Source organism: Vagococcus vulneris, assembly GCF_003950515.1.
GTDB lineage: Bacteria > Bacillota > Bacilli > Lactobacillales > Vagococcaceae > Vagococcus > Vagococcus vulneris.
In genome coordinates this window covers 57,672-115,342 of record NZ_NGJS01000007.1, presented here as the reverse complement: position 1 = coordinate 115,342, position 57,671 = coordinate 57,672, and the positions used below count along the sequence as shown (strand labels likewise).

Sequence of the window (57,671 nt, the reverse complement as noted above, 5' to 3'; positions counted from 1 at the left end):
CAAGATTTAATTACTTGACGTATGTAACAGTTTCACTAATTATTGCTTTGATTATTGCGAACGTTGGTTTGACACGTATTATTGCTATCTCTGTGCCTGTCCTGATGTTTATATACCCATTAGCAATTACGCTGATATTAATGTCATTATTTCCTAAGTTCTTTGAAAATAATCGCATTGTTTGTTTATCTGTTACTGCAATGACGTTAATTGCTTCAGTCATTGATACTATTAATGTTTTACCAGAGACAATAATAAGAAGTCACGCTGGTTTGTTATTAATAATTAGTGTAGCTGAGAGATATATTCCTTTATTTACTTTGGGTCTTAGTTGGGTACCGTGTGCGTTAACTGGTTTTATTATTGGATTAATTTTAAAAATGGTAATAAACAACCACTAATTATCAGTGAACTAATCCAAAGGATTTCACAAATAGAAAACACCTCCGTTTATTTCATTACATGAATTCAATGGAGGTATCTTTTTTGTGCTCAAAAGAATTTCTTATTCTGTAGAAGTAAAAGAAGAAGCTAAAAAATGAAACTTGAAGGTAAATCAACTTTAGGGATGATGGGCAAGCTCATCATTCGTACTAGAGATCAAGTTAAGACATTGGTGGAAATAATATAGGAACGGATATTGCATATCTTGATTATGTTTCTAAAAGTCTCTATTTATCGAATATTATGGATTTATTAGTGGATAAATATTGTCTTATACAATTATTGATAATACTTCGATAGAATCATTTCAAAAAGCTGAAACATTCACATTACATCTAGAGCTCGACAACTCTACTATCAGTGTAATTGAAGCTGTACAAAATTTCATCAACTATTATAATAAAGAAAGAATTCAACAAAAATGCGATTACTTATTTCCAAGTGACTATTGGAAATAAGTAATCGCATAAGTGTTTTTATACATGTTCTATTAAAGGGTTCAGTTCCCCTTTAGTAACTAGAGGTTTTTTTATTTTATAGATAGTATTTACGATCTAATGTCAAATCATCATTTAGTTCATAAACAAGAGGTTGACCAGTTGGGATTTCTAATCCCATAATGTCATCATCAGAGATATTTTCAATATGTTTAGCTAAAGCTCTTAAAGAATTGCCGTGTGCAGCAACTAAGACAGTCTTTCCTTCAAGGAGTGAAGGAGCAATGTGATCTTCCCAAAATGGTAGAGCACGGTTTAATGTTACTTTAAGGTTTTCTCCACCAGGAACAGTGCGTTTATCTAATAATGCATATTTAGGATCATTTACAGCAGATTTAGGGTCATCTGGAGCAATTAGTGGTGGCAAAGTATCATATGAGCGACGCCATTGATGAACTTTTTCGTCACCGTATTTTTCGGCAGTTTCTTTTTTATTCAGACCCTGTAAGGCTCCATAATGACGTTCATTTAAACGCCAAGATTTTAATTCAGGAATCCATAGCTGGTTTGATTCTTCTAAAATATAGTGGCAAGTCTTGATAGCTCGTTTTAAATAAGAGGTATAAGCTATATCAAATTTAATACCTGCATCATTTATTTTTTTTCCTGCTTCCTGGGCTTCTTGTACACCTTTATCACTTAAGTCTACATCTTCCCATCCTGTAAATAGATTTAATGCGTTCCATTCACTTAATCCATGACGTACAAAGACCAATTTTTTCATAGATAAACATCCCTTTCTAGGTTAACGCGACACGTTTATGGTTTTGACACCGTCAGTTTCTGAACTGACAATGACACATGTCGTGATATCCAAGAATAAACCATGCTCGACAACACCAACTCGGTGATCAAGCCAGTTGGCTAATTCTGTTGGATTTTCAATTTTTTCTAAGTACAAGTCAATGATATAATTTTTACTGTCAGTTAGCAATGGTTTTCCATCAGATGATAGACGAATTTTTGGGTTCAGGTCTTTTTCTTCAAATTTTTTAAAGAGCTGCTGACTGCCATAAGGGATAACTTCGACTGGCAGAGGAAATTTGCCTAATTTATCGACTAACTTTGTTTCATCAACAATCCAAATAACTTCTTTTGAGTAAGTAGCAACAATTTTCTCAAACAAAAGTGCTGCACCACCACCCTTAATACCATGAAAGTCAGTAGAAATTTCATCTGCACCATCTATAGTAATATCTACATGTGTAACTTCATCGATACTTTTTAGGGGTATACCTAATTTTTTAGCGTGTTCCTCTGTTGTTTTAGAGGTTGTTACACCAATAATATCTAACCCTTCTTCGTTCACTCGCCGTCCAATCTCTTCTACCATAAAATAAGCTGTTGATCCTGTTCCTAAACCGACTACCATACCATCTAATACGTATTTTGCTGATTCAATTCCGACTAATTGCTTTAAATTCATTATGTATGAACCCTCCAAAAGTTAGTTAAGTCTAAAGGTTAAGACTATATATCTATTGTAAGCATATTCAATCAAAAAATAAATATAATTTTTTTTATGTTTCATGTTGACTATTTTTACTCCTTCATGTTATAGTTACAAAGGTGCTTGAAGACAGGTCTCGTTGAGACGTGATAAACTGTAGAATATAACTTATATTGCTACAGAGCTTGCATTAATTTTTTAACTAAAAAAAAGAACCACCTGGATGTGTGGGTCTAAGATAGCTTTTTAGGAAGGAGGAAGTGAAATGCCTACAATTAATCAACTAGTACGCAAATCTCGTAAATCAAAAACTACAAAATCTAACTCTCCAGCTTTGGGTAAGAGTTATAACAGCTTCAAAAAATCTCAAACAGATGTGAACTCTCCACAAAAACGTGGTGTATGTACACGTGTGGGTACAATGACACCGAAAAAACCTAACTCTGCGTTACGTAAATATGCCCGTGTTCGTTTATCAAACTTGATTGAAGTTACTGCCTATATCCCAGGGATTGGCCACAACTTACAAGAACATAGTGTTGTTTTAATCCGTGGAGGACGTGTTAAAGATTTACCAGGGGTACGTTATCACATCGTTCGTGGTGCTTTAGATACTGCTGGTGTTACAGATCGTAAACAAAGCCGTTCTAAATACGGAACTAAAAAACCTAAATAAAACTAAAAGATAAATAAAACAAATTTTTGGAAGGAGGAGTACACATGCCTCGTAAAGGTCCTGTTACAAAACGTGATGTATTACCAGATCCGATTTATAACTCAAAATTAGTGACTCGTTTAATCAACCGTGTAATGATCGACGGTAAGCGTGGTGTTGCTTCAAGCATTATTTATGATGCTTTCGATATTATTAAGGAATCTACAGGGAATGACCCATTGGAAGTTTTCGAACAAGCAATGGAAAACGTTATGCCTGTATTAGAAGTTAAAGCTCGTCGTGTTGGTGGTTCTAACTACCAAGTACCCGTCGAAGTTCGTCCAGATCGTCGTTCTACTTTAGGATTACGCTGGATCGTAAACTATTCTCGTCTACGTGGTGAGCACACTATGGAACAACGTCTAGCTAAAGAAATTATGGACGCTGCTAACAACACTGGTTCATCTGTTAAAAAACGTGAAGACGTACATAAAATGGCTGAAGCTAACCGTGCATTTGCACATTACCGTTGGTAGAATCCTCTTTTTTAGTGTCTCACTAAAAAAAGTACAAATGAAAATGAACTTATCGTAGAGAGAGGAGTAACAAAAGATGGCAAGAGAGTTTTCTCTAGAAAAAACTCGTAATATTGGTATCATGGCTCACGTTGACGCTGGTAAAACGACAACAACTGAACGTATCTTGTATTACACTGGTAGAATCCATAAATTAGGTGAAACCCATGAGGGAGCTTCACAAATGGACTGGATGGAACAAGAGCAAGAACGTGGTATCACAATTACGTCTGCTGCGACAACTGCTCAGTGGAAAGGTTATCGAGTTAACATTATTGATACACCAGGGCACGTGGATTTCACAATTGAAGTACAACGTTCTTTACGTGTGTTAGATGGTGCGGTAACAGTTTTAGACTCACAATCAGGTGTAGAACCTCAAACTGAAACAGTATGGCGTCAAGCGACAGAATATAAAGTTCCTCGTATTGTATTCTGTAATAAAATGGATAAGATTGGTGCAGATTTCTTATACTCTGTAAAAACAATCCATGACCGTTTGCAAGCAAATGCGCATCCGATTCAACTACCAATCGGTTCTGAAGAGAATTTCACTGGTATCATTGATTTAATCAAAATGAAAGCTGAAATTTATACAAATGATTTAGGAACTGATATTCAAGAAGCAGAAATTCCTGAAGATTATAAAGATTTAGCTGTTGAATGGCGTGAAAAATTAGTGGAAGCTGTCGCTGAAACTGATGAAGAATTAATGATGAAATACTTAGATGGCGAAGAAATTTCTAACGAAGAATTAAAAGCAGGTATCCGCCGTGCGACAATCAACGTTGAATTCTTCCCTGTGTTAGCTGGTTCAGCCTTCAAAAATAAAGGTGTACAGTTAATGTTAGATGCTGTTTTAGATTACTTACCTGCTCCAACTGATGTTGATGCAATTAAAGGTATAGATACTAAAACAGACGAAGAAGTAACTCGTCCTTCTGATGACAGTGCACCATTCTCTTCGTTAGCATTTAAAGTTATGACTGACCCGTTCGTAGGTCGTCTAACATTCTTCCGTGTGTATTCAGGTGTCCTTGAAAGTGGATCTTACGTTTTAAACGCGTCTAAAGACAAAAAAGAACGTATCGGTCGTATCTTACAAATGCATGCCAATACACGTAAAGAAATTGATGAAGTTTACTCAGGAGATATCGCTGCAGCCGTTGGTCTTAAAGACACAACAACTGGTGATACATTATGTGCATTAGATGCACCAGTAGTTCTTGAATCAATCGAATTCCCTGATCCGGTTATCCAAGTGGCTGTTGAGCCTAAATCAAAAGCTGACCAAGATAAGATGGGTATTGCCTTACAAAAACTTGCTGAGGAAGATCCATCATTCCGCGTTGAAACAAACGTTGAAACTGGTGAAACAGTTATCTCTGGTATGGGTGAGCTTCACTTAGACGTTCTTGTTGACCGTATGCGTCGTGAGTTCAAGGTAGATGCTAACGTTGGTGCGCCTCAAGTATCTTATCGTGAAACATTCCGTTCTGGTACACAAGCTGAAGGTAAATTCGTTCGTCAATCTGGTGGTAAAGGTCAATACGGTCACGTATGGATTGAATTCACACCAAATGAAGAAGGAAAAGGCTTCGAGTTTGAAAATGCTATTGTCGGTGGTGTGGTTCCACGTGAATACATTCCAGCCGTTGAAAAAGGATTAGCAGATTCAATGAACTCTGGGGTATTAGCTGGTTATCCGTTAGTTGATATTAAAGCTAAACTTTATGATGGTTCTTACCATGATGTCGATTCAAATGAAACAGCATTCCGTGTTGCTGCATCTATGGCTCTAAAAGCTGCTGCTAAAAAAGCAAGCCCAGCTATTTTAGAACCAATGATGAAAGTAACAATTACTGTTCCAGAAGAATACTTAGGTGATATTATGGGACACGTTACAGCTCGTCGTGGACGCGTTGAAGGTATGGAAGCTCATGGTAACTCACAAATCGTTAACGCGCTTGTTCCATTAGCTGAAATGTTTGGATATGCAACAACATTACGTTCTGCAACACAAGGTCGCGGTACATTCATGATGGTATTTGATCACTATGAAGATGTTCCAAAATCTATCCAAGAAGAAATCATTAAGAAAAATGGTGGAACTGCTAACTAGTTTTGACTAGGAAAAAAATGTTACATCATGTACACTATGGTTTATGAAGGAGTAAAATTTGATTTTATTCCTTCTCCAATATATTATATAAATGACCTTTAAATTTAGGAGGAATTAGAAAAATGTCAAAAGAAAAATTTGATCGTTCGAAATCCCATGTAAACATCGGTACAATCGGACACGTTGACCACGGTAAAACAACTTTATCTGCAGCAATTGCTACAGTTTTAGCTAAAAATGGATTCGGTGAAGCTCAAAACTACGCTGATATCGATAACGCTCCAGAAGAAAAAGAACGCGGAATCACTATTAACACTTCTCACATCGAATATGAAACAGCTACTCGTCACTACGCTCACGTAGACTGTCCTGGACACGCGGATTATGTTAAAAACATGATTACTGGTGCTGCACAAATGGATGGTGCTATCTTAGTAGTATCTGCAGCTGATGGTCCAATGCCACAAACACGTGAACACATTCTTTTATCACGTAACGTTGGTGTTCCTTACATCGTTGTATTCTTAAATAAAATGGATATGGTTGATGATGAAGAATTATTAGAATTAGTAGAAATGGAAGTTCGTGATTTATTAACTGAATATGACTTCCCAGGAGATGACACTCCAATCGTTGCTGGTTCTGCATTAAAAGCTTTAGAAGGCGACGCAGAATACGAACAAAAAATCTTAGACTTAATGGCTGCAGTTGATGAATATATTCCAACTCCAGAACGTGATACTGATAAACCATTCATGATGCCAGTTGAGGACGTATTCTCAATCACTGGTCGTGGTACTGTTGCAACAGGTCGTGTTGAACGTGGACAAGTTAAAGTCGGCGATGAAGTTGAAATCGTTGGTATTGCAGAAAACACAAGTAAAACAACTGTTACTGGTGTTGAGATGTTCCGTAAATTATTAGACTATGCTGAAGCTGGTGACAACATTGGTGCTTTATTACGTGGTGTATCACGTGAAGATATCGAACGTGGACAAGTATTAGCTGCTCCTGGATCTATCACTCCACATACTGAGTTCAAAGCTGAAGTTTATGTTTTATCAAAAGAAGAAGGTGGACGTCACACTCCATTCTTCACTAACTACCGTCCTCAGTTCTACTTCCGTACAACTGACGTAACTGGTGTAGTTGAATTACCAGAAGGTACTGAAATGGTAATGCCTGGTGATAACGTAGCTATGGACGTAACTCTAATCCACCCAATCGCTATCGAAGAAGGAACTCGTTTCTCAATTCGTGAAGGTGGACGTACTGTTGGTTCAGGCGTTGTTACTGAAATCGTTAAATAATTAACCTTTAAGGTTATCAAAATAAGTTTTATGTGTTCGGACGTAAAGTTGGAAACCTCGGTTTCCAACTTTTTTTAATAAAAAAATTAATCTTTTTTTTAATAAAGTGCTTGCTATATTGATAGATATTTAGTATAATTTTACAGGTGCTGAACAAAGAGTATTCAGTATCCAAAGAGAAATTATCGTGGCGTCGAAACGAGAGGTTGCGACACGCCAGGGAGCATTGCCATGGAGGCGTGTTGGTTAAATTTTCGTGGAGCTATGTCTACTTTTAAAATAGGCGAAGGAGGGAAACAAGATGGCAAAACAAAAAATTCGTATCCGCTTAAAAGCGTATGAACACCGAGTATTAGATCAATCTGCAGAGAAAATTGTAGAAACAGCAAAAAGAACAGGTGCTGAGGTTTCTGGACCAATTCCATTACCAACAGAGCGTTCTGTTTATACAGTTATCCGTGCAACACATAAATACAAAGATTCACGCGAGCAATTCGAAATGCGTACTCACAAACGTCTAATCGACATCGTGAGCCCAACACCAAAAACAGTTGATGCTCTAATGAAGCTTGACTTACCAAGTGGTGTAAATATTGAAATCAAATTATAAAAAATAAGATCATGGAGGTGTACTCATGACTAAAGGAATCTTAGGAAAAAAAGTAGGTATGACACAAGTTTTTACAGAAAATGGTGAGTTAATTCCCGTTACTGTAATCGAAGCTACTCCTAACGTTGTCTTACAAGTTAAAACTGTTGAGACTGACGGATACGAAGCTATCCAGGTTGGTTACCAAGATAAACGTGAAGTGTTGTCAAACAAACCTGCTAAAGGTCATGTTGCAAAAGCAAATACTGCTCCTAAGCGCTTCATTAAAGAAATCAGAAATGTTGAGCTTGGAGAATACGAAGTAGGAAAAGAAATCAAAGTGGATGTATTCCAAGCTGGAGACATCGTTGACGTTACAGGTACGACTAAAGGACATGGTTTCCAAGGCGTTATCAAACGTCACGGACAATCACGTGGACCTATGTCACATGGTTCTCGTTATCACCGTCGTCCTGGATCAATGGGTGGAGCTTCTGATCCGTCTAGAGTATTCAAAGATAAAAAATTAGCTGGTCGTATGGGTGGTAATCGTGTAACGATTCAAAACTTAGAGATCGTTAGAATTGATACAGACAAAAATGTTATTTTAGTTAAAGGTAACGTACCAGGAGCTAAAAAATCATTAGTCGAAATTAAAACAGCAGTTAAGGCTGCTAAATAATTGTGGGAGAGGAGGAACTAAAGAATGACATCTGTAGCATTATTTAAACAAGATGGAACTCAAAATGGCGAAATCACTTTAAACGAAGCGATTTTTGGCATTGAACCAAACGAAAATGTAGTATTTGATGCAATTATTATGCAACGTGCTTCATTAAGACAAGGAACACACGCTGTTAAAAACCGCAGTGCGGTTCGCGGTGGTGGACGTAAACCATGGCGTCAAAAAGGAACAGGTCGTGCGCGTCAAGGATCTATCCGCTCACCACAATGGCGTGGAGGTGGAGTTGTCTTTGGACCAACACCACGTTCTTATAGCTACAAACTTCCTAAAAAAGTTCGTCGCTTAGCAATTAAATCAGTTTTATCTGAAAAAGTTGCTGAAAACAAATTTGTAGTTGTTGAAGGTTTATCATTCGACGCTCCAAAAACAAAAGAATTCAAATCAACTTTAGAAAACTTAAATGTAGATACTAAAGTATTAGTTGTTTTAGAGGGTGGTAATGACTTTGCGGCATTATCAGGACGTAACTTACCAAATGTTTCTATCGTAGAATCAGATAACGTAAGCGTACTTGATGTAGTATCTGCTGATAAAGTGTTAATCACTAAAACAGCTCTGACTCAAGTAGAGGAGGTGCTTGCATAATGGAATTAATCGATGTAATTAAACGCCCGGTTATTACAGAAATGTCTGTAGCAGCAATGGACGACAAAAAATACACGTTTGAAGTTGACGTAAGAGCCAACAAAACATTAGTTAAGCAAGCTGTAGAAGCTGTTTTCGGCGTAAAAGTTAAAAAAGTAAATATCATGAACGTGAAACCAAAATTCAAAAGAATGGGTAAACATGCCGGATATACAAAAAAACGTCGTAAAGCTATCGTACAATTAACAGAAGATTCAAAAGACATTCAAATTTTTGATGCTGAATAATTCAGCATCAAAGTAAAGTAGGAGGGAAATCACGTGGCGATCAAAAAGTATAAACCTACCACTAATGGCCGTCGTAATATGACTGGTTTAGATTTTGCAGAAATCACAACATCAACACCAGAAAAGACATTATTACAGCCATTAAAGAAAAATGCTGGACGTAACAACCAAGGTAAAATCACTGTACGTCATCAAGCTGGTGGACATAAACGCCAATATCGTTTAATTGATTTTAAACGTAATAAAGACAATGTGGTTGGTACTGTAAAAACAATCGAGTATGATCCAAACAGATCTGCTAACATTGCATTAATTCACTATACTGATGGAGTGAAAACTTACATCTTAGCACCAAAAGGTTTAACAGTTGGAACTCAAATTTCTTCTGGAGAACATGCAGATATTAAAGTTGGTAATGCATTGCCATTAGTAAATATCCCAGTTGGTACTGTTATCCATAACATCGAATTAAAACCTGGTAAAGGTGGACAATTAATCCGTTCTGCTGGAACAAGTGCTCAAGTACTTGGTAAAGAAGGTAAATACGTATTAGTACGTCTTAATTCAGGTGAAGTTCGTATGGTTTTAGGTACTTGCCGTGCAACAATCGGTACAGTGGGCAACGAACAACACGAATTAGTAAATATCGGTAAAGCTGGTCGTAGTCGTTGGATGGGTAAACGTCCAACAGTACGTGGTAGCGTAATGAATCCTAACGATCACCCACACGGTGGTGGTGAAGGTAAAGCACCTATCGGACGCCCATCTCCAATGAGTCCATGGGGCAAACCAACGCTTGGATACAAAACTCGTAGCAAAAAAGCTAAATCAGATAAATTTATCGTACGTCGTCGTAAATCTAAATAATCTGTTTTTTAGAAAAGAATTCGAAGATTCGAGAGGAGGAACACCATGGGTCGCAGCTTAAAGAAAGGACCTTTTGTAGACCAACACTTAATGAATAAAGTGGAAGCTCAAAAAGATCAATCAAAGAAAAAAGTTATTAAAACATGGTCACGTCGTTCAACAATTTTCCCTAATTTTATTGGATACACTATTGCAGTGTATGATGGAAGGAAACACGTTCCAGTTTATATCCAAGAAGATATGGTAGGGCACAAATTGGGTGAATTTGCACCAACAAGAACTTACCGTGGTCATGGAACTGACGATAAGAAAACAAAACGCTAATTGAGGGGAGGAACCGAACATGTCAGAAAGAATTACTTCAGCTAAGGCAACTGCTAAAACAGTTCGCACTTCACCTCGTAAAACAAGACTTGTTGTTGACCTAATTAGAGGTAAAAATGTTAGTGAAGCAATTTCAACTTTGAAATTCTCACCAAATAAAGCAGCAGGCATTGTCGAAAAAGTGCTTATGTCAGCAATTGCTAACGCAGAAAATAACTTTGACTTAGATGTTGAAAACTTAGTAGTATCAGAAGTATTTGTGAACGAAGGACCAACGATGAAACGTTTTCGTCCGCGTGCTAAAGGATCTGCTTCACCAATCAACAAACGTACAAGTCATATTACAGTAGTAGTATCAGAAAAATAAGGAGGGATTAATCAGTGGGTCAAAAAGTAAATCCAATTGGTATGCGTGTCGGCGTTATCCGTGACTGGAACGCAAAATGGTACGCTGAAAAAGAATATGCTGATTACTTACACGAAGATTTAAATATTCGTAAGTTTATCGCTACTAGATTAGCTGACGCTTCTGTTTCTACCGTTGATATTGAACGTGCTGCAAATCGCGTGAATATATCAATACATACTGCAAAACCAGGTATGGTAATTGGTAAAGGTGGATCTGAAGTTGAAGCATTACGTAAAGAATTAAATAAATTAACTGGTAAAAAAGTACACATTAATATTGTGGAAATCAAAAAACCAGATTTAGATGCTAAATTAGTTGCAGAAGGAATTGCACGTCAATTAGAAAACCGTGTTGCTTTTCGTCGTGCACAAAAACAAGCAATTCAACGTACAATGAGATCAGGTGCTCAAGGAATCAAAACTTTGGTTTCTGGACGTTTGAATGGTGCAGATATGGCTCGTTCTGAAGGATATTCTGAAGGAACAGTTCCATTACATACAATTCGAGCAGATATCGATTATGCTTGGGAAGAAGCCGATACTACATACGGAAAACTAGGAGTTAAAGTGTGGATTTGTCGTGGAGAAATTCTTCCAACTAAAAAAAACACTGAGAAAGGAGGGAAATAATCATGTTAGTACCTAAACGTGTAAAACACCGTCGTGAATTTAGAGGTAAAATGCGTGGTGAAGCTAAAGGTGGTAAAGAAGTAACTTTTGGTGAATACGGCTTACAAGCTATTGATTCACACTGGATCACTAACCGCCAAATCGAAGCTGCCCGTATTGCAATGACTCGTTACATGAAACGTGGTGGGAAAGTATGGATTAAAATTTTCCCTCATAAATCATATACATCAAAAGCAATTGGTGTTCGTATGGGTTCTGGTAAAGGGGCTCCTGAAGGATGGGTATCACCGGTTAAACGTGGAAAAATCATGTTTGAAATCGCAGGCGTACCTGAAGAAGTAGCGCGTGAAGCTTTAAGATTAGCATCACACAAATTACCAATTAGAACTAAAATTGTAAAACGTGAAGAAATGGGTGGTGAATCGAATGAAGGTTAAAGATATCAGAGAATTAACCACTACCGAAATGATCGCTAAAGAAAAAGAATTTAGAGAAGAATTATTTAATCTACGTTTCCAATTAGCAACAGGTCAATTAGAAAATACAGCGCGAATTTCTGAAGTTCGTAAATCGATTGCACGCATTAAAACTGTTTTGCGTGAACAAGAAGCTGCTAAGTAATAGTGGAAGGAGGCCATTTACATATGACTCAAGAGAGAAATGAACGTAAAGTTTACACTGGACGTGTGGTTTCAGATAAAATGGATAAAACTATCACAGTTATTGTTGAAACTAAAAAAACTCACAAAATTTATGGTAAAAGAGTTAAATATTCAAAAAAATATAAAGCTCATGATGAAAACAACGTTGCCAAAACTGGAGACATCGTAAAAATTATGGAAACTCGTCCATTATCTGCGACAAAACGCTTCCGTTTACTAGAAGTTGTTGAAGAAGCTGTAATTATTTAATTCGAATTTTCCTATAGATAAAGCTGAAAGTTTGAAAGGAGGATACTGAAGTGATCCAACAAGAATCTCGTATGAAAGTTGCCGATAACTCAGGCGCTCGTGAAGTGTTAACTATCAAAGTACTTGGTGGTTCTGGACGTAAAACGGCCAACATCGGTGACATCGTGGTTTGTACGGTTAAAAATGCAACACCGGGTGGAGTTGTCAAAAAAGGCGAAGTAGTAAAAGCTGTTATTGTACGTACTAAATCAGGTGCTCGTCGTGCTGATGGTTCATATATTAAGTTTGATGAAAATGCATGTGTGATTATCCGTGACGATAAGAGTCCACGTGGAACACGTATCTTTGGACCAGTTGCTCGTGAATTACGCGACAACAACTTTATGAAGATAGTCTCACTAGCACCAGAAGTGTTATAATACATACTTATGTTTAAAGGAGGTGCGAAACAAGATGTTCGTTAAAACAGGCGATAAGGTAAAAGTTATCTCAGGTAAAGATAAAAACAAAGAGGGAATCGTTCTTAAAGCATTTCCTAAAAAAGATCGCGTCATCGTTGAAGGTGTTAACATGATGAAAAAACACCAAAAACCTAGCGCAACAGCTCCTCAAGGAGGAATTATCGAAACGGAAGCGTCTATTCATGTTTCTAATGTTATGGTGATTGATCCATCTAATGGAGAACCAACACGTGTAGGAAACAAGATTGTTGACGGTAAAAAAGTCCGTGTTTCTAAAAAAACTGGTGAAGTTTTAGATAAATAAGTCATAGTGGAAGGAGGACCTAAATAGATGAACCGCCTAAAAGAAAAATATCTTAATGAAGTAACACCATCATTGATGGAAAAATTTAACTATTCATCTGTAATGCAAACACCAAAAGTTGATAAAATCGTTATTAACATGGGTGTGGGCGATGCAGTATCAAATAGTAAAAACTTAGATAAAGCTGTTGAAGAATTAGCTTTAATCTCTGGACAAAAACCTATCATCACAAAAGCTAAGAAATCAATCGCTGGTTTCCGTTTGCGTGAAGGTATGCCAATCGGCTGTAAAGTAACTCTACGTGGCGAAAGAATGTACGAATTTTTAGATAAATTAGTAACAGTTTCTTTACCTCGTGTACGTGACTTCCACGGTATCAGCAAAAAATCTTTCGACGGACGCGGAAATTATACTTTAGGTATTAAAGAACAATTAATTTTCCCTGAAGTTGACTACGATTTAGTTGATAAAGTACGAGGAATGGATATCGTTATCGTTACGACTGCTAACTCAGATGAAGAATCTCGTGAACTATTGGCTCAACTTGGAATGCCATTCCAAAAATAATTAAAGGAGGCGAACTACGTGGCTAAAAAATCAATGATTGCTAAAAATAAACGTCCTGCAAAATTTGCAGTTCAAGAATACACTCGCTGTGAACGCTGTGGACGTCCACATTCAGTCTATCGTAAATTTAAACTTTGCCGTATTTGCTTCCGTGAACTTGCCTATAAAGGACAAATTCCCGGCGTGAAGAAAGCAAGCTGGTAAAAAAGTAAACCCGTAAAAGGAGGTAAAATATTCAATGGTGATGACAGATCCAATTGCAGATTTCTTAACTCGTATTCGTAATGCGAATATCGTAAAACACGAATCGTTAGAATTACCTGCATCAACAATCAAATTTGAAATCGCAAAAATCTTACAACGTGAAGGTTTTGTGCGTGAAGTAGAATTCATCGAAGATGACAAACAAGGCATCATCCGTGTTTTCTTAAAATATGGTAAAAACGACGAACGCGTTATTACTAACTTAAAACGTATCTCAAAACCAGGTTTACGTGTCTATGTTAAATCAGATGATGTGCCAAAAGTACTTAACGGTTTAGGTATAGCGATTATCTCAACTTCAGAAGGTGTCTTAACTGACAAAGAAGCTAGAGAGCGTAACATCGGCGGAGAAGTATTAGCATACGTTTGGTAAAAATTAAAAGAATTAAGGAGGTGTCCTGAGTGAGTCGTATTGGAAATAAACCAGTCGTTGTTCCTGCAGGTGTGACAGTGTCACAAAGCGGAAATACAGTAACTGTAAAAGGACCTAAAGGTGAATTAACTCGTGAGTTTTCACCAAATATTACTTTAAATATCGAAGAAGGCGTTGTAACTTTATCTCGCCCTGACGATAGCAAAGAAAACAAAACAATTCATGGAACAATGCGTGCTAACTTAAACAACATGGTTGTTGGTGTTAGCGAAGGCTTTGAAAAAGCTTTAGAATTGATCGGGGTTGGATACCGTGCACAATTACAAGGGAAAAAACTTGTATTAAGCGTTGGATATTCTCATCCAGTTGATTTCGAAGCTCCAGAAGGTATTACAATCGAAGTCCCTTCAAACACGTCTATTATTGTTAAAGGATCTAACAAAGAAGTTGTTGGAGAATTAGCAGCAAACATTCGTGGCGTACGTCCTCCAGAACCTTATAAAGGTAAAGGAATTCGCTATGTTGGCGAACACGTAAGACGTAAAGAAGGTAAAACAGGTAAATAATAAATAATAAGAGGTGACAATTGTGATTACAAAACCAGATAAAAATAAAGTACGTCGTAAAAGACATCAACGCGTACGCAACAAGATCTCTGGTACTGCAGAGTGCCCACGCTTAAACGTTTTTCGTTCTAATAAAAACATCTACGCTCAATTAATTGATGACGTAGCGGGTGTGACGCTAGCAAGTGCCTCATCTGTAGATAAAGACATTACAGCAGAAAATAAAACTGCAGAAGCGACAGCTGTTGGTGCAGCAATCGCTAAAAAAGCAACTGAAAAAGGTATTAAAGAAGTAGTCTTTGACCGTGGTGGATACCTTTACCATGGACGTGTAGCAGCTTTAGCTGAAGCAGCACGTGAAAATGGACTAGAATTTTAGGAGAAGGAGGAAAACCATTCATGAGTAATATTGACGCTAGACAATTTGATCTAGAAGATCGCGTTGTTGCTATTAACCGCGTTTCTAAAGTTGTTAAGGGTGGACGTCGTTTACGTTTTGCTGCTTTAGTTGTAGTTGGTGACAGAAACGGTCACGTTGGATTCGGTACGGGTAAAGCACAAGAAGTACCTGAAGCTATTCGTAAGGCTGTTGAAGATGCTAAGAAAAATCTAATTGAAGTACCTATGGTTGGCTCAACAATTCCTCACGAAGTGATTGGATCATTCTGTGGTGGACGCATCTTAATGAAACCTGCTGTTGCGGGTGCCGGAGTTGCTGCTGGTGGACCAGTTCGTGCCGTGCTTGAATTAGCAGGTATTTCTGACATTACAAGTAAATCACTAGGTTCAAACACACCTGTCAACGTTGTTCGTGCAACGCTTGAAGGACTAAATAGATTGAAGAAAGCAGAAGAGGTTGCTGAATTAAGAGGCGTTTCTGTTAATGAATTAATCGGATAGGAGGACTAAAAATGAGCGAATTAAAAATTACGTTAAAGCGTAGTGTCATTGGACGTCCCCAATACCAACGTGATACTGTTAAAGCTTTAGGTTTGAAAAAAACTAACTCTACAGTTGTTAAAGCGAATACTGAAGCCATCAAAGGCATGATCAATACAGTTTCACATTTAGTGGACGTAAAAGAAATTTAATTATAAAATTTCAACATACTACTTTAAGGAGGTGCCGAGTTAATGAAACTTCATGAGTTACATCCGGCAGAAGGATCAAGACATGTACGTAATCGTGTAGGTCGTGGATCATCATCTGGCAATGGTAAGACGTCAGGTCGTGGCCAAAAAGGTCAAAAATCACGTTCAGGCGGTAAAGTACGTTTAGGTTTTGAAGGGGGACAAACTCCTTTATTCCGTCGTTTACCAAAACGTGGATTTACTAATATTAATCGTAAAGAATATGCAGTTATTAACATTGATGTGTTAAACCGTTTTGAAGATGGTGCTGAAATTACACCAACTATCTTAATTGAAGCAGGAATTATTAAAGATGCTAAAGCAGGGATTAAAGTATTAGGTAATGGCGAATTATCTAAAAAATTAACTGTGAAAGCAGCTAAATTCTCTAAATCAGCTCAATCTGCAATTGAAGCAGCTGGTGGATCAATTGAGGTGATCTAATGTTTAAACTGTTGAAGGATTCGTTTAAGGTAAAAAATATCCGTAATAAGATACTTTTTACGCTACTGATTCTCTTCGCGTTTAGAGTAGGAGCCCATGTTACTGTACCAGGCGTTGATGCGAAAGCATTACTTGAATTAAATAAACTAGCTATCGTAGCTATGTTTAATACCGTAAGTGGTAATGCGATGGAAAACTTTTCTATTTTTGCAATGGGAGTTTCCCCTTATATTACTGCTTCAATCATTATTCAATTATTACAAATGGATATAGTTCCTAAATTTGTTGAATGGTCAAAACAAGGTGAAGTTGGTCGACGTAAGTTAAACCAATGGACACGCTATTTGACTTTAGTACTTGGTTTCGTCCAGTCTATAGCGATTACTGCTGGATTTAATCATTTTACTGGAGCAGGTTTAGTTAAAACTCCTAACGTGACTACGTATGTCACCATTGGATTAATTCTAACCGCCGGTACGATGTTTGTTACCTGGATGGGTGAACAAATATCGGAATACGGTATTGGTAATGGGGTATCAATGATAATCTTTGCAGGTATCGTTGCTCGTTTTCCAACCAGCGTTAAAGAAATCTACGAACAGCTTTTTGTAAATATTGGTTCAGATGAAATGCTTAAGTCAATTGTTTTGTGCGTTGTATTAGTTATTGCCATCTTAATTGTGGTTACTCTAGTAACGTATGTACAACAGGCTGAACGTAAAATTCCGATTCAATATACAAAGCGAGTTGCTGGAGCACCACAAAGTAGTTATTTACCTTTAAAAGTAAATGCCGCTGGTGTTATTCCAGTAATCTTTGCCAGTTCGTTGATTGCAACACCACAGGCTTTTTTATCAGCTTTTCAAACCTCTCAAGGTGGCAAAGGTTGGTACGAAATAGTAACACAAATTTTTAATTATACAACTATTCCAGGCGGGATAGTCTATACGATTCTGATTATTGCTTTTACATTCTTCTATGCATTTGTTCAGGTTAATCCTGAGAAAGTGGCTGAGAATTTGCAGAAGCAAGGAAGCTATATTCCAAGTGTACGACCTGGAAAAGATACAGAGACATATATTTCTCAGCTTCTTATGAAATTGAGTACAGTAGGTTCTGTGTTCCTAGGTTTAGTTGCAATCCTACCGATTATTGCCAGCAATGTGTGGAATTTACCAACATCAATTGGTCTTGGCGGTACTAGTTTATTAATTGTTATCAGTGTTGCATTAGAAACAAATAAACAATTAGAAGGATTACTGTTAAAACGTCAGTACACTGGTTTTATCAGAGAGTAAGAGCGCTGTGTTGAGGTATTATCCCTCAGCACTTTTCTCGAACTTAAGGAGGAAGACTTATGAATCTCATTTTAATGGGGTTGCCAGGAGCAGGAAAAGGAACTCAAGCTGAAAGAATTATTGACACTTATGGGATTCCGCATATTTCTACTGGAGATATGTTCCGTGAAGCAATGAAAAACGAAACACCTTTAGGGGTTAAGGCGAAAGCTTATATTGATAATGGCGAATTAGTTCCTGATGAAGTAACTAACGGCATTGTTAAAGATCGTTTATCACAAGCTGATACGGAAAAAGGTTTCTTATTAGACGGATTTCCACGTACACTAGCTCAAGCAGAAGAATTAGATAAAATTTTAGAGGAATTAGGCAAGAAAATTGATAATGTCCTTAATATTCATGTCGCAGAAGATGTTTTAGTAGAACGTTTAGCAGGTCGCTTCATTTGTCGCACTTGCGGGGCAACGTATCATAAATTATACAACCCGCCAAAAGTTGAAGGTACTTGTGATCGTTGTGGAGGTCATGACTTCTACCAACGTGAAGATGATAAACCAGAAACAGTTAAAAATCGTTTAGCTGTTAACGTAAAAAATACTAAACCGATTCTAGACTATTATGAAAACCAAGGTGTCTTAGACACTGTTGATGGTGATCGTGATATTCAAGATGTTTTCATCGATATTAAAAAAATTATTGATGTTAACAATTAAGCCCTTCTAGACATCTAACTAATTGCAGAGCACTAATTCACTTGACTGAAAGGTTTAATTTATGTTAAAATCCTACAGTCAACTTTTTATGTTCGATGTATTATGTTATAATAGTCGAGTTGGAAAGTAAATTAGTTCCGCTGTTCCGTTTGTCAGCATTTTTGGATGCAAAACAAAGTAATAAGGAGGTACTAGTTGTGGCGAAAGAAGAAATGATTGAAATTGAAGGTACAGTCGTCGAAACTTTGCCGAATGCAATGTTTAAAGTAGAATTAGAAAACGGACATGTCATTTTGGCTCATGTATCAGGCAAAATCAGAATGCATTACATTCGTATTTTACCTGGAGACAAGGTAACTGTTGAGTTATCTCCATACGATTTAACTCGTGGCCGTATTACTTATCGCTTTAAATAATTGTACTCCGTAAAATTCAAGGAGGTATAATCATGAAAGTAAGACCATCAGTAAAACCCATTTGTGAAAAATGTAAAGTAATTCGTCGTAAAGGTCGAGTTATGGTTATCTGTGAAAACCCAAAACATAAACAACGTCAAGGATAAGAGGAGGTGTAACGAATAATGGCTCGTATTGCAGGTGTAGATATTCCCCGTGATAAACGTGTAGTTATTTCGCTTACTTATATTTACGGTATCGGAAAACATACAGCACAAGATATTTTAGCTGAAGCTGGCGTATCAGAAGACATTCGTGTTCGTGATTTAACAAATGATCAAACTGATGCTATTCGTGCGGCAGTGGATAAATTAAAAGTTGAAGGTGACTTACGTCGTGAAGTGAACTTAAACATCAAACGTTTGATGGAAATTGGTTCATACAGAGGTATGCGTCATCGTCGTGGATTACCAACTCGTGGACAAAACACGAAAAATAATGCGCGTACTAGAAAAGGACCAGCTCGTTCAATCGCTGGTAAGAAAAAATAATCATTAGAGCAAGGAGGTTTGAAGCTTCATGGTAGCAAAAAAAGTTAGTAGAAAACGTCGAGTGAAAAAGAATATTGAAGCAGGTGTGGCACATATCCACTCTACTTTCAATAATACAATTGTGATGCTAACAGATGTACACGGAAACGCTATTTCTTGGTCATCAGCAGGTGCATTAGGATTCAGAGGTAGTAAAAAAGCAACTCCATTCGCAGCACAAATGGCAGCTGAAACAGCAGCTAAAGCGGCTATGGAACATGGCTTGAAAACTGTTGACGTAACTGTTAAAGGACCTGGTTCTGGTCGTGAAGCAGCTATTCGTTCATTACAAGCAACAGGATTAGAAGTGACAGCAATTCGTGACGTTACTCCAGTTCCTCACAATGGATGTCGCCCTCCAAAACGCCGTCGTGTTTAATGAGAGAGCTATTCTTTGTTAGGATACTTAGCGACATTGAGCAGGACACTTTTCGTTTTGAAAGGGGTATAGACAAGAATGATTGAATTTGAGAAACCAAGAATCACAAAGATTGATGAAGATAAAGATTATGGCAAGTTCGTCATCGAGCCGCTTGAGAGAGGCTATGGAACAACTTTAGGTAATTCCTTACGCCGTATTTTGTTATCTTCTCTTCCAGGTGCTGCAATCACTAATCTGCAAATTGATGGTGTCTTACATGAATTCTCAACTATTCCAGGTGTACGTGAAGATGTAACTCAAATAATATTAAATATTAAAGGGTTGGCATTAAAACTTTACACTGAGGAAGTTAAAACGTTAGAAATTGATATTACTGGTCCCGCTGAAGTAACAGCAGGCGATATCATTACTGATAGTGATGTTGAAATTTTAAATAAAGATCTATTCATCTGTAGTGTGGCTGAAGGAGCAACATTCCGTGCTAGTTTAACGGTTAAACCTGGTCGTGGGTATGTACAAGCAGATGAAAACAAAACGGAAGATATGCCAATCGGTGTATTACCAGTTGATTCTATTTACACCCCAGTTAATCGTGTGAACTACCAAGTAGAAAATACACGTGTTGGTCGTCGTGATGATTTTGATAAGTTGACTTTAGATGTTTGGACTGACGGATCTATCGCACCGCAAGAGGCTATCAGCTTAGCTGCTAAAATCTTGACTGAGCATTTAGATATTTTCGTTAATTTGACAGATGAAGCTAAAAATGCTGAAATCATGATTGAAAAAGAAGAAACACAAAAAGAAAAGATGTTGGAAACAACTATCGAAGAATTAGATTTATCTGTTCGTTCATACAACTGTCTAAAACGTGCTGGAATCAACACGTTGCAGGAATTAACAAGTAAATCTGAAGCTGAAATGATTAAGGTTCGTAACTTGGGTCGCAAGTCGCTTGAAGAAGTGAAAGCTAAACTAGCTGATTTAGGTCTTGGATTACGTCAAGAAGACTAATCATTTTAATATTTCATTAAAGGAGGAAATACGACGTGAGTTATCGTAAATTAGGTCGCACAAGTAGCCAAAGAAAAGCTTTACTTCGTGATTTAACAACTGATTTAATTATAAATGAACGCATTGAAACGACAGAAGCTCGTGCTAAGGAAATACGTTCAACAACTGAAAAAATGATTACTTTAGGTAAACGCGGAGATCTTCATGCTCGTCGCCAAGCTGCAGCTTTTGTTCGTAATGAATTATTAGATGCACATTTAGCTGAAGATGGAGAAACTATCGTTCAAGAAACTGCTTTACAAAAATTATTCAATGACTTAGCACCTCGCTATGCTGACCGTCAAGGTGGATATACACGCATCCTTAAAAAAGGACAACGCCGTGGAGATGCTGCCCCAATGGTTATTATTGAATTAGTTTAAAAACAATTTGTTATGCATCACTTTATAGATGATTCTTTTAGAGTGTTATGATGTTGGAAGCTTTCGGCTTCCGAGTCTAGCTCGGTGCTTGTTCTGCGGTTGCTGAATCGCAGAACATGCTCTCATCATATAAAGTGCTTTTTTTATAGATAAAATAAGAACGCTTTACTCATTAAAATATAGACAATCGAATGTTTCCTTGTATTTTTAATAATTTATGTTATTAAGAATAGAATGAAGCTTTTTTTTAAAGAAAAAATGATGGGAACGATGTCAATGACGAATCCTTTAATAAAATTAGAAAATATTACATATAAATACTTTAGCCAAGACGAGGAAGCCAAAGCAGCACTAACTAATGTTTCTTTAGATATTTTTCCTGGTGAGTGGGTTGCTTTAATTGGACATAATGGTTCGGGTAAATCAACTTTGGCCAAAACAATTAATGGCTTAATAGAACCATCTTCGGGTTCTATTCTGGTAAACGGGAATCAAGTGACGGAAAAAAATATTTGGGATATTCGTCGAATGATTGGGATGGTATTTCAAAATCCTGACAATCAGTTTGTTGGTTCTACTGTAGAAGATGACGTCGCTTTTGGTCTTGAAAATCAAGGTATACCTAGAGAAGATATGGTTCTCCGAGTACAGGATGCCTTGCAGCGAGTGCGTATGTCAGATTTTGCAGAGAAAGAACCGGCTCGATTATCTGGTGGACAAAAACAGCGTGTTGCTATTGCCGGAGTTATCGCTTTGCGTCCTGACGTCATTATTCTTGATGAAGCCACATCTATGTTGGATCCTCAGGGCCGGGAAGAAGTTATTTCAACTATCCGCAAAATTAAAGAAGAGTCAAATTTAACAGTTATTTCGATTACACATGATATTGATGAAGCGGTATTTGCTAATCGTGTCTTGGTAATGCGAGAAGGCCAAATTATACAAGAGGGAACACCTGCTAATATTTTTTCACGCGGTGAAGAGCTGATTCATTTAGGATTGGATATTCCGTTTCCTGAGAAACTGAAAGCATCGCTTAAACAGCGAGGTATCTCAGTTCCTAAAGAATATTTGACTGAAGAAGGGATGGTTGATTGGTTATGGACATCAGGTTTGAACAAGTAGACTTTACTTACCAACCGAACAGCCCTTTTGAACAACGAGTTCTGTTTGATATCAACTTGGAAATTCCGAGTCAGACCTACACAGCAATTGTCGGTCATACCGGAAGTGGCAAGTCGACCTTATTGCAACACTTGAATGCTCTATTAAAGCCTACTAAGGGAATGGTGACTTTAGGTGATCGGGTGATTACACCAGAAACGAATAATAAGAATCTCAAACCCATTCGAAAAAAGGTCGGTATCGTGTTTCAATTCCCTGAGTCTCAATTATTTGAAGAAACGGTGGCACGTGATATTGCCTTTGGTCCAAAGAATTTTGGCGTATCAGAAGAAGAGAGTACACGCTTAGCTAAAGAGATGATTGATCTTGTTGGACTAGATGACTCCTACTTAGAGCGGTCACCATTTGACTTGTCAGGCGGGCAAATGCGACGCGTAGCCATTGCAGGTGTTTTAGCTATGGAACCAGAAGTCGTTATTTTGGATGAGCCGACAGCTGGATTAGATCCGCAAGGGCGTAAAGATATGATGGATATGTTTTATCGTTTGCATAAAGAAAAGGGGATCAGCATCATATTAGTGACGCATTTAATGGATGATGTCGCTGAATACGCTGACTTTATGATTGTCCTTGAAAAAGGTACTATCCAAAAGCAGGGTCATCCTCGTGATATCTTTAGTGATTCTGCTTGGTTGAAAGAGAAGCAGCTTGGTGTACCCACCGCAACTGCCTTTGCTTACCGTTTAATGGAAAAAGGTTTTCGCTTTAATCAACTGCCTTTAACGGCAGAAGAGCTTGCGGATGAGTTGGCAGCCGATTTAAAGGGGGAATCAGCACATGATGAATAAATTGATTTTAGGACGCTATATTCCAGGTGACTCATTTATTCATCGCCTCGATCCGCGTACTAAATTATTAATGAGTTTCTATTTTATCGGTATTATTTTCTTATGCAATAACTTTCCTTCCTTTGGTTTGATGTTTGCTTTTACTGTTGTTGCCATTTATTTATCTAAGATCAGTGTTAAATTTTTTATCAATGGTGTTAAGCCATTAATTTGGCTGATACTATTTACTGTTATTTTGCAGATTATGTTCACCCAAGGTGGCGAGGTCTATTTTCATTGGGGATTTATTACGATTAGCCAATTTGGTTTAACCAACGGTGCGTATATCTTCTTACGTTTTGTTTTAATCATTTTTATGTCGACATTACTCACATTAACAACGCCGCCGCTTTCTTTAGCAGATGCTATTGAATATATTTTAAGACCGTTGAAAGTAGTAAAATTTCCCGCGCATGAAATTTCACTGATGTTGTCGATTGCTTTACGTTTTGTTCCGACATTGATGGATGAAACTGAAAAAATTATGAACGCGCAGCGTGCTCGGGGTGTGGATTTTGGTGAAGGGAACTTGATGCAAAAAATGAAGGCAATTGTCCCATTGTTGATTCCTTTATTTGTCAGCAGTTTTAACCGAGCAGAAGATCTTGCTACAGCAATGGAGGCACGTGGTTATCAAGGTGGAGAAGGACGAACAAAGTATCGAGTTTTGCATTGGCATTTTCAGGATACCTTAGTTGTTCTATCGTTTGCCGTGTTAACAGTCACGTTAGTTTTGCTTAGAACATAAAAAAAACAAAAACAGTCCTGAAAAAGGACTGTTTTTTTAAAGGAGAGAACAGCACGATGCCACGATATAAGGCAACTATTCAATATGATGGTACAAATTACGCAGGGTTTCAAATCCAAAAAAATGTAAATACAATTCAAGCTGAAATTGAAAAAACATTGAAACGTTTAACTGGCGGAAAACCAGTTACTATTCATCCCTCTGGCCGAACAGATGCAGGAGTTCATGCGATGGGGCAAGTAATCCATTTCGATTTGCCACAACAGCGTGATGAGGAAAAACTACGTTTTGCTTTAGATACGCAAACACCATCTGATATCAGCTTTAGCAAAGTTGAATCTGTCAATGATGACTTTCATGCAAGGTATTTGAGCAAAGAGAAGACCTATCATTATTATTTAGATATTAGTGCGTCTAGGAGTCCGTTTAAACGCTTGTATTCAGCTCATTATACATTTGATGTTGATATTGACAGGATGCAACAGGCAGCGCAATATATCGTAGGTACGCACGACTTCAGTATGTTTTGTGCAACGGGCAGTTCAGTCGAAGATAAAACACGTACCGTTTATGAAGTAACCATCGAACAAACTTGTCCGACGGATATTGTGTTTATTTTTAGAGGCAATGGTTTTTTATATAAGATGGTCCGCATGCTAGTGGGAACACTGTTAAAGATTGGGCATGGACAATTGCCGATTGATGCGATTGCGCAGGCAATTGATCAGCAAAACAAAGAACTGACAGGACCTACGGCACAGCCGGAGGGGTTGTTTCTGATGAATGTGAGTTATTCGGAGTAAAAAAGTTTAAAAATACTAGTAAAAAAGATTGACATATCGGCTAAATACTTATAATATGGTACATGGTATTGTTTGCCCCACGATAGGCCCCGGAATCTTATTGTGTCTTGTCAAACAACAGAAGAAAATTGGAGGAAATTTACCCATGCGTACAACATATATGGCCAAAGCTGGCGAAGTAGAACGTAAATGGTATGTAGTAGATGCAACAGACATTTCTTTAGGTCGTTTATCTACTGTAGTAGCATCTATCTTACGTGGAAAAAATAAACCAACATTCACACCACATGTCGATACAGGTGATTATGTGATTGTTATCAATGCAGACAAAGTTAAATTAACAGGTAAAAAAGAAACAGACAAAGTTTACTATCGTCATAGCCAACATACAGGTGGTTTGAAATCAGTAACAGCTGGTGAATTACGTGCGAAAAACTCACGTCGTTTAGTTGAAAATTCAATTAAAGGTATGTTACCAAAGAATACTTTAGGACGTAAACAAGGATCTAAATTATTCGTATACGGTGAGGGCGAACACAATCATCAAGCACAACAACCAGAAGTATTAGACATTACAAACCTAATTTAAGGAGGAAAACTCATTGGCTAAAGTACAATATTTAGGCACAGGCCGTCGTAAAACATCTGTAGCACGCGTACGCTTAGTACCAGGTACAGGTAAAATCGTTATTAACAATAAAGAAATCGAAGTATATCTTCCACATGCTGACTTACGTGAAGTCGTTATGCAACCATTAGTAGCAACAGAAACTAAAGGTGCTTATGACGTTTTAGTTAACGTAAACGGTGGTGGTTACGCAGGACAAGCAGGCGCTACTCGTCATGGTATTGCTCGTGCATTACTACAAGTAGATCCAGACTTCCGTCCAGTCTTAAAACGCGCTGGTCTTTTAACACGTGACGCTCGTATGGTTGAACGTAAAAAACCAGGTCTTAAAAAAGCTCGTAAAGCATCACAATTCTCAAAACGTTAATATATTCTATATATCAATATTTCAAGACACTTTCCATTTATTTGGAAGGTGTCTTTTTTCATGACTACATAAACCAATGGTCCATTCAATTCTGTCTTCTCCAACTTTTTAATCTAAAATCAAAGTATTTTAGATTAAATTGATTTTTTTGTTTTTTATACACGAATTTGGTGTTGATAGTCATATATTTAGCTAGATAACTCTTTTTTTATAATTGTTTATTAGAAAACAATTAATTGAGTAGTTTTTTTAGAATATATTTTACTAGTGTTTTTAAAAAATGTTCCTATTTATAAAAATAATTTGCTATAATACAATCATAAATAAATTTTCAAAATAGGAGACTAAAAATGAATAAAAAAGGACTTTTTTTGTTTTCAGTGTTGGTTTTAAGTGCACCTAGTACAGTTTTGGCAGAAGGAATTCAATCATCCGATGCAAAACAAAACAATGAACAGGCAGCGGCTTTAGTTGGTACGAGTCAGACAGAGATGAATTCTAGTACAGAATTGCCCTCATCAGAAGATACAAAGACTGAACAAGACATGGATAAAGAAGATACGGAGAAAAAAACGTTAACTCCGGAAGAAATTGATAAATTAAGAAAAGAAGCTAAGACACCTGAAGAATATCAAAAGGTATTAGAGTATATTAAAGAAACAACTGATTATGCTAGTAGTGTAGATGGAATGCGTCGCAGTAGAGCTAAAGCTAGTTTTTTTAGCAGCGGTCAAAGACAAGGTGCTGCTGAATTTATGGGAACTAGTAAAGATCGTGTCTTAAATGAATTGAAAAGTCACGAATGGGATAATTTTTATTTAGGTACACCATTTAGAGGTTTATGGATTCCTTCAATTCAAAATTTAAGTCCAAATGGTGATCCGAATCAATATGGTCCTGGGTTTAACTGTACAGGATTTGTCGCGAGTGTGTTCCAACGTTCTGGTGGTAATTTAAATGCCATTACTAATGTGGCCAATGCATGGGGCGATGTGGCTAATGCCTATAACTGGCGTGATGCGTTAAGACAAAATACAGAGTATTATGAATTTTCTTCTGTGCAGCAGTTACTTAGCAGCGGTAAGGCTGAAAAAGGTGATGTGTTGTATTTTGAACCGGATTTCAGTAAACCCAACTATGATTGTCATATTGGTTTCTTCTGGGGAAATAAGTCTAGCGACAACATGATGTGGCATTCTTATGACCGTAATATTAAGAGTAATATTAAGTCAGCGACACCTTGGACTAAGATTATGTTGTTCAAGTTGGGCGGCGACAACAAAGATAATACAACAAGTCAAAGAAGCATGAATCAAGTCAGATATGTGAATACAGGTGGCGCTGCTATTTATTCACGTCCTTATCAAACAGGTGATGGAGCTTCTGACTACACATCTGGACTTGTAAACGCTAAAGTAACTGTGACTAAAGAGGTGGTCAACGGACATGGTACGTGGCAACAGTTTAGTTATACAAAAAATGGTCAAAATCGGACTGGTTGGATTCAAAGTAGCGAATTCAAAGATATTTTAAAAACAGAAAGATACTCTGATAAAAAAGTATTAGATAAAAACTTTGCGATTGTTTATGATCAACCATACTATCCAGGTGTTAGAAGTATTGTTGATTTGAAAAACCAGCGCGGTATGCAAGTGTCTATTTCTGAAAAAGGGATAACCGGTTATGGCGAATGGTACAAGGTATTTTATGATGTAAATGGTCGTAGTCAATCGGGCTGGATGAAGTCAACAGATTTTGTTGATACATTACCATCAAAGAAAATTGATAAAGATGTGACAATTAAAGTTCCTTATGGTTTAATTTATAATGAGGCATACTGTGGTGAGTCAACGAAAGTAGTGGGAAATACATCCGGTATGCAAGGTAAAGAAATTAAGGTGACTGAAGAACAACAAACAGGATACGGGTTATGGTATAAGACAATATTTACTCAAAATGGTCAACAAGTATCAGGTTGGATTAAAGCTACGGATACAGATAATTATCGCGGCTATCAAAAAATTGATGAAGATTTCTATGTTAACAAAGATTACGGTTTGATTTATGAATCACCATACACCAGCAATCAAGTACAGTCCATCGGTAATTTAAGTGGCAAACTAAATCAATATTTTCACGCAACAGCTAAGGCAACGACTGACTACGGTGAGTGGTATGAAGTATCTTTTAAAAATGGAGCAAACCAGAATGCAACAGGCTGGGTAAAATCTGTCGACCTTGATAAAAATATGACTATCAAGAAAAATGAATTCAAGGCGTCATTCAATAAAGATTACGGTATCTTTTACGATATGCCGTATGTTAATAACGAAAAGACCAAAGAAGTTGGCCGCCTAAACGGTCGAGTGAATAGTACTATCACTATCACTGAAGAAGCGAAAACTCCGGCAGGTCTATGGTATCACACACGTTTATCTGTGGCTGGTGCTGATAAAGATGTCTGGGTAAGCGCAAATGATGTAGCACGTTTCTATAATTATCAATCATTGGAAACTAAGCGTGTCATTAACAAAAACTACGGGGCAGTCTATGATCGTCCGTATGACGGCAATCAAACACAATCAATAAATAATCTTAACGGTATGGTAAATCGTGCGATTGATATTGATGCTTCCGCTGAAACATCATACGGTACATGGTATCGAGCAGTGATTAATAATAATAATAAACGTACTATCGGCTGGGTTAAATCAGTTGATTTAATTGACGAAAAGACAAATCAAAAGGCACTAAATCAAAAAGCTGAAGTGACACAAGAATACGGCTTGCTTTATAACGAGGCATACATTAGTCCGCGTCATACGAAACAAATTGGACGTACTAAGGTTTTCTATAAGGAAAAAATTACACTTCTTGAACAGGTGACAACAGCCTATGGAACATGGTATCGTTTTGAAGGTAAATTAAGCTCTTCTGACACGAAGCAAGATTTATGGATTAAGTCAGTGGATATAAAACTCATTAAATAAATCCCCTAGTTAAATCATGATCATATATGAAATTAAAATAAAATAGTAAGCGATAGAGAACTCTAAAAGAGTATCTATCGCTTATTTTTATCCCCAAATTTCATCGGCGATACTTTTAATAAACTCAAGTTTTTTCCATTGTTCATCTTCTGTCAAGATATTACCTTCTTCAGTTGAGGCAAACCCGCATTGCGGACTTAGACTAAGTTGTTCTAAAGGGACATATTGACTTGCTTCTTTGATACGAGCAATAATCGCATCGCGGTCTTCCAAATTACCATTTTTACTAGTAACCAAACCTAAAACAACGTGTGTATCTTCAGGTATGTAGCGCAGCGGTTCAAAATTTCCTGAGCGATTGTCGTCAAACTCTAAGAAAAATGCGTTGGCATGTTCTTTGCCGAATAATGTTTCTGCAACTGGCTCGTAGCCTCCAGATGTCGCCCAAGTCGAGTGATAATTACCGCGGCAAATATGCGTTGTAACAGCTAAATCTTCGGGTAAATCACGAATGGTTTGATTATTCAGTTGCAAGTAAAGTTCTTGAAGTTCGCTTGTATCATAATCATCATTAGTCATTGTCTGCCAGAAATCTTTATCAACTAACATTCCCCACGTACAATCATCTAGTTTTATATGACGGCAGCCAAGTTTGTATAAGGTAAGCAGAGTATCGCGGTAGGCCGCTGAAATATCATGATACAGTTTATTGCGATCAGGATAGATTTGATTGACTGTATCCTCATTTGTTCCGCGAACTAATTCTGCAAAGAACTGTGACGGTGCAGGAATACTCTGACGTACAGGGATATCTCCTGCTAAAGCTGCTGCGAATTGGTATTCTTCAAATACAGGATGATGCGGATTAAATTTAATTTTATCGCTGAGTCTAGCTGAATCTGCTCTTGTTTCTTCTCCGTGAAAGAGGTATCCTTGTTCTTTGATGATATGTTCAACACCTAAAAATCCCCAGAAAAAATCCAAGTGCCAATAACTTCGGCGAAATTCACCATCGCTTACGTAACCAAGGCCTAATTTTTTTTGTTTATTAATTAAGTCTGTGATTAAAAGATCCTCTACTTGCTTTAATTCACTTTCACTAATAAGGTTTGCTTCAAAAGCTTTCCGTGCTTCTTTCAATTTTTCGGGTCTTAAGAAACTCCCAACGATTTCATAATGATTAACCAATTGACACATAGTAAATTCCTCCATTTCAAAATTAAAATAAAAAAATCCTTAGGAGAGTTATTCTCCTAAGGATGTAATAAACGGATTACATGGTACCACCTTAATTTGCCGCAATGAAAAGTTGCGACCTCTGTCTGATACGGTATCGTCAAAAAATACGATATCAGCATCTATCTAACGGGGATTTCCGTATACTTCTAAAAGAGACCTTCTCGAAGTATCCACTCAAAAGCCATTTTCAAATTTAAGTCTGTTCACCTCTTTTCAGCTGCCGAGGCTCTCTAAAAGAACGTCAATTAAATTCTACTTTCTTTTTCTTAGTGTTTTATCATTTATTTTTAATAATCCTAACATGACATAATAGGTGTGTCAATAATAAAAAATAAATTATCAAGCATACACTCCATTTAAAAATAAGTGAATACTTTTAGGCAACGTACCTTCATCTTCTTGGCCTAAGTAAGCAGTCATAAGAATGAACAGTTGGCCAACGGTAAAGTCGATATTGATTGACTCCGATAATCGGGATTGTTCTTTTTTGAATAAGTTGATAAAAGGTGTTTTATAAGATGTGGAAAATAGCTGGTAGAGTTTTTGTGACATATCTTCTGATAGGTTGTACTTAATATCATGCATCATTAAAAAAAAGTTAATCGGGTGCTCATGTGTCAGATAATTAATCATTAGTAAAAGTGTATCTTCTAAATCCATCGTCGACTCATGCTCAATCTTTTTTAATTTTTGTTCAACATCAAGAGAGAGTCGGAGCATGACATGATAATAAATATCTTCCTTATGTTTAAAGTGATAATAAATGGTCGGCTGTGACACACCTAATAAGTCAGTTATTTGTCTGGTAGATGTGGCTAAATATCCTTGAGTCATAAAAAGTTTTTCTGCTGTGTCTAAAATATCATCATACATTTTTTTACCATCTTTCTTATTAAGCAGGGTTTTTAATTGATTGAATTAAAATTAATTTTTTGCGAGAACTGACGACTTGTCTGGTATTAAAAACATCGTAGTGCTTTGTACGTATCTTATTAAGCAGTTCTCTGTAAACTAAAATAGCACTTATTAATGGTTTATACGCGTCTCTATCAATAAAAGGCATCATTTCCAAAGAATCGTCATAAAGTTTTTCTGCTGTAGCAGCAAGAGACTCCCATAGTTGGATAAATTGAGGAGAAATTTTTTTGTCTTCTAAATCATGGACAGTCACATGGCAGGCCTGCATGTCCTCTTGCGGTAAATAGATTCTGTGGTTCTGCAAATCTTCACCGATATCACGCAAAATATTTGTCAGCTGCATTGCTTCGCCTAATTTTTTTGCCGGATTGCTGATTGTTTCAGGTGTGCTTGAAATAATAGGTAGAAGCATGAGTCCGACACTGCCAGCAACATAGTATGCGTAGTCTAAAAGATCTTGTTTTGTTTTGGGTTGTTTAAATAGCAAGTCCATTTTCTGTCCAAACAACATATCAAAAAAGGGTTGAATCGGTATTGGGAAAGTTTCAAAAACTACATTTAAGGCCCTCCATAAGGGGGTATTAAGAATCTGCCCTTGGCTAAAAAGTACTAATTGTTCATGTAACTCTGCTAGTTTTTTACTGCTTTTTTCATCATCTACGATATCATCAGCTAAGCGGCAGAATGCATAGATGGCATAGACGCTTTGGGCCTTTTCTTTAGGTAATTGAGCGAAAGCTGCATAGAAAGATTTTGATTCTCTTTTTATTATTTTTTCACAGTAATCAAAGTCGTCTTTATTTTTATCGAAGCGATTAGGTGATTCAAATATCATCTTTTAACAACTCCTCTACAGCTAATTTGGCACTTTGCATCACAATCGGTACTCCAGCACCGGGATGGGTACTGCTGCCGCAAAAATATAAGCGATCAGCATAGTTAAACTTATTGTGGGGTCGATAGTAATTACTCTGTGCTAATGTCGGCTTAAGGCCGAAAGTCGCTCCATTATATGCGTTAAAACGTTCTTTAAATTTATCAGGTGTAAAACAAGTTTCCATAACAATATGCTGATCGATATCTTTAAAAACAGAACGTTCTTTAATCAGTTCGATAATATGTTGACGGAATTTTGTTACGGTATCTTCTGACCAGTCCGAATATTTCGATAACTCAGGAACTGGTACTAGAACGTATAGACCTTCTTGTCCTTCAGGTGCTAAAGAGGAATCCATCAGACATGGCCGATAAAGGTAAAAAGAGGGATCATCCGGTAGCACACCATCTTCAAAAAGATCGGTAATATTTTTTTTGAAATCATCAGCAAAAAAAATACTATGCAAGGTTGTATCTGGATATTTTTTATCAAGCCCCAGGTAAAGTAAGAAACAAGAACAGGAATAGTCCATGGACTCAATTTTTTTATTGGTATATTTACCGCGTTTTTTTTCATCCGGAATTAAATAGCGCATAGCATGAGGAAAATCAGCGCCGCAAACAACAGCATCAGCAGTAATTAATTGTGTATCAGTTTTAATACCGACAGCCTGTTTGTTTTCAATGACTATTTCAGCCACAGGCGTTCCATAATACTTATGGCCGCCTAATTCACCAAACAGTTGATCTAATCCTTTAGCTAAAGAGTACATACCGCCCTTAATAAAGTAGATTCCGTAAAACATTTCGATCATTGGAATGATGGTATATAAAGAGGGCCCTTGGTAGGGGGAGATACCAATATACAGTGTTTGAAATGCAAGTGATTTACGCAAACGTTCATCCTTTACAAATTTTGCGATTGATGAGTACGCATCACTAAATGTTTTTAGTCGAAGTCCTGCAGATAAGGATTTTAAATTATAAAAATCACGTGGTGAACGAAAAGAACGTGTAATGAAATATTTTTTTGCGATAAGGTATCGACGATAAATATCAGCTAAAAAATCAAAATACCCTTGTGCATCTTCTTCGGAAACAGCTTCTAATGTTTTAGTCAGTTCAACTAAATCGCTGGAAAACAGCAAGGCATCTTCTTTACGAAAGTCTAGTTCTAATAGTGGTTCAACCTTAGTCATTGGAATGTAATCATCAGGATTGCGACCGCAACTCTCAAACACTTCACGGTAAATTTCAGGCATCATGACAATGGTCGGACCGACATCAAAAGTAAAGCCGTTCTGTTGAATTTGATTCATTTTTCCACCTGGACTGTTTTCTTTTTCATATAGGTGAACATCATATCCCTGGTTTTGCAGTCTTACAGCAGCTGCTAATCCAGCGACACCTGCACCGACAACAATGATTTTTTTCATATCTTTTTCCTCTTTTCATCAGAACTACTTATCAGTTGATAAGTGAACTGTAACATAGCTTTATTTTTTATTCAATTAATAATATTATGTGCTTTAATAAGTTTTTATATTAATTAAAAATATCTTTAAATTATAAAGTGTTTATTATTTAAAGGGGTAATATTAATTATAATAATTAAAAAAACCTTAAAAACAGTATTTCATCACACTGTTTTTAAGGCTTTATATAATATCAGGTTGAGTTAAAAATCTATTCTACAAAGTGCTCTTCACCTAAGGCATGTTGTGCAGCTAAATTCAATAAGCTCCATTGGCGGTCAAATCCTGGTTGGAAGAAGAAATCAGCTTCAGCTAAATCTTCTAAGGTCAGTTTGTGTTGGATGGCTAAAGCTAATACATTTCCTTGAGCTGTAATATCATAATCTGATAGAACTGCTCCACCTAAGATTTGATGTGTTATTGGGTTAAAGAATAGTTGGACGCTTACTTTGGTGTTTCCTTGTTCATTTGGAACATATTTAGGGCGAAGAGAATCTTCGTAAAAACTATTCGAAACTGTTATACCAGCTCTTTCGGCAGTAAAACTATTTAAGCCGCTAGCTGCAAAGTGATAGTCAAAAACGCTTAAAGCTGAAGACCCAACGACTCCGGCAAATGGTTGAGAAGGAGTTTGTTCAAATAAATGTTTGACAACATACCGTGCTTCACGACGAGCAACAGTAGCTAAAGCAATTGGTACTTTTGTTTGTGCGGGAATTGAGTAAGCTAAAGTGGCATCTCCAATTGCGTAGACATCAGGTAAGTTTGTTTGTAGGTATTCATTAGTTTGAATCCAACCACGACTGTCTAAATCAACTGTTCCCTTTAACCAATCGGTATTGGCTTGAACCCCAGCAGCCTGGATGACTAGGTCGGTCGCAACAGATTCATTAAGTGTTTTTACAGCTGTAACCGCATTGTTTTCTCCAGTAAATTCTTTGATAGTGGCATTTGTCATTACACTAATATTATTTGCTTTTAAGTGATCCGATAAGATATCTGTTAATTCTGAATCTAAATAAGTACCTAACGGACGGTCAATGACATCAATGATGGTCACGTTTTTTCCGGCATTTTTGCAGACTTCAGCGGCTTCAATTCCGATATAGCCAGCTCCTATAACAGTTACATTTTTAACGGAATCATCAGTTAATTTGCTTTTTATTTTGGTTGCCCAATCGTAACCACGCATTAAAAATACGTTGTCTAAGTCAGCCCCAGGAACAGGTAGCGATTTAGGTGTTACCCCAGAGCTAAGAATAAGTTTATCATAAGAAAATTTTTGAGTTTTATTGTTATTTTTATCAGTTACAGTCACGGTTTTTTTATCAGCATTAATTGCAGTAACTGTATGATTATTTAAAATAGCAACATTATCTTGTGGAAAATTTTCTGGACGGAAGTTACGGACATCAGTTACATCGGTTACTTTATCTTCTAGATATAGCTCCATTCCACAGGACATAAATGAGATGAAGTCACCCGATTCAAAAAGTTTAATGTCTACATTATTTCCATAACGTGTTAGAAGTTCTAAAATAGATTGATGACCTCCGTGAGAAGCACCTACGATGATGATTTTTGCTTTTTCCATAAATAAACCACTCCTTAATTAATTATAATTATTCTAATCTGTAATAATTTTATCTACTATTTTGATAAAAAGCAAAGAATATGCGTTATATTACTGAAAAGAAATTTCTTTAGATAGGAATTTTTGCGTCTGCCCTGATTTCCTAGTATAATAACTATGATTTTAATGAGAATGGCCTTGTGGAAAGATGTTTAATTGAATGGAGAATAAATGAATGACAACAAATTTTTGGGCAGATTTACCTAAACCATTTTTCGTATTGGCACCAATGGAAGATGTTACGGATGTCGTGTTTCGACATGTTATTAAAGAGGCGGGTGCGCCAGATGTATTTTTTACAGAGTTTACTAACTCAGATAGTTACTGTCATCCGGAGGGCAAAGACAGTGTTAGAGGGCGGTTGGTTTTTACTGAAGATGAACAGCCGATGGTGGCGCATATTTGGGGTGACAATCCTGATTATTTCCGCCAAATGAGTCTAGGTGTAGCTGAAATGGGCTTCAAAGGAATTGATATAAATATGGGGTGTCCAGTACCTAATGTCGCAAATCGTGGTAAGGGTAGCGGTCTGATTCTGCGTCCGGAAACCGCTACTGAACTGATTGCTGATGCGAAAGCCGGCGGTCTGCCAGTCAGTGTAAAAACACGTATCGGCTTTTATGAAACATCCGAACTAGAAGCTTGGCTGACACACTTGCTGGAACAAGATATCGCCAATCTATCTGTCCACTTGCGTACGCGTGAAGAGATGAGTAAAGTTGATGCCCACTGGGACTTGACTCCTCAAGTTGTCGCTATTAGAAATCGGGTCGCACCGCAAACGACGATTACAATTAATGGTGACATTACGGATCGACAGATGGGATTAGAATTAGCAGATAAATATGGTGTAGATGGAATTATGATTGGGCGAGGTATTTTTAAAAATCCTTATGCTTTTGAGAAAGAAGCACGTGAGCATAGTTCGGGTGAATTACTGAACCTTTTACGACTACAGCTGGATCTGCAAGATCATTATGCTGAATTAGTCCCACGATCGATTGTCGGTTTGCATCGCTTCTTTAAGATTTACGTTAAGGGGTTTCCTGGAGCCAGTGATTTACGTGTGAAATTGATGAACACAAAATCAACAGCTGAAGTGCGCACCTTGCTAGATGAGTTCGGTAGATAATATTTTTATGACTCGTTATTTAATTATTGATTTTTTTAGTGCAGTTTTTTAGGAACAGTCTGCAGTACAACTGAAAAAAGTACTATCAGCACATCAGCAAAACAAAATACAAAATCGTCCAGCATAACCTCGATAGCTTCATCTTTCTCAGAAGCAGCTAAAAGAGATATACAATCAAATTCTTATGAAACAAAGTGTGGTGCGACAAATGCTGTCACATATCCGGAATTCTTATTTGATTACCTGGCTGACTGGGGGTTGCAACTGAAGAAATCAGCCATACAGGTGAAAAAGTTATTTTAAAAAATAAAAACGGCATTGAATTGATTTATGCGCAAATGATAGATAAATCAGGTGAAAAAAATTAATCCGCCGCAAAAAGTTACTATTGAGGAGGCAGCTGATTATCAGTTTGAACCTGGTCGTGTTCAAAGAACTGATCATTTTAGTTTAGGAAAATTTATTGTTGCTAAAATAATAATTGGCGAATCTGATAAAGTACAGAGAAGGAATAATCGAGAGCTGGTTTTCAAATAGTCATAATTAAGCAGTCTATAAAGAATATGTTGTGTATTAAGGCAGATTTATCTGCTTTTTTATTTGGTGTAGCTTTTTTTAGTTAAAGTGTGTTATAGTTCTAATAATTTATTTTAAATTAAAACACATTGGTAGAGAAACTTCATGAATGGAGGACGACCATGCTGACAATAAGAGAGGCGACACAACAAGATGCAGCAGCTTTAGTAGCTATTTATGCCCCTTATGTATTAAAAACGGGAATCACTTTTGAGTACGAGGTCCCCAGCCTCGAGATGTTTGAGCAGCGCATTGCAGCGGTTCAAGAGAAATATCCTTATTTAGTGGCTGAAACAACAGACCATAAAATTATAGGCTATGCCTACGCATCCACATATAACGGTCGTGCGGCGTATGATTGGACGGCAGAAGTTAGTGTATATATAGCTGAATCGGCTCGCGGACTAGGTGCTGGAAAGCAGTTGTATCAAGCATTAGAGTCATGTTTGATTCAGCAGAATATTATTAATAGTCTGGCTTGTATTACTGAGGGGAACGATCAGAGTATTCGTTTTCACGAACGATTAGGCTATCAGTTTATCGGTGAATTTAAGCGAGTGGGCTACAAATTTAATCAATGGTATGACATCGTCTGGATGCAAAAAGTTTTGATAGAGATAGATACTCCCAAACCAGTTGAAACTTTTCCTAAAATAACGATATAAAAAAAACAGCAAACGAATCAAGTTTGCTGTTTTTGGTAACTAAAAAAATTGATGGAAATAGTTATAAACATTTTCGGCCTTTTCTTTATCGGCAGAAATAATAATAATGGTATCGTCGCCGGCTAAACTAGCGATAATTTCTGAAAAGGTCTGTTTCAAGGTATCAATTAAAATAGCAATTGCTTGACCATTTCCCGGTAGGACAGTGAGGATGTTTAAAAATTCGACACGGTTTAAAGATACCCCTGCTTCTGACAATGCGCTGATTAATTTTTCTTCTACATTTAGTTTTTTATTGCTGATGACAGCATCTGTTAAGACACGGTATGTTGAACTGCCATTACTATTGTGGCTTTTAATAATATTTAATTCCTTGATATCACGTGAAATGGTCGGTTGTGTTGCATCTACACCATTTTCTTTGAGTAATTCAAGTAAATCACTTTGATTTTCAACATCATGTTCTGAGATGATTTTTTTAAGTATCTGTTGACGCATTTTTTTGTTCATCGCGTTATCTCCTGTCTAGTTAAAAATAGGCCATCAAAGGTTGGCTGTATTTGATTTTCAGGATCTGAATACCCTGTATAATTAAGTATCGTTCGTCTTCAATTACTAATCATATCAGAATTTAATAGTAAACTCTATACTAGACGTGTTATCTCATAATTTTTAACTAGTAATTAGTAGGTGTCTTTGTTATAATGTAGTGAAAATAGAGGAGTACTGGCTAGAAAAAAGTGTTTAGCGAACTTGGGACAGTGTGAGCCGAGTCACTGATGGTTGGGAATACGCGCTATTTGAATCAAAATTTAATAATAAATAAAAGCGGCTGAGTATCTCAGCAATAAGAGTGGTACCGCGGATGGATGGATATTCGCCTCTTGATTGAATCGTCAGGTTTAGTCGAGGGGCTTTTTTTAGTTAGCTAAACGATAGATAAATAAAGGAGAATACACGTGAATTACAAAAAACAAATTACGGCAGATTTAACAACTGTGTTAAAAGACACTTTAACCTCAGAAGAGATCGATCATTTTATTGAAGTCCCTAAAACAAGCGAACATGGGGATTACTCATTTCCGGTTTTTTCATTAGCAAAAATTTACCGCAAAGCACCTAACATGATTGCGGAAGACTTAGCAAAAGAAGTATCCGCTGATCATTACGAACAAGTTGTACCTATGGGAGGCTACATCAATTTCTTCTTGAAAAAAGAAGCTGTCAGCAATCATGTGCTGCATACTATTATAACGGAAAAAGCAAATTATGGTAAGGCAGACTATGGTAAAGGCGGAGAAATACCGATTGACTTATCGTCACCGAATATTGCTAAACCTATGTCAATGGGTCATTTGCGTTCTACAGTAATTGGTAATTCATTAGCTGAGATTGTTGGGAAAATTGGCTTTAAACCGATTAAAATTAATCATTTAGGTGATTGGGGTACACAATTTGGTAAATTAATTGTTGCTTATAAAAAATGGGGCGATGAAGAAAAAATACGAGAAACACCGATTGCTGAATTATTAAAACTGTACGTCCGCTTTCACGAAGAAGCAGAAGAACATCCTGAATTAGAGGAAGAAGGACGCCGTTGGTTTAAAAAACTGGAAGAGGGCGATCCTGAAGCTGTTGAATTATGGAAATGGTTCAGTGAGGAATCATTAAAAGAATTCCAAGGTGTCTATGATATGTTGGGAATTACCTTTGATTCATACAATGGGGAATCTTTCTATAATGATAAAATGGATGCTATTGTTGAGATGTTGAATGAAAAAGGTTTACTTGTGTCTGACCAAGGTGCGGATATTGTATCCTTAGAAAAATATGATTTGAATCCCGCTTTAATCAGAAAATCAGATGGAGCAACACTGTATATGACACGTGATCTAGCGGCAGCTGTTTACCGTAATGACACTTATGACTTTGCTGAATCGCTGTACGTTGTTGGTAATGAACAATCGATTCACTTTAAACAATTAAAAGCTGTCTTGAAAGAAATGGGATTTGACTGGGCAGATAATATTCACCATATTCCTTTCGGCTTGATTACGTCAGGCGGTAAAAAATTGTCGACACGTAAAGGAAATGTCATTTTACTGAAAGAGGTTTTAAATGAAGCTGTTGCAGCAACAAAAGCACAAATTATGGAAAAAAATCCTGATTTGGAAAATAAAGACGAGGTAGCACATCAAGTGGGTGTTGGGGCTGTTGTGTTCCATGACTTGAAAAATGACCGCTTGAATTCCTTTGATTTTAATTTAAATGAAATCATTCAATTTGAAGGTGAAACGGGACCTTATGTACAATACACACGCACACGTTGTGAGAGTATTTTACGTAAAGCTGATTGGCAAGAACCCCAAGCAGCAGACGTATTGGCTTTAAATGACGTAGATTCATGGGAAGTGATTAAGCTGTTAGGTAATTTCCCAGACAAAGTTATGGAAGCATATAGAAAATATGAACCATCAGTTATTGCAAAATATTTATTAGATGTGTCACAAAAATTTAATAAATACTATTCAAAACACAAAGTATTAGCTGATGATACACAAAAAGAATCTAGATTAGCATTAGTTTATTCTGTATCAGTGGTTATCAAAGAAGGCTTGCGGTTATTAGGTATTCAATCACCAGATCAAATGTAATAAAAAAGAGGCGTCCTTAGAGGAGGCCTCTTTTTTATGTTAAGTTGATTTAGCAGAAAGAGAAAAAGTTATTACCATTGAAATTATTGATATTTTAAAAGAAGATGTCTTGCTGAAATTAGTGACCTTTAAAATGAGCCAAGTCTATTCTCTTCGTATGCCTCCTGTATTTTGCGATAACTATTTTTCGTGCTAAGATATAACCAAATAATAAAAAAGTAAGGTGAGAGAAGTGGGCTTATCAGGGAGTTTCATACGATAACGAGTCTCTATAGAGTAGTTATGCCTAATGTAGTAATTATTAGAGGTGAAGCATATGAAACATATAAATTAAATTATTTACAAAGAGGAGATACAATTAAGAAACCAATCATTGTTATTGGGAGCAGCATCTACTATCCGAGATTATTTGAAGATAAGGTTTTTGAAGATTTAAATTTAATCTTTATCGATCATAGAGGATTTGTTGTACCAGAATCAACCGATGCCAGCTATACTTTAGCTGATGTGGTGGAAGACATTGAACTAATACGCCAACAATTAGGAATCCAATCTATGTATATTTTAGGACATTCAGGTCATGGGTTCATGGCAATGGCATATGCAGAGAAATATGGTGAACATGTGGAAGGAATTATCCTATCTAACTTAGCACCAACAAATACACAAGAACGCCAAAATGGCAGTGTCGATTTTTTTGAAACTATGGCTAGCGAGGGTCGTAAAAATTATTTCTATGAAGAAATTGCCAAGTTGAAAAATGACATCGAGGTAGATCCTAATAACCGTTTTAATCATATGAATATACGCATGCAAGCCCATAGTTTTTATGACTATCGATTTGATGGAGCCTATTTATGGAGTGGTGTAGCAAATAACATGCCAGCTCTAGACTATTTATGGGGTAAAGCCTTTGCTATGTTCGATACAGAAAATTTCTTACGTAACTGGAAAAAACCAGTGATTTTATTATTAAGTGATTATGATTACTTAGTGGCGCCAACCAATCTGTGGGATGATATAACGAAGGAGAATAACATCAAAGTAGTGAAGTTTGCTAAAAGTGGTCATAATCCAATGTTGGAAGAACCGCAAGCCTATTTTGAAGAATTGACTAAATTTATATGCTAATAAAAATCCTTCGTAACGGCAAGTACTGTATAATTATGTTCTTTATTTATTAATTTAGATACAACTTAGAGTAATAGTTTTTTGACTGATTAACATATGATACTTTAAAATAATTTTTAGTTATTTAGTTAACTGGTACATCTAAAATTAAAAATCAGAATCTTGATTTAATCAGGTTCTGATTTTGTTGACTTAGTGGAACCATTAAAGGGACAGAATATTTTTTAGTTAGATTGTAGTATATTGGTCAACGGCAAAAAAGGATTGAGAAATTTTGAAATGCCTATTAGAATATGCCAAAAGATTAAATATGATTGAATCTCTTTTATAAAGAACCAAATGAGATATTAATGGATATAAAAAATAACTAAAATATGATACGAAAGGATAGGAAATATGATAGTACAAGCACACATAGTTAACGCATTCAGTAAAAATAAAGCGGGTGGGAATAAAGCTGGTGTTGTTTTTGATAATGGTAATATTTTTAATCATCAAAAATGTTTAATTGCAAAAAAATTAGGTTATTCTGAGACCGTTTTTATATCAAAATCTGAAGTAGCAGATTATAAACTAGAATTTTTTACCCCTAAGGAAGAAGTTGATTTGTGTGGTCATGCCACCATTGGAGCTTTTTGTGTATTGATGTATTTAAAAAAATTAGATAAAAAACACTACACAATTGAAACAAAAAAGGCAGTGTTACGAATTGTTATTAAAGATGATTTAGTTTATATGGAACAAAATAAACCATCATTTTATGAAATAATAAACCAAAAAGAGTTAACTTGTTTTAGTGAGCATTATATAAATAAAAAATATCCTGTACAAGTTGTCTCAACAGGCCTACGAGATATAATAGTTCCTATAAAGAATTCGGAGATACTTCTAAAGATGAGACCGGATTTTAGGTCAATTTCGAATCTTAGTAAGAAATTTAATACAATAGGAATGCATCTATTTACTTTTGATGATGATAAAATAATATGTAGAAATTTTGCACCACTTTATGATATAGATGAAGAGTCTGCTACTGGCACTTCTAATTGTGCTCTTGCTTGTTATTTGTATCACCATAACATTATGAAAAAAAAGACATATGTATTTGAACAAGGTCACTTATTAAATTCTACTTCTGAAATAATTGTTAACCTAAGCACCGATGAAAAAGATACCATTAGTAACGTTTTGGTTGGAGGTAGAGGTTATTACGATAATCATATTGAAGTTGTTCTAGATTAAATCTATTCAAAAAAGCAATAATGTTCTATATTTATTGAAACTAGCCCGCTTTCATTTAATTATTAAACGTTTAAATAATTAAATGAAAGAGAGCTAGTTAATTAACCAAGAGGTAATAAAAATAGAACAGTCTTTAGAACTCAAATTCATAAATGGGAAAATTGTTTTTGTATAAGTAAAAACAGGATAAAAAAGACAATAGAGTATACTGTCATGGACAGGAAAGAAATTTAAAAGCCCTTTTTTATAACTAAGTTGCTTTTTTGTTAAGGGGTGTTTAAGCTTATTTATTATCTTTTACTACTCTACATGGATTTCCAAAAGCAATTTTATCACTAGGTATATCTTTAGTAACTATACTTCCAGCACCTATTACAACGTTACTACCTATATTTACTCCAGGCATAATAATAGCACCACCACCAATCCAAACATTGTCACCTATATTTACGGGAGCTGTCTGTGTTTTACAAAATTCAAATTCCCCGTCTTTATTAATTTCTCCAAAACGTTCTTTAGCATTAGTAGGATGAAAAGCTGTATAAATTTGAACATTAGGAGCAATAAGAGCGTTATCTCCGATAGTTATTTTATTATCGTCAAGAAACGTACAGTTCATATTTACTTCACAGTTATTTCCAAAGTATATATTGTTTCCATAATCAACAAAGAAGGGGGCTGTAATCCACAAATTATCCTTCATTCCACCAAGAAGCTTATTTAAAATTATTGCTTTACTTTTTAAATCTTTAGAATCAAGGTTATTATATTCAAGGATTAAATTTTTTGCTTTATGCCATTGATTTAGTAGCTCTGTATCACCACAGTTATAAAGTTTCCCCGCTAGCATCTTTTCACGTTCAGTCATTATTATACCTCCAATAGTTTTCATAAATTTTTGTCTCTTCAAATATATATGTTGGTAAAAGAATATTATTCCACCTAACATAATCAAAATCGATATTGGTTTTGACAGAAGCATGTTGGTCGAATAATGTATCCATAATATAGATAACCCCGTTGGGAACAATTCTTAATTTGTTTATAAATTCTAATAACGTATTAGAGTTAATTGCAACATGATGCCATTTTCATATGTTATATTGTTTCCTTGATAATTTAACTACGATAATGCAACTATTACCGCTAATAAGGATAAAATAATTATTAGAATAATCTTTTTGAGATCTCTGCCTTTCTTAATATCCTTATCTATACGTGCAATGATTGTCGGATCATAAATTCTTGCGTTTTTTTAATAAAAAGTAGTACATGTAAGTTTAATTTTTACATAAAGTCTTTCCTAAAAATAATTATTTCTTTAAGTATAAACAATCAAACTGATTAAGTCGAAAAATTAGTTAATTCTGAATTGTTTTGTCGTGCTATACTAATAGTGGCAGTATCAATTAAGGTGAGGGATTAAGATGACAAAATCAATGGATTTAGTGAATCAATTTAGAGATGAACGTGATTGGCGGCAGTTTCATGACGAAAAAGATTTAGCCATTTCTATTTCATTGGAAGCAAATGAATTATTAGAACTTTTTCAATGGCGCAAATCATCAGAAGCAAAACAAGACATGGAGAGACTAGAGGAAGAGCTGGCAGATGTTTTGATTTACTCTTATATGATGGCGGATAACCTGGGGTTTGATATTGATGATATTATCGCAAAAAAATTGAATAAAAATGCCGAGAAGTATCCGATTGAACAGATAAAAGGTAGTCGTGAGAGAATTATGAAACATTAGAAAAGGAGATAATAATGAATTATCAAATAGGCAATCGCTTAGAATTGACACAGATAATGTCATTATACGATAGTGTGGGATGGACAGCTTATACTGATGATTATGGCACGCTAAATCGAGCTATTCGACACTCATTATTTGTATTAACCGCCTGGGATAAGGAACAATTGATTGGTTTGATTCGCGTAGTTGGTGATGGCGAAACGATTATTTATATTCAAGATCTATTGGTTCGACCATCTTATCATAGGCAAGGTATAGGTCAAGAATTGCTGAAGCGGACACTTGAAGAATTTAAAGATGTTCGCCAAAAAGTATTATTGACTGTTGAAGGAACAAAAATACGGCGTTTCTATGAATCATGCGGCTTTGTGTCATGCGACCAAGGGCAGTTAGTAGCGTTTTATCGCGAATATTAGTTTAAAAAAACTATGGCTATAGTCTAAAACGGAAGTGAATGTCAGGTTATTATTTTTTCATGAAAGATATTGGTCAGATTAACCAAAATCATTTATAATATAAGAGAAAAACAAATGTCATTACATTGGAGGAAGAGGCTCATGTTTGAACAAAAGAAAATTTATAAAAGTTTAGAAAACCGTCAATTTACCCCAGAAAGTTTGTTGAAAGAATTAGAAGATTTGAAAAAATTTGATTTTGAAGATGTTTCATATACTGGAATCAGTTTAAATATGGAAATGTTAATGACACAATATTTACGCAATGATAACTTTGAATTGATCGAAGTTCAAGGTGGTTTGGCTAAAAAAAACTATGATCAATGGCAGCATGACTTAGCGTTAGCAATTAATATTTTTAACCATTTTGCTGAATATACCAAAGAATATTTTCATAATTATTTGGAACAGGCTAATGCATATGAAAAGGAAACAGGACACAGCAATACCTCACATGAATTTAAAGAATATTTTGAACAAGGTAATTCAATGTATTTTCATGATGTGTTGCATTTAGTGTTTGATTTATCTCGTAAGCTGGACTTATGTATTGATGATTTTTATGAGGCCTTAACGACTGATGGCAAAGATGTTCAACAGTATTCCTTACCAAGTAAGGTCGTTTTTTCAGCAGAATAATGCAATAAAAATAACTTACGAATTTAAGTGTAAGTTATTTTTATTATATATAATAACAGTTGTTTTTTATAATAGTGAAAAATAGATTATGTATAATCATTTGTTTTATAATATATTATCCTGTTATATGTTGATATTGTGAAAAAAACGTCTTTATATTTTTGAAATAACTGGTTGAATTACTTAGTGATGTTATGGTATAACCTATATAGACAAACTGGTGAACATTGACTTGCTGTTATACTTAACAGACATTTCAGACACTATTTGGGGGAATAGTTTTGACGAGTTTGGTCATATAAGCTTAATGTGCGAAACACGCTACATGATATAGCATATTGGGAAGGGGTGTAGGGTTTCGTTCAAATTTTAGATTAAGTAGTAGTGGTTATAGTGGATTAGCCGAGTAATATATTGTACATAAAAGGTAGTATCATGTAAGATATCTTATATAAGGTATCTTTTTTGTTGTGTCTACGATGTCGGTTGTTTTTGAGAGGAGGGTTATTTAGTGGAACACATTGGTCAAGCGTTACTGGCGGAAAAGGAATTAGTAAAATTAGGCATCTTTTCTAAAGTATTTCAACAAGGAATCGTGTTAAAATCATATTTAGTAGATGAATATAATTTAACTGTTCAGCGTTTGGGTACGATAATAACTGAACTGAATCATGATTTGGCAATGGTTGGTTCGACGGTTATTGTGGAATCAGATGGTCATGTGATAATGCCTAGTGATGTGCTGAATGATCATCACTATGTGACAATTTTGAACGAATTAGAGCGTTTATATTACTTGCATTCAAATCGTTACTTACTATTATGTCACTTGTTGGAAGAACGAGTCAGCACATCGATTGAATTATCAAAGAAGTTAAACCTCAGCCATTCATATACCTATAAAATCTCAGAAGATGTGAATCGTTTTTTTGAAGATACTCATTTATCCATTCAAATAAAAAGGAATAAAGGCCAATGGTCAATTGAAGGTAATGAGTATGAACTGCGAATTATTGATTTTTTACTGCATCAATTTTCTTATAATCTGATGATTGATGAGGTAGATAGTCGATTGCCAACACAACATCAGCGTTCAGATAAATTAAATCCATGTTCAATTCAAAAGTATCAAGTGTTTACAAATATTTGTCAAACAGCACAGACTAGGAACTGTGAGTTAGTGCATGTATCAGATGAAGCAAAATTCTTTTTTGATATACTGACTGTTTATTTTCCAGAAATGAAAACAACGGAAACACCAATGCCTGAACAAGTATTTTATTGGGTGATGATTATTTTCTTTATTCCTGAATTAATGTCAGCCGAAGATAAAACAGCTATCGGCCGATTATTATGGGAGTCCCCTAAAAAATTCAAATTATTAGCGATAATTGATCAGGTAACCACGATTGCAATAAAGCATCAATTTGTAGCGGAATCTGATATGTTTGATTTTTGTTATGAACTTTTCAGTCATTATATTGTGTATCATGATTTTTCGTATTGGAAATTTTTAATGACACCAGCAGACTATTCTTATTGTAGTCCGGCGCAATATGCGTTGTATGAAGACATTCAAATGAACGTATCGACGCGGTTATCGAAGCCTTTGGAAACAATTTTGATGAAGCGATCTGTTGAATTATCGCTAGGGTATCGTCAGATACAGCCAAGCAATGTCTTGAAAGTGTATATCATGTTTTATTACCGCGTCTTAGACAGAGGTATTATTAAGAATCTGATTGTATCAACCTATAATACTGATGTGGTTATGGTTTGCGATACCTTAGCCGAAGCTGATGTCGTTGTGACAGATGTCGTCTTAAAACAAATTAATGATGACAATTATTTTTACTTTTCCAATATTAAAGACTCATGCAATTGGGTTCGACTGAATACATTTTTACAGCAGCGGATTATGAGTCGTCGATTTATTTAAAATGAATGAATAAAAGCCCGCAGTCTGGGGTATTTAACTGTTATAGAATTGTGCAGTGTGACGACTATAACTGCTTAATCCAAATTGCACAGCAGCATGATTTTTAGAGTGCATCGAAAGGGGATAAATTAAGATGATAAAATTAAGGGGATGGATCATTATGGCAGGATTATTTTTAAGTTTAACAGGTTGTGCTGGAAAAAATGAGTCAACAGAGCAGTCTTTATCAAGTTCTTCAGCACCGATTCAAGTCAGCAGCACGAGTCAATCGTCATCAGAAACAACTAGCAGCTCGATGGAAGTTAAGGCAGACGGTCCAGCGTGGGAGACCGGGACATTACTTCGTGCAGTTGAAGATAAGGATATGGCATTAGTAGAAAAGGTTATACAAAACACTAAGAATCTTGATGAAGTCAATGATAAGCAAGAAACACCTTTGATGATTGCTGTTCATAATAATCAAATTGATATTGCTAAGCTTTTGATTGATGCCGGTGCAGATATAAACAAACAAGATAGTATAAAGGATACACCTTATTTATATGCCGGTGCAGAAGGACGTACAGAAATTTTGAAATACATGCTTGAACATGCGGAACCCAATAACAAAATATATAATCGCTATGGTGGCAACGCAATTATTCCAGCAGCTGAGAAAGGGCACTTGGAGAATGTAAAGTTACTGATTGCTGATGGTCGCGAAGATATCAATCATCAAAATAATTTTAATTATACCGCGTTGATTGAGGCCGTTGCATTATCGGATGGTTCTAAAACTCAGCAGGATATAGTTCAAGCTTTAGTTGATGCGGGAGCTGACACAAAATTGAAAGATAATAACGGTCAGACAGCTGAAGACTACGCTAGAGCAAAAGGGTATCAGAACATGTTAAAAATAATTGAGAAAAAATAATGGTATGCATCCAATCACTAAGGTTGGATGCATAAAATGAATACCTGGCGGATATTATTATTTACAGCAAGGAACGGACGCACATAATCGTGTAAAAATCGGTATGACGATGTCGTCTGGTAGCAGTCTGCGATTATTGTCGACTAGAAAGCAAAAAACATTTATCAATGTATCACAAGGGACTAATAAATGGTTTACAAAACAGAAACATTCAGTCTGATGACTGAGTGTTTTTTGTTTGGATTTCCGTAAAAAAGTTATTTAATTTTTTTCAAAACAAAATTGGATTTCAAAATAATTATCATAGTTTTAAGTAAAAAAATTTTTTAATATTGATATCACTTTTATTAAAAGGTTTTAATAAAATGTATGCAAAAAAAAATTGTGAAAATAGCATGATTTTGATGAAACAATTTAAAAAATTTTGTGTTTTTTAGTTATTTTATAAAAGTTATTATCTGATTGTATGTTTATGAAACGATAAATGGAATAAATAAAAGAACTTATTAAATAATAATGTCTACAGTTTTCATATCTTTGCGAAAAAGTAGAAGTAAATTATATTAATCATTGAGGTATACTTTTTAAAGAGCAATTTTTATAAAAAATAATTATGTGTTTAAAAATAAAAGAGGAGAATTATAGTGAATAAAAAAATGATGAAAAAGACAGTTTTTCTAGCAGCATTAATAAGCATTGTATTGCCTTTTTTTGTGCAGCCAGCTGTGGTAATTGCTGAGGGAATAGCTGCATCCGAAGCAATATCGTCTGAAACAGTTGTGTCGAATGAGTTTAACGGTTTACTTGATGATAAATCAAATCCAAACGGACAACCTATTAACCAACCAGAAGATGGTAAAAAGATTGATGAATCACAACCTGAAGTTGCGGTAATTAATAATCAGGGGTTTGAGTCAGAAAACGGCGGCAATATAACAAATGCCGGTAGTCCAGATGAAGACGCAGCCAGTGCACAGTCAGCACCAATGGTAGTCACAGTAGCTGAAGAGGGTCGTGATATCTCTGAATTAGTGCAGTCTAATTTTAAAATGACACTAAATGGTAAGCCGATTAATGAAAGTAATCCAATAAGAGTTGGTGGTAGAGTCAAAGTAGAATTTGATATTACTGAAGTAGGATCTTCTGTAGATATTGCCCCAGGCGATTATGTAGTTGCGAAGTGGTCATTAGGAAATGACATATCATTTGAAACAGTTGATGCAACATATCCAATTTATGATAATCCAGAATCAGCAAGTAAGGTACAAATTGGAGAAGCGAGGATTACGAATGACTCTATTAAGTTTACTTTTAATGAAAATGTTAAAAATAAAGATCATGTCCATGCGAATGCTTTTTTTACCGCAGATGTTAGAATTAGCAACAATGTAGAAAAAACCGAATATATAGAGGTGAATATTGGTGGGGATGTTCACAAATTTCCAGTTGAGGCTGACGGAAATAATGCTAGTGAGGGAACGATAGATCCAGGAAATCCATACAATACATTTAGTAAAGGTGGATACATTAATTTAAAAGATCCCGATTATGTGAATTGGTTTGTTAGCATAAATAGAACATCAGATAAAGTACTATCGGATGTTATCTTTACAGATAGTCTTGTAGGTGGTAGTAATATTCATAAGTTGGATGGTCAGTCATTGAGCATTCGATTCATTAAAAATGCATTGAAACCAACTTCAGATGATACATATTTTGCTGGTATTGAGTCAATAAGAGCAGCAGGTATAACAGTTAAAGTCAATGAAGAATTGGGAACTATTGAAATGGTGATACCTAAGCAATTAGCTAATGAACGCTATATAGCTATATCATATAAAACCAAAATAATTGATAAATCAGCTAAGCAATTTGAGAATAAAGCTAAAGTAAATTTTGAACGACCTAATGGTGAGGTTGACACAGCACCAATGAATGCTCAGGTATCTAATATTGACACGGGAGCTGGAGGTGGTGGAGACCCAGCAAAACAGTCTAAAATAAAAATAGTTAAAGTAGCTGCTCAAAACAAGAGTATAAAGTTACCCGGTGCTAAGTTTTCTATCAGCGATAATGGAAAGGATTTTAAAGACGAGCAGACAACAGATTCTAATGGTGAAATCACATTTGATAATCTAACACCTAAAACCAAGTATTATATTCGTGAAATCCAACCTCCTGCTGGCTATAAAGCAATTGAAAAAGTTATTGAACTAACTACTGGGGAAAATGAAACATTTGTCACAGAACAAGTTGAAAATGAATTAGATAAAACTTCTATTAAAGTTAATAAAGTCTGGGAACATGGAATTAATGATAAAAACTCTCAACCGAAAGAAATAACGTTAAATTTACTAGGTAATGGTAAAAACATAAAATCAGAAAAAGTTACAGGAACTGGCGATAAATGGTCGTATGAATTTAAAGACTTGCCAGTTAATGATGATTCGGGGAATAAAATTAAGTACACTGTAACAGAGGACATAGTCGCCGATTATGCAACCAGTTATTCCGATGATGGATTAACGATCACAAATACTTATAAACCAAGTCAACAAAAAGTATCATTTAAGAAGCTTTGGCATCATGGCGACAATCCTAAGAGTGATCAACCAACAAAAATTAAAGTCAAATTGATGCAATCAACGGATAAAATAAACTGGACAACAATTATTGGGTCAACTAAAGAAGTTGCAGGTCCAACATGGACAACTGATTGGACAGTAGATGTGATTAGTCCAACTAGCCAAATATATTACTATAAAGTCGAAGAAATAAAAGATGATAGTGACGCAGCAAATAACAAATATCAAGAAAAACCATCTACAGAAGTAAAAGCTGGGGGTAATATAGAGTTATTAAATGAATATGTACCAGAATTGGTGAATATAGATGTTGAAAAAATTTGGAAAGACAACGATAATCAAGATGGTAAGCGTGAAGATATTGAAGTTGAATTATTGGCAGATGGTCAGGTAGTTGATAACGTAAAGTTGACAGCTGAAAAGTTAACACATACATTTAAAAATCTACCAAAGTTTAAAGACGGTAAAAAAGTTGAATATACAGTTAACGAGAAGACTAATCTGACTGGAAAAGGTTATGCAAAACCGGTTTATGGTAAAAAAGGTGATGTATTAACGATCACAAATAACTACACACCGGAAACGACAAGTGTGACAGTTAATAAAAAATGGGAAAATGACAACAACAATCTTTTTCTTACTAGACCTGATAGTATTGAAGTTGAATTATTAGCAAGTGTTGACGGAGCATCAGTACCTTCGCTAAATAAAACAGCAACAATCTTACGAAAAGATTGGGCGCACACATTTACGGATTTACCAGTATTTCATAAAGGTAAAAAAGTGACCTATACCCCGAAAGAGTTAGATGTACCAGCTGGGTACGTTTCAACGGTATCAGGTTATACAATTACTAATACTGTTCAACAAACAAAAGAAATACCTGTTACTAAAAAATGGAAAGATAATTCTAATCAAGATGGCATTCGTCCAAAAGATGTTATGTTCAACTTACTTGCAAATGCGAGACCTGTTCAACAGTTAAAATTAACAGGAAATAAAACAGCTGAAACATGGCATGGGATATTTACAAATTTACCGGTTAAAGATAAAACAGGTCAAGATATTATTTATACAATCGAAGAAGAAAAAGTTCAAGGATATGAAGTAGCAGCTACTGATGTTAACAATTATTCAATTACTAATAGTGATGAACCAGATATAACATCTATGTCTGTCTTTAAAAAATGGGATGATGATAATAATCGAGATGGTATACGACCTGAAAAGATTCAAGTTGTTTTGACAGGAAAACTACCATCAGGAGAAGAAATATCTAAATCTGAGGTATCAATATCTAAATCGGAACAATGGACACATACTTGGAGTAAGTTACCTAAAAATAAAAATGGTGAAAAAATTAATTATGAAGTAACTGAGCGTAAAGTTGAAGGTTATGAACCACCAAGTATAATGAAGCAAAATGATGAGGTAACGACATTTATAACTAATACTCATAAACCTGAAACAGTTGATATTAAAGGTAAAAAGACATGGGAAGATAAAGACAATCGCTATTACACACGACCGGATAATATTGTTGTTACACTAGTAAAAGATGGTGTGGATTATCAATCTATCATAGTAAATGAAACCCATGATTGGTCATATGATTTTGGGAAATTACCAAAAAGAGAAAATGGTCAAGAAATTAATTATATTATTCGGGAAGACACGGTATCTGGATATACAACAACAGTCTCTGATTATAATTTAAAAAATTCATTGATTTTAGGTAAAGTTAAATTAACGAAAAAAGATCCAGCAGGCCAAATTTTAAAGGGTGCTAAATTTAAATTGAGTCAAAATGGTAAACAATTAGGGGAACTATTAACGACAAATGATCAAGGTGAATTAGTTATTGATGATTTAGTGGCTGGGTCATATCAATTAGAAGAAGTTGAAGCGCCAAACGGCTTTATCTTAGATAAAACACCGATTAAATTTGATATTACTGAGTCCAAAACAACGCATTCATTTGAAGCCGTTAACTATCAAGGGTCAGCTTGGTTGATGAAAACAGATAGTAATGATCAGCCATTACCAGGTGCTACTTTTGCAGTAGTTGATGTGACACAAAATCCACCTAAAGAGATAACAAAAGAACGATTGATTTCTGATAAATCAGGTGTTGTAACTATCGATGGGCTAGCTCCAGGTAGGTATGCCTTTGTAGAAACGACAGCACCAAAAGGTTATCAATTAAATCCAACATATATCTACTTTACAGTGGAAACAGAATTTAAAGGAAAAGTTGAATCAATTTATGCAGGTCAATTAACAAATAGTAGAGAACCAGCTACATCAACACCACCGACTGATCCAGAATCAAGCACGACAGAGTCAAGCACGACAGAGTCAAGCACGACAGAGTCAAGCACGACAGAGTCAAGCACGACAGAGTCAAGCACGACAGAGTCAAGCACGACAGAATCAAGCATGACAGAGTCAAGCACAACAGAATCAAATCTCATAGTATCCAATACAATGACTAATCGTTCTCAGAAAATGTCGATTAAAAGAAATAACAAGACTAGCGGCAATCGCTTGCCGCAAGCAGGTGAAACGGTTAATACAATCTATGTACTTCTAGGTATAGCGGCTATAGCAGGCGCATTTGTTATTTACCGAACTCGTCGGAGATATCATTAATAGTAATTAAAGAAGACTGGAAACAGTCTTCTTTTTTGTCGTCATAAACTAGATAAAAAAATTTTTAGGTATATCAGTGATGTGCTATAGTGAATAAGACAATATTAAACAGAAATGAGTGATGGATATGGGATGTCTGGGAAATATCGTCTGGTTGATTTTTGGCGGTTTCATCGGAGCAATCAGCTGGTTTATAGCTGGATTGCTATGGTGTGTGACCATTATTGGGATACCAATCGGTTTACAATGTTTCAAGTTGGCTGGACTCTGTCTTTGGCCTTTTGGAAAACAGGTTGTTTACAGTTCGGATAGTGTGTCTTTTGTAGTCAACATTATCTGGTTGATTATCAGTGGTTTACCTTTAGCACTAGGGCATGTGTTGAGCGGTCTCTTTTTATGTGTAACAATCATCGGTATTCCTTTTGGTATGCAAAGTTTTAAATTAGCCAAGCTGGCCTTAATGCCTTTCGGTGCACAAGTCATACCATCGTCAGATTATTATTTAGATTAATAAATGTATAATAGGTAATGTATTTTTAGTATTGAGTATGAAAGAGAGGAAATCAGCATGACAAAAACAGAGATGAGTCAAGAACAACTAGAAGCAGTCATGGGTTTAATTATTAATGCGAGCAACGCAAAAAGTGATGCAATGGAAGCAATTCAGGCATCAAAAAAAGGCAACTTTGATGAAGCAGATATTAAAATTAAAACTGCAGAATCATCAATTGTCGAAGCGCATCAAGGTCAAACAAAATTATTAACACAAGAGGTTAACGGAGAAGAACTGATAATTACGTTATTAACAGTGCATAGCCAGGATCATTTAATGACAAGTATGATGTTTATGGAAGTTGCTAAAGAGTTGGTTGACGTATACAAACGTATGGATGTTGAGTAAACTGGAGTTTTGATATCACTTACAATTATACTAAATGGTATTAAGCCAGACATTACGTAAATGTCTGGTTTTTTTGTTGACGGTCTGCTTAGTTTAATGGTATTCTATTTAGTCATGTGATAATCAAGGAGGTTCCATAATGAGTCAGACAGAACATCAAGTTGAAGCCGCTTATTTGCAAGATGTGTATCGGCAGCTGGTAGTTAGAAAAAGGCAACTGGAAACGTTATTGGAAAGGGTTCGTACCGAGGGTATTAGCGATATTCAAACAATGATGGGGGATGTCCGCCTGAATTTTTCCAATATTTCTGATAACTTGGATACATTCGCCGCTTTAGAAATGAAAAATCGTGAAATTGATCAACTTAATATAAAGATTAAATCAGCGGAAGAATTTTTAAGCAAAGTGGATCGACTGCTAGCCAAACCGTATTTTGGTAAAATCATCGTTGACTTTTTAGATGATGAACAACCAGAGCCTTTTTATATTGGTATTAATGGCTTTGCCAATGATGCCGGAGATTATTTGATTTATGACTGGCGTTCGCCGATTGCTGAATTATTTTATAATAATGAGATGGGGCACTCATCATATGTGGTGAATAAGCATCAAATTAATGTCAGTATCGAACAAAGACGTCAGTTTATCGTAGAAGCTGAAAAATTAATTAATTATTTTGATACATCCGTTTCTATTCAAGATGACGTACTGCTTGAAGTCCTGGGAAGTGATGCCACGACACAAATGAGGGACATCACCTCTACTATCCAAAAAGAACAAAATGTGATTATTCGTGATACAGAACATGCCAATATATTAGTTAACGGTGTTGCCGGCAGCGGTAAAACATCAACTATTATGCAGCGAATTGCGTATTTATTATTTCAATACAAAGAATACATTACATCAGATAATATTATGATTTTATCACCTAATAATAAATTTATTGATTATATTAGTGATGTTTTACCATCTTTAGGAGAAAAAAATCCGATGAATGTGACGATGCTGCAATTTGTTAAACAGTATTTTCCAATGCAGCTGGTTGATGAAACTACGCATTTTTATCGAGTGAGTGCCCCAACGGTTTCTAAGACAGAAGCTGTTTTGAGAGACAAAAAGTTCTCAGATATGATAAAACAAGCAGGTTATTTATTCACTGATGATACAGCATTGTTTCAATCCTTAAAGCGTAAAGATAAAACAATCATCTCTAAAGACCGGATTGCCTCTATTTTTCAGTCAACTCCATCAGACTCTGCTTTGATTGACCGTATCCAAGCCACAAAACAATTACTAGTTAGCGATTGGAATCGACGTATTGCTAAACAAGCTCGCTCAAATAAAGTACAAGATCAAGTGCTAACATTATCTGAGGAAATGCAGGAAAAAGTTTTCGGCTCTGTTTTATCTGAAAACGCCGAAAAAAATGTGTATCCTTATGCTAAAAAAATATTGCAAAAACAATACCGCTCAATCACCACAGGTATTAAACAAAATGATTGGTTGGATTTAGAATATATGTTTCAAAAAATATATCAAACGTACTCCGGTGAAACTTACGAATGGAGCAGCGATGAAGTGTATCATGTGGATGAGACAGTAGCATTTTTGACAATGCAGCATCATTTGGTTGAAGCGCTAGAAGTACCTAAAATGCGTTTTATACTGATTGATGAAATTCAGGATTACACGCCAGCTCAGATAAGCTTACTGCTTGATTTATTTCCAAAAGCAAAATTCACCATGGTGGGGGATGAAAACCAGGCAATTTTTAATGCACATATTCCTTTTTCTGCCATAGATGCTGACTTCGACAGCAGAGGGCTACGCTGTCAGCGATATAATTTATTAAGTAGTTACCGTTCTACTGCATCCATCACAGCATTCTTTGGTCAGTTGGCTGCAGCTGAACAAAAGATGTCGATTGTGCCGATTCGTGAAGAGGGTGAATTACCGACGTTTTATTCGTATCAATCAGAAATAGACTTCTGTCAATTAGTGCAGCATATTTCTAAGCAATTATTAGGAAGTGCATTAACAATTGTAACTAAAAATGCAGCAGAGACTGCAATTGTGAACAATTGGCTTAGTGAACTAAGCGCATTGAATGTTACAGTTATGCCGATTACTTTATGTAAAGGTTTGGAATTTGATAATGTATTAATCTATAATGCTTCCAATATCAATTATGAAACAACCAGTGATCAAAGGCTACTGTATACAATAGCGTCTCGAGCAATGAAACGTTTGTATATCAGTTATCAAGATAAATTGACGACAATAATTCATCAATAATGCTGTTCCTAAACTGACCTGTAGTTAAGGTCGGTTTTTTTATATTTATTGTGTCTTTTTTCTCAAGGAGTGATTCTCAAATTATGGTATAATATAGAAAACGCTTTAAAAGGAGAATGCATTAATGACTAATTATGTGATTACTAAGACAAGTGAATTGTTCAATGGCGGTTGTAACGCCTGTCCAAGTGTTTTAACCGATTTTTATCATCTTGATTTAAATGGTATCCCACAAACGATGGATACTTTATCGACGAATGACTTAGTTCGTCTGATTGCTCAAAATCAAGGATTTAAAATGACGCAAGAATTTGATGTGGATGCTGACTATGATGTGTTTAAAAAAAATGATACAACAATTCGAGTAATGGAAGAGATTGATAAATACATTTATCAATCTGGAAGCACAGAGATTGTTGTGCATAATCTACCCAAAGAACCGTCTATCATTTTCGCTGAAGCTGTCGAAATTTTGACTAAACTTTTTAATGTAGAAGATATCGCATTTGAATTAGCCTGTGACTAAATTAGAAGCGGCATGGGGTGAGAAAACTCCATGTCTTTTTTTAGTATTATAAGTATAAAAAGACTTAGTAATTTCAATAATTTGTTTTACAATAGAGATATGAACATTGGTTCATTTAACGATCTATATAATGGTTAAAAATACTGATTATCAGGATATAAAACAACTTATTCTTATAAAAATTTATATACTATATAAAAATCTGGAAAAAAGAAAAAGTGAGTGAGAAAGTTATTTTAGGTAGTGTTGTAGTCCTGTCTGTTTTAACTGCTTGTGTTGAATGTTGGTAGAGGTTTTATGTTCAACTAAGTAAATATATGGATATTGTGGATAGCGCTAGAAAGTTAAAGGATGTGAATGTAATTTAATTTGGTTATTATCAAATTAAAAAAGAATGAACATTTCGATAATAGAGACTTATTTATTTTTAAGCAACAAAGTATCTATGAAAGTTAGTGATTTGGTTATACTCTTACAAGTAGTACATGGAGATAAAAAAATGGTTAGCTACACACTGATTTTACAGTATCTATACAAATAAAAGTAAGTTTTTATTGTAATTATTTGGTTATATGGTGATTTTTTAATAATTAT

General features: G+C 35.7%; 66 protein-coding genes and 1 other annotated feature (1 of these 67 only partly in view). Of the genes, 57 read left to right on the top strand and 9 right to left on the bottom strand.

Annotated elements, in window-relative coordinates; all coding sequences use genetic code 11:
* Positions 1–401 carry the end of a branched-chain amino acid transport system II carrier protein gene (gene brnQ, locus CBF37_RS06380; RefSeq protein WP_125983913.1) on the top strand. It extends 946 nt beyond the left edge of the window, so 401 of the gene's 1,347 nt are visible here — the last part of the coding sequence; its start codon lies off the left edge, out of view; it ends in the stop codon at positions 399–401.
* Between the two features lie 577 nt (positions 402–978).
* Here the strand turns inward: brnQ and gpmA are convergent.
* Positions 979–1,665 (bottom strand): 2,3-diphosphoglycerate-dependent phosphoglycerate mutase, encoded by a 687-nt coding sequence (gene gpmA / locus CBF37_RS06375; RefSeq protein WP_125983912.1) that lies wholly within the window; start codon positions 1,663–1,665, stop codon positions 979–981.
* A gap of 21 nt (positions 1,666–1,686) precedes the next feature.
* Positions 1,687–2,367 (bottom strand): ribose-5-phosphate isomerase RpiA, encoded by a 681-nt coding sequence (rpiA, locus tag CBF37_RS06370; RefSeq protein WP_125983911.1) that lies wholly within the window; start codon positions 2,365–2,367, stop codon positions 1,687–1,689.
* Positions 2,368–2,656: 289 nt separating this feature from the next.
* Between rpiA and rpsL the strand changes: the two genes are divergently transcribed.
* From rpsL to CBF37_RS06170, 40 genes are all read left to right on the top strand, one after another.
* Positions 2,657–3,067, top strand: coding sequence for a 30S ribosomal protein S12 (gene rpsL / locus CBF37_RS06365; RefSeq protein WP_125983910.1), 411 nt, complete (start codon positions 2,657–2,659; stop codon positions 3,065–3,067).
* Between the two features lie 44 nt (positions 3,068–3,111).
* On the top strand, positions 3,112–3,582 hold the full coding sequence (rpsG, locus tag CBF37_RS06360; protein WP_125983909.1) for a 30S ribosomal protein S7: 471 nt from the start codon (positions 3,112–3,114) through the stop codon (positions 3,580–3,582).
* Positions 3,583–3,658: 76 nt separating this feature from the next.
* Positions 3,659–5,743: an elongation factor G gene (gene fusA, locus CBF37_RS06355; protein WP_125983908.1), complete on the top strand. Its 2,085-nt coding sequence runs from the start codon at positions 3,659–3,661 to the stop codon at positions 5,741–5,743.
* A gap of 122 nt (positions 5,744–5,865) precedes the next feature.
* A complete protein-coding gene (gene tuf / locus CBF37_RS06350; protein WP_125983907.1) occupies positions 5,866–7,053 on the top strand; it encodes an elongation factor Tu in 1,188 nt (395 codons plus the stop codon).
* Positions 7,054–7,354: 301 nt separating this feature from the next.
* A complete protein-coding gene (gene rpsJ, locus CBF37_RS06345) occupies positions 7,355–7,663 on the top strand; it encodes a 30S ribosomal protein S10 (RefSeq protein ID WP_077275938.1) in 309 nt (102 codons plus the stop codon).
* Positions 7,664–7,688: 25 nt separating this feature from the next.
* Positions 7,689–8,324 (top strand): 50S ribosomal protein L3, encoded by a 636-nt coding sequence (rplC, locus tag CBF37_RS06340; RefSeq protein ID WP_125983906.1) that lies wholly within the window; start codon positions 7,689–7,691, stop codon positions 8,322–8,324.
* Positions 8,325–8,348: 24 nt separating this feature from the next.
* Positions 8,349–8,972 (top strand): 50S ribosomal protein L4, encoded by a 624-nt coding sequence (gene rplD, locus CBF37_RS06335; protein WP_125983905.1) that lies wholly within the window; start codon positions 8,349–8,351, stop codon positions 8,970–8,972.
* Positions 8,972–9,259 carry a 50S ribosomal protein L23 gene (gene rplW, locus CBF37_RS06330; protein ID WP_125983904.1) on the top strand — a complete coding sequence of 96 codons (288 nt, stop codon included), beginning with the start codon at positions 8,972–8,974 and terminating at the stop codon, positions 9,257–9,259. Before rplD ends, rplW begins: the two co-directional genes overlap by 1 nt.
* Before the next feature lie 33 nt (positions 9,260–9,292).
* Complete coding sequence (gene rplB, locus CBF37_RS06325; RefSeq protein WP_125983903.1) at positions 9,293–10,126, top strand: 50S ribosomal protein L2; 834 nt, start codon at positions 9,293–9,295, stop codon at positions 10,124–10,126.
* Positions 10,127–10,171: 45 nt separating this feature from the next.
* Positions 10,172–10,450, top strand: a complete 279-nt coding sequence (gene rpsS, locus CBF37_RS06320) for a 30S ribosomal protein S19 (protein WP_125983902.1) — start codon at positions 10,172–10,174, stop codon at positions 10,448–10,450.
* Between the two features lie 19 nt (positions 10,451–10,469).
* Complete coding sequence (rplV, locus tag CBF37_RS06315) at positions 10,470–10,817, top strand: 50S ribosomal protein L22 (RefSeq protein WP_125983901.1); 348 nt, start codon at positions 10,470–10,472, stop codon at positions 10,815–10,817.
* A gap of 14 nt (positions 10,818–10,831) precedes the next feature.
* The gene (gene rpsC / locus CBF37_RS06310; RefSeq protein ID WP_125983900.1) at positions 10,832–11,488 is read left to right on the top strand and encodes a 30S ribosomal protein S3; all 657 of its coding nucleotides are present in this window, start codon (positions 10,832–10,834) and stop codon (positions 11,486–11,488) included.
* Positions 11,489–11,490: 2 nt separating this feature from the next.
* On the top strand, positions 11,491–11,925 hold the full coding sequence (gene rplP / locus CBF37_RS06305; RefSeq protein WP_125983899.1) for a 50S ribosomal protein L16: 435 nt from the start codon (positions 11,491–11,493) through the stop codon (positions 11,923–11,925).
* Positions 11,915–12,109 carry a 50S ribosomal protein L29 gene (gene rpmC / locus CBF37_RS06300; protein WP_125983898.1) on the top strand — a complete coding sequence of 65 codons (195 nt, stop codon included), beginning with the start codon at positions 11,915–11,917 and terminating at the stop codon, positions 12,107–12,109. Before rplP ends, rpmC begins: the two co-directional genes overlap by 11 nt.
* Before the next feature lie 23 nt (positions 12,110–12,132).
* A complete protein-coding gene (gene rpsQ, locus CBF37_RS06295) occupies positions 12,133–12,399 on the top strand; it encodes a 30S ribosomal protein S17 (RefSeq protein WP_125983897.1) in 267 nt (88 codons plus the stop codon).
* 50 nt (positions 12,400–12,449) lie between these two features.
* The gene (gene rplN / locus CBF37_RS06290) at positions 12,450–12,818 is read left to right on the top strand and encodes a 50S ribosomal protein L14 (protein ID WP_077275927.1); all 369 of its coding nucleotides are present in this window, start codon (positions 12,450–12,452) and stop codon (positions 12,816–12,818) included.
* A 34-nt stretch (positions 12,819–12,852) separates the two neighbouring features.
* Complete coding sequence (gene rplX / locus CBF37_RS06285; RefSeq protein WP_125983896.1) at positions 12,853–13,164, top strand: 50S ribosomal protein L24; 312 nt, start codon at positions 12,853–12,855, stop codon at positions 13,162–13,164.
* 27 nt (positions 13,165–13,191) lie between these two features.
* Complete coding sequence (gene rplE, locus CBF37_RS06280) at positions 13,192–13,731, top strand: 50S ribosomal protein L5 (protein ID WP_125983895.1); 540 nt, start codon at positions 13,192–13,194, stop codon at positions 13,729–13,731.
* Positions 13,732–13,749: 18 nt separating this feature from the next.
* On the top strand, positions 13,750–13,935 hold the full coding sequence (locus CBF37_RS06275) for a type Z 30S ribosomal protein S14 (protein ID WP_077275924.1): 186 nt from the start codon (positions 13,750–13,752) through the stop codon (positions 13,933–13,935).
* A 34-nt stretch (positions 13,936–13,969) separates the two neighbouring features.
* Positions 13,970–14,368, top strand: coding sequence for a 30S ribosomal protein S8 (gene rpsH / locus CBF37_RS06270; protein ID WP_125983894.1), 399 nt, complete (start codon positions 13,970–13,972; stop codon positions 14,366–14,368).
* Between the two features lie 29 nt (positions 14,369–14,397).
* Positions 14,398–14,934 (top strand): 50S ribosomal protein L6, encoded by a 537-nt coding sequence (gene rplF, locus CBF37_RS06265; RefSeq protein ID WP_125983893.1) that lies wholly within the window; start codon positions 14,398–14,400, stop codon positions 14,932–14,934.
* Between the two features lie 22 nt (positions 14,935–14,956).
* The gene (gene rplR, locus CBF37_RS06260; protein WP_125983892.1) at positions 14,957–15,313 is read left to right on the top strand and encodes a 50S ribosomal protein L18; all 357 of its coding nucleotides are present in this window, start codon (positions 14,957–14,959) and stop codon (positions 15,311–15,313) included.
* A gap of 20 nt (positions 15,314–15,333) precedes the next feature.
* Positions 15,334–15,834 (top strand): 30S ribosomal protein S5, encoded by a 501-nt coding sequence (rpsE, locus tag CBF37_RS06255; protein ID WP_125983891.1) that lies wholly within the window; start codon positions 15,334–15,336, stop codon positions 15,832–15,834.
* Between the two features lie 11 nt (positions 15,835–15,845).
* Positions 15,846–16,025 carry a 50S ribosomal protein L30 gene (gene rpmD / locus CBF37_RS06250; protein ID WP_125983890.1) on the top strand — a complete coding sequence of 60 codons (180 nt, stop codon included), beginning with the start codon at positions 15,846–15,848 and terminating at the stop codon, positions 16,023–16,025.
* 42 nt (positions 16,026–16,067) lie between these two features.
* Positions 16,068–16,508 carry a 50S ribosomal protein L15 gene (gene rplO / locus CBF37_RS06245; RefSeq protein WP_125983889.1) on the top strand — a complete coding sequence of 147 codons (441 nt, stop codon included), beginning with the start codon at positions 16,068–16,070 and terminating at the stop codon, positions 16,506–16,508.
* The gene (secY, locus tag CBF37_RS06240; RefSeq protein ID WP_125983888.1) at positions 16,508–17,806 is read left to right on the top strand and encodes a preprotein translocase subunit SecY; all 1,299 of its coding nucleotides are present in this window, start codon (positions 16,508–16,510) and stop codon (positions 17,804–17,806) included. Before rplO ends, secY begins: the two co-directional genes overlap by 1 nt.
* 59 nt (positions 17,807–17,865) lie before the next feature.
* Positions 17,866–18,519, top strand: coding sequence for an adenylate kinase (locus CBF37_RS06235; protein WP_125983887.1), 654 nt, complete (start codon positions 17,866–17,868; stop codon positions 18,517–18,519).
* Positions 18,520–18,716: 197 nt separating this feature from the next.
* Positions 18,717–18,935: a translation initiation factor IF-1 gene (gene infA, locus CBF37_RS06230; RefSeq protein WP_077275915.1), complete on the top strand. Its 219-nt coding sequence runs from the start codon at positions 18,717–18,719 to the stop codon at positions 18,933–18,935.
* A 32-nt stretch (positions 18,936–18,967) separates the two neighbouring features.
* A complete protein-coding gene (gene rpmJ, locus CBF37_RS06225) occupies positions 18,968–19,081 on the top strand; it encodes a 50S ribosomal protein L36 (RefSeq protein WP_009488082.1) in 114 nt (37 codons plus the stop codon).
* An 18-nt stretch (positions 19,082–19,099) separates the two neighbouring features.
* Entirely contained in the window at positions 19,100–19,465 is a 366-nt protein-coding gene (rpsM, locus tag CBF37_RS06220; RefSeq protein WP_125983886.1) for a 30S ribosomal protein S13, read from the top strand.
* Positions 19,466–19,493: 28 nt separating this feature from the next.
* A complete protein-coding gene (rpsK, locus tag CBF37_RS06215; protein WP_125983885.1) occupies positions 19,494–19,883 on the top strand; it encodes a 30S ribosomal protein S11 in 390 nt (129 codons plus the stop codon).
* A 78-nt stretch (positions 19,884–19,961) separates the two neighbouring features.
* A complete protein-coding gene (locus tag CBF37_RS06210) occupies positions 19,962–20,900 on the top strand; it encodes a DNA-directed RNA polymerase subunit alpha (protein WP_125983884.1) in 939 nt (312 codons plus the stop codon).
* A 35-nt stretch (positions 20,901–20,935) separates the two neighbouring features.
* A complete protein-coding gene (gene rplQ / locus CBF37_RS06205) occupies positions 20,936–21,322 on the top strand; it encodes a 50S ribosomal protein L17 (RefSeq protein ID WP_125983883.1) in 387 nt (128 codons plus the stop codon).
* A 276-nt stretch (positions 21,323–21,598) separates the two neighbouring features.
* On the top strand, positions 21,599–22,447 hold the full coding sequence (locus CBF37_RS06200; RefSeq protein WP_125983882.1) for an energy-coupling factor ABC transporter ATP-binding protein: 849 nt from the start codon (positions 21,599–21,601) through the stop codon (positions 22,445–22,447).
* Positions 22,423–23,295, top strand: a complete 873-nt coding sequence (locus tag CBF37_RS06195; RefSeq protein ID WP_125983881.1) for an energy-coupling factor ABC transporter ATP-binding protein — start codon at positions 22,423–22,425, stop codon at positions 23,293–23,295. The genes CBF37_RS06200 and CBF37_RS06195 overlap by 25 nt, the downstream gene beginning before the upstream one ends.
* Positions 23,285–24,082, top strand: coding sequence for an energy-coupling factor transporter transmembrane component T family protein (locus CBF37_RS06190; RefSeq protein ID WP_125983880.1), 798 nt, complete (start codon positions 23,285–23,287; stop codon positions 24,080–24,082). The genes CBF37_RS06195 and CBF37_RS06190 overlap by 11 nt, the downstream gene beginning before the upstream one ends.
* Positions 24,083–24,138: 56 nt before the next feature.
* The gene (truA, locus tag CBF37_RS06185; protein WP_125983879.1) at positions 24,139–24,885 is read left to right on the top strand and encodes a tRNA pseudouridine(38-40) synthase TruA; all 747 of its coding nucleotides are present in this window, start codon (positions 24,139–24,141) and stop codon (positions 24,883–24,885) included.
* A gap of 145 nt (positions 24,886–25,030) precedes the next feature.
* Positions 25,031–25,474, top strand: a complete 444-nt coding sequence (gene rplM / locus CBF37_RS06180; protein ID WP_125983878.1) for a 50S ribosomal protein L13 — start codon at positions 25,031–25,033, stop codon at positions 25,472–25,474.
* Positions 25,475–25,487: 13 nt separating this feature from the next.
* Positions 25,488–25,880, top strand: a complete 393-nt coding sequence (rpsI, locus tag CBF37_RS06175) for a 30S ribosomal protein S9 (protein WP_125983877.1) — start codon at positions 25,488–25,490, stop codon at positions 25,878–25,880.
* A gap of 350 nt (positions 25,881–26,230) precedes the next feature.
* The gene (locus tag CBF37_RS06170) at positions 26,231–28,870 is read left to right on the top strand and encodes a GW dipeptide domain-containing protein (protein WP_125983876.1); all 2,640 of its coding nucleotides are present in this window, start codon (positions 26,231–26,233) and stop codon (positions 28,868–28,870) included.
* Positions 28,871–28,957: 87 nt separating this feature from the next.
* Here CBF37_RS06170 and CBF37_RS06165 read toward each other — a convergent pair whose 3' ends face one another.
* The 5 genes from CBF37_RS06165 to CBF37_RS06145 all read right to left on the bottom strand — a co-directional run bounded on the left by CBF37_RS06165 (position 28,958) and on the right by CBF37_RS06145 (position 34,972).
* Positions 28,958–30,067, bottom strand: coding sequence for a 5-methyltetrahydropteroyltriglutamate--homocysteine S-methyltransferase (locus CBF37_RS06165; RefSeq protein ID WP_125983875.1), 1,110 nt, complete (start codon positions 30,065–30,067; stop codon positions 28,958–28,960).
* Between the two features lie 55 nt (positions 30,068–30,122).
* Positions 30,123–30,386 (bottom strand) — a binding site (T-box leader).
* Between the two features lie 62 nt (positions 30,387–30,448).
* Positions 30,449–30,982: a TetR/AcrR family transcriptional regulator gene (locus CBF37_RS06160; protein WP_125983874.1), complete on the bottom strand. Its 534-nt coding sequence runs from the start codon at positions 30,980–30,982 to the stop codon at positions 30,449–30,451.
* 19 nt (positions 30,983–31,001) lie between these two features.
* Positions 31,002–31,862, bottom strand: a complete 861-nt coding sequence (locus CBF37_RS06155; RefSeq protein WP_125983873.1) for a phytoene/squalene synthase family protein — start codon at positions 31,860–31,862, stop codon at positions 31,002–31,004.
* Positions 31,852–33,339 (bottom strand): phytoene desaturase family protein, encoded by a 1,488-nt coding sequence (locus CBF37_RS06150; RefSeq protein WP_125983872.1) that lies wholly within the window; start codon positions 33,337–33,339, stop codon positions 31,852–31,854. The genes CBF37_RS06155 and CBF37_RS06150 overlap by 11 nt, the downstream gene beginning before the upstream one ends.
* Before the next feature lie 250 nt (positions 33,340–33,589).
* Positions 33,590–34,972 (bottom strand): FAD-dependent oxidoreductase, encoded by a 1,383-nt coding sequence (locus CBF37_RS06145; RefSeq protein WP_125983871.1) that lies wholly within the window; start codon positions 34,970–34,972, stop codon positions 33,590–33,592.
* 214 nt (positions 34,973–35,186) lie between these two features.
* Here CBF37_RS06145 and CBF37_RS06140 point away from each other — a divergent pair, with 214 nt between their 5' ends.
* The 3 genes from CBF37_RS06140 (at position 35,187) to CBF37_RS06130 (ending at position 37,384) form a co-directional block, all read left to right on the top strand.
* Positions 35,187–36,143, top strand: a complete 957-nt coding sequence (locus CBF37_RS06140; RefSeq protein ID WP_125983870.1) for a tRNA dihydrouridine synthase — start codon at positions 35,187–35,189, stop codon at positions 36,141–36,143.
* A 354-nt stretch (positions 36,144–36,497) separates the two neighbouring features.
* Positions 36,498–36,680, top strand: a complete 183-nt coding sequence (locus CBF37_RS06135) for a hypothetical protein (RefSeq protein ID WP_125983869.1) — start codon at positions 36,498–36,500, stop codon at positions 36,678–36,680.
* Between the two features lie 161 nt (positions 36,681–36,841).
* Positions 36,842–37,384 carry a GNAT family N-acetyltransferase gene (locus tag CBF37_RS06130; RefSeq protein ID WP_125983868.1) on the top strand — a complete coding sequence of 181 codons (543 nt, stop codon included), beginning with the start codon at positions 36,842–36,844 and terminating at the stop codon, positions 37,382–37,384.
* A 39-nt stretch (positions 37,385–37,423) separates the two neighbouring features.
* Here CBF37_RS06130 and CBF37_RS06125 read toward each other — a convergent pair whose 3' ends face one another.
* Positions 37,424–37,894: an arginine repressor gene (locus CBF37_RS06125; RefSeq protein ID WP_125983867.1), complete on the bottom strand. Its 471-nt coding sequence runs from the start codon at positions 37,892–37,894 to the stop codon at positions 37,424–37,426.
* 449 nt (positions 37,895–38,343) lie between these two features.
* Here CBF37_RS06125 and argS point away from each other — a divergent pair, with 449 nt between their 5' ends.
* From argS to CBF37_RS06110, 3 genes are all read left to right on the top strand, one after another.
* Positions 38,344–40,038 carry an arginine--tRNA ligase gene (argS, locus tag CBF37_RS06120; protein ID WP_125983866.1) on the top strand — a complete coding sequence of 565 codons (1,695 nt, stop codon included), beginning with the start codon at positions 38,344–38,346 and terminating at the stop codon, positions 40,036–40,038.
* Between the two features lie 282 nt (positions 40,039–40,320).
* Positions 40,321–41,169 (top strand): alpha/beta fold hydrolase, encoded by an 849-nt coding sequence (locus tag CBF37_RS06115; protein WP_125983865.1) that lies wholly within the window; start codon positions 40,321–40,323, stop codon positions 41,167–41,169.
* 396 nt (positions 41,170–41,565) lie between these two features.
* Positions 41,566–42,411 carry a PhzF family phenazine biosynthesis protein gene (locus CBF37_RS06110; RefSeq protein WP_125983864.1) on the top strand — a complete coding sequence of 282 codons (846 nt, stop codon included), beginning with the start codon at positions 41,566–41,568 and terminating at the stop codon, positions 42,409–42,411.
* Positions 42,412–42,694: 283 nt separating this feature from the next.
* Here the strand turns inward: CBF37_RS06110 and CBF37_RS06105 are convergent, their stop codons facing one another.
* Positions 42,695–43,279 (bottom strand): sugar O-acetyltransferase, encoded by a 585-nt coding sequence (locus CBF37_RS06105; RefSeq protein WP_125983863.1) that lies wholly within the window; start codon positions 43,277–43,279, stop codon positions 42,695–42,697.
* Positions 43,280–43,838: 559 nt separating this feature from the next.
* Here CBF37_RS06105 and CBF37_RS06100 point away from each other — a divergent pair.
* From CBF37_RS06100 to CBF37_RS06055, 10 genes are all read left to right on the top strand, one after another.
* On the top strand, positions 43,839–44,165 hold the full coding sequence (locus CBF37_RS06100; protein ID WP_125983862.1) for a nucleotide pyrophosphohydrolase: 327 nt from the start codon (positions 43,839–43,841) through the stop codon (positions 44,163–44,165).
* A gap of 14 nt (positions 44,166–44,179) precedes the next feature.
* Positions 44,180–44,584, top strand: coding sequence for a GNAT family N-acetyltransferase (locus tag CBF37_RS06095; RefSeq protein WP_125983861.1), 405 nt, complete (start codon positions 44,180–44,182; stop codon positions 44,582–44,584).
* Positions 44,585–44,725: 141 nt separating this feature from the next.
* A complete protein-coding gene (locus CBF37_RS06090) occupies positions 44,726–45,262 on the top strand; it encodes a hypothetical protein (protein ID WP_125983860.1) in 537 nt (178 codons plus the stop codon).
* A gap of 511 nt (positions 45,263–45,773) precedes the next feature.
* The gene (locus tag CBF37_RS06085; RefSeq protein ID WP_125983859.1) at positions 45,774–47,201 is read left to right on the top strand and encodes a helix-turn-helix domain-containing protein; all 1,428 of its coding nucleotides are present in this window, start codon (positions 45,774–45,776) and stop codon (positions 47,199–47,201) included.
* Positions 47,202–47,334: 133 nt separating this feature from the next.
* Positions 47,335–48,114 carry an ankyrin repeat domain-containing protein gene (locus CBF37_RS06080; protein ID WP_125983858.1) on the top strand — a complete coding sequence of 260 codons (780 nt, stop codon included), beginning with the start codon at positions 47,335–47,337 and terminating at the stop codon, positions 48,112–48,114.
* A gap of 644 nt (positions 48,115–48,758) precedes the next feature.
* A complete protein-coding gene (locus CBF37_RS06075) occupies positions 48,759–53,351 on the top strand; it encodes a Cna B-type domain-containing protein (RefSeq protein ID WP_125983857.1) in 4,593 nt (1,530 codons plus the stop codon).
* Positions 53,352–53,478: 127 nt separating this feature from the next.
* A complete protein-coding gene (locus CBF37_RS06070) occupies positions 53,479–53,862 on the top strand; it encodes a YccF domain-containing protein (RefSeq protein WP_125983856.1) in 384 nt (127 codons plus the stop codon).
* A 72-nt stretch (positions 53,863–53,934) separates the two neighbouring features.
* Positions 53,935–54,252: a PTS lactose/cellobiose transporter subunit IIA gene (locus CBF37_RS06065; protein ID WP_125983918.1), complete on the top strand. Its 318-nt coding sequence runs from the start codon at positions 53,935–53,937 to the stop codon at positions 54,250–54,252.
* Positions 54,253–54,391: 139 nt separating this feature from the next.
* Positions 54,392–56,551: a HelD family protein gene (locus CBF37_RS06060; RefSeq protein WP_125983855.1), complete on the top strand. Its 2,160-nt coding sequence runs from the start codon at positions 54,392–54,394 to the stop codon at positions 56,549–56,551.
* Positions 56,552–56,675: 124 nt separating this feature from the next.
* The gene (locus CBF37_RS06055; RefSeq protein WP_125983854.1) at positions 56,676–57,077 is read left to right on the top strand and encodes a DUF4809 family protein; all 402 of its coding nucleotides are present in this window, start codon (positions 56,676–56,678) and stop codon (positions 57,075–57,077) included.
* Positions 57,078–57,671: the final 594 nt, after the last annotated feature.

Bases quoted from the DNA above. Each gene is read 5' to 3' on its own strand.
- gpmA (WP_125983912.1), bottom strand. From the start codon at position 1,665: ATGAAAAAATTGGTCTTTGTACGTCATGGATTAAGTGAATGGAACGCA.
- rpiA (WP_125983911.1), bottom strand. From the start codon at position 2,367: ATGAATTTAAAGCAATTAGTCGGAATTGAATCAGCAAAATACGTATTA.
- rpsL (WP_125983910.1), top strand. From the start codon at position 2,657: ATGCCTACAATTAATCAACTAGTACGCAAATCTCGTAAATCAAAAACT.
- rpsG (WP_125983909.1), top strand. From the start codon at position 3,112: ATGCCTCGTAAAGGTCCTGTTACAAAACGTGATGTATTACCAGATCCG.
- fusA (WP_125983908.1), top strand. From the start codon at position 3,659: ATGGCAAGAGAGTTTTCTCTAGAAAAAACTCGTAATATTGGTATCATG.
- tuf (WP_125983907.1), top strand. From the start codon at position 5,866: ATGTCAAAAGAAAAATTTGATCGTTCGAAATCCCATGTAAACATCGGT.
- rpsJ (WP_077275938.1), top strand. From the start codon at position 7,355: ATGGCAAAACAAAAAATTCGTATCCGCTTAAAAGCGTATGAACACCGA.
- rplC (WP_125983906.1), top strand. From the start codon at position 7,689: ATGACTAAAGGAATCTTAGGAAAAAAAGTAGGTATGACACAAGTTTTT.
- rplD (WP_125983905.1), top strand. From the start codon at position 8,349: ATGACATCTGTAGCATTATTTAAACAAGATGGAACTCAAAATGGCGAA.
- rplW (WP_125983904.1), top strand. From the start codon at position 8,972: ATGGAATTAATCGATGTAATTAAACGCCCGGTTATTACAGAAATGTCT.
- rpsS (WP_125983902.1), top strand. From the start codon at position 10,172: ATGGGTCGCAGCTTAAAGAAAGGACCTTTTGTAGACCAACACTTAATG.
- rplV (WP_125983901.1), top strand. From the start codon at position 10,470: ATGTCAGAAAGAATTACTTCAGCTAAGGCAACTGCTAAAACAGTTCGC.
- rplP (WP_125983899.1), top strand. From the start codon at position 11,491: ATGTTAGTACCTAAACGTGTAAAACACCGTCGTGAATTTAGAGGTAAA.
- rpmC (WP_125983898.1), top strand. From the start codon at position 11,915: ATGAAGGTTAAAGATATCAGAGAATTAACCACTACCGAAATGATCGCT.
- rpsQ (WP_125983897.1), top strand. From the start codon at position 12,133: ATGACTCAAGAGAGAAATGAACGTAAAGTTTACACTGGACGTGTGGTT.
- rplX (WP_125983896.1), top strand. From the start codon at position 12,853: ATGTTCGTTAAAACAGGCGATAAGGTAAAAGTTATCTCAGGTAAAGAT.
- rplE (WP_125983895.1), top strand. From the start codon at position 13,192: ATGAACCGCCTAAAAGAAAAATATCTTAATGAAGTAACACCATCATTG.
- rpsH (WP_125983894.1), top strand. From the start codon at position 13,970: ATGGTGATGACAGATCCAATTGCAGATTTCTTAACTCGTATTCGTAAT.
- rpsE (WP_125983891.1), top strand. From the start codon at position 15,334: ATGAGTAATATTGACGCTAGACAATTTGATCTAGAAGATCGCGTTGTT.
- rpmD (WP_125983890.1), top strand. From the start codon at position 15,846: ATGAGCGAATTAAAAATTACGTTAAAGCGTAGTGTCATTGGACGTCCC.
- rplO (WP_125983889.1), top strand. From the start codon at position 16,068: ATGAAACTTCATGAGTTACATCCGGCAGAAGGATCAAGACATGTACGT.
- secY (WP_125983888.1), top strand. From the start codon at position 16,508: ATGTTTAAACTGTTGAAGGATTCGTTTAAGGTAAAAAATATCCGTAAT.
- CBF37_RS06235 (WP_125983887.1), top strand. From the start codon at position 17,866: ATGAATCTCATTTTAATGGGGTTGCCAGGAGCAGGAAAAGGAACTCAA.
- rpmJ (WP_009488082.1), top strand. From the start codon at position 18,968: ATGAAAGTAAGACCATCAGTAAAACCCATTTGTGAAAAATGTAAAGTA.
- rpsM (WP_125983886.1), top strand. From the start codon at position 19,100: ATGGCTCGTATTGCAGGTGTAGATATTCCCCGTGATAAACGTGTAGTT.
- rpsK (WP_125983885.1), top strand. From the start codon at position 19,494: ATGGTAGCAAAAAAAGTTAGTAGAAAACGTCGAGTGAAAAAGAATATT.
- CBF37_RS06210 (WP_125983884.1), top strand. From the start codon at position 19,962: ATGATTGAATTTGAGAAACCAAGAATCACAAAGATTGATGAAGATAAA.
- CBF37_RS06200 (WP_125983882.1), top strand. From the start codon at position 21,599: ATGACGAATCCTTTAATAAAATTAGAAAATATTACATATAAATACTTT.
- CBF37_RS06195 (WP_125983881.1), top strand. From the start codon at position 22,423: ATGGACATCAGGTTTGAACAAGTAGACTTTACTTACCAACCGAACAGC.
- CBF37_RS06190 (WP_125983880.1), top strand. From the start codon at position 23,285: ATGATGAATAAATTGATTTTAGGACGCTATATTCCAGGTGACTCATTT.
- truA (WP_125983879.1), top strand. From the start codon at position 24,139: ATGCCACGATATAAGGCAACTATTCAATATGATGGTACAAATTACGCA.
- rplM (WP_125983878.1), top strand. From the start codon at position 25,031: ATGCGTACAACATATATGGCCAAAGCTGGCGAAGTAGAACGTAAATGG.
- CBF37_RS06170 (WP_125983876.1), top strand. From the start codon at position 26,231: ATGAATAAAAAAGGACTTTTTTTGTTTTCAGTGTTGGTTTTAAGTGCA.
- CBF37_RS06165 (WP_125983875.1), bottom strand. From the start codon at position 30,067: ATGTGTCAATTGGTTAATCATTATGAAATCGTTGGGAGTTTCTTAAGA.
- CBF37_RS06160 (WP_125983874.1), bottom strand. From the start codon at position 30,982: ATGTATGATGATATTTTAGACACAGCAGAAAAACTTTTTATGACTCAA.
- CBF37_RS06155 (WP_125983873.1), bottom strand. From the start codon at position 31,862: ATGATATTTGAATCACCTAATCGCTTCGATAAAAATAAAGACGACTTT.
- CBF37_RS06150 (WP_125983872.1), bottom strand. From the start codon at position 33,339: ATGAAAAAAATCATTGTTGTCGGTGCAGGTGTCGCTGGATTAGCAGCT.
- CBF37_RS06145 (WP_125983871.1), bottom strand. From the start codon at position 34,972: ATGGAAAAAGCAAAAATCATCATCGTAGGTGCTTCTCACGGAGGTCAT.
- CBF37_RS06140 (WP_125983870.1), top strand. From the start codon at position 35,187: ATGACAACAAATTTTTGGGCAGATTTACCTAAACCATTTTTCGTATTG.
- CBF37_RS06130 (WP_125983868.1), top strand. From the start codon at position 36,842: ATGCTGACAATAAGAGAGGCGACACAACAAGATGCAGCAGCTTTAGTA.
- CBF37_RS06125 (WP_125983867.1), bottom strand. From the start codon at position 37,894: ATGAACAAAAAAATGCGTCAACAGATACTTAAAAAAATCATCTCAGAA.
- CBF37_RS06115 (WP_125983865.1), top strand. From the start codon at position 40,321: ATGCCTAATGTAGTAATTATTAGAGGTGAAGCATATGAAACATATAAA.
- CBF37_RS06110 (WP_125983864.1), top strand. From the start codon at position 41,566: ATGATAGTACAAGCACACATAGTTAACGCATTCAGTAAAAATAAAGCG.
- CBF37_RS06105 (WP_125983863.1), bottom strand. From the start codon at position 43,279: ATGACTGAACGTGAAAAGATGCTAGCGGGGAAACTTTATAACTGTGGT.
- CBF37_RS06100 (WP_125983862.1), top strand. From the start codon at position 43,839: ATGACAAAATCAATGGATTTAGTGAATCAATTTAGAGATGAACGTGAT.
- CBF37_RS06095 (WP_125983861.1), top strand. From the start codon at position 44,180: ATGAATTATCAAATAGGCAATCGCTTAGAATTGACACAGATAATGTCA.
- CBF37_RS06090 (WP_125983860.1), top strand. From the start codon at position 44,726: ATGTTTGAACAAAAGAAAATTTATAAAAGTTTAGAAAACCGTCAATTT.
- CBF37_RS06080 (WP_125983858.1), top strand. From the start codon at position 47,335: ATGATAAAATTAAGGGGATGGATCATTATGGCAGGATTATTTTTAAGT.
- CBF37_RS06070 (WP_125983856.1), top strand. From the start codon at position 53,479: ATGGGATGTCTGGGAAATATCGTCTGGTTGATTTTTGGCGGTTTCATC.
- CBF37_RS06065 (WP_125983918.1), top strand. From the start codon at position 53,935: ATGAGTCAAGAACAACTAGAAGCAGTCATGGGTTTAATTATTAATGCG.
- CBF37_RS06060 (WP_125983855.1), top strand. From the start codon at position 54,392: ATGAGTCAGACAGAACATCAAGTTGAAGCCGCTTATTTGCAAGATGTG.
- CBF37_RS06055 (WP_125983854.1), top strand. From the start codon at position 56,676: ATGACTAATTATGTGATTACTAAGACAAGTGAATTGTTCAATGGCGGT.